The sequence below is a fragment of the Arthrobacter sp. NPDC080073 genome, from assembly GCF_040686575.1.
GTDB lineage: Bacteria > Actinomycetota > Actinomycetes > Actinomycetales > Micrococcaceae > Arthrobacter.
The window spans coordinates 1-50,180 of the sequence record NZ_JBFBKR010000027.1; the positions used below are offsets into that span (position 1 = coordinate 1).

The following is a 50,180-nucleotide window of genomic DNA, read 5'->3' on the forward strand; positions in this document are numbered from 1 at the left end:
CACCGGCCCCCGCACAATACGTCGGGATCAACCTGCCCGAGACCAAAACACCCCAAAAACTAGCCCAGTGACTCCACACAGCTTGACAATTTCCGAGGGTTTCGGGTTGGGGGCGTGTTTGTGAGCGAGGGTTTCGGGTTGGGGGCGTGTTTGTGAGCGGGGGTTTCGGGGTGGGGGCGTCATGGTGTCGGAATAACTGCGACTGCACCCACCGCCCTGCAATAATCGGAACCAGTTGCCTCGCTCGAGTTGCACGCGGGGCGGTATGCACCTTCGGACGAATCACATCGCAGACGAGGCGGACATGACCAACACTCCCATCCAGCACGCCACCGACGCCACGGGGATGCCCCCCACCCCGAACACAGCCATTGACGAGGGCCTGCTTCACCGGCTCGCGGACGCTCATGGGGTCGGGACATCTTTCCACGGCTGGGACGGGATGCAACACGACGTTTCTCCCACCACGTTGATCCAGGTGCTGGGCGCACTGGGAGTCGCCGCTCATTCCAACGAGCAGATCGAGGCGGCCCTCGCGGACGTGGAAGTGGCGCCGTGGCGGCGGATGCTGCCGCCCGCCGTCGTCGTCCAGGAGGGAACCACGGCAGCTGTCCACGTGCACGTGCGCGACGGCTCGCCAGCACGCCTGACGATCTCGCTCGAGGACGGAACGGAACTTGCTGCCGCCCAGAGGGAGGACTGGGCGCCGCCGCGCGATGTGGATGGAGTGCCCACGGGCCGTGCCACCTTTGAGGTGCCTGCCGGTTTGCCCCTCGGCTGGCACTCGCTCACCGCCGAGTCCGACGGCGTGACGGCCACCGCGGTGCTCGCGGTGGTTCCAGCCAAATTGCAGACGGCGGCACCGCTCGAAGAACGGCGCGGCTGGGGACTCGCAACGCAGCTGTACTCGGTGCGCTCAAAGCGCTCATGGGGCATCGGGGATTTCGCCGACCTGGCCGATCTGGCGTCGTTGGCCGGCGCCCGCGGCGCCGACTATGTCCTGGTGAATCCGCTGCATGCCGCGGATCCTGTGCCTCCGGTTCAAGCGTCGCCGTATTCTCCGTCCACCAGGCGGTTCTTCAACCCCATTTATATTCGCATTGAAGAAATTCCCGAATTGGCATATGTCAAGCCCAGGAAGCGGGCTACGGTGGACCGGCTGCTGGATCACGTCCACGCACTCAACAAGGACGGGGAACGGCTGGACCGGGACCAGATCTTCGCCGCCAAACTCGCTGCCCTGGAACTCCTTCACTCGGTCAAGCTTTCTCCGGCCAGGCAGCGCGCGTTCGAGGAGTTCTGCCGTGAGTCCGGCCCGGGCTTGGACGATTTCGCCCTTTGGTGCGCCATCCGCGAGGACCGGTCGCCGGACGACCCCTTCTGGCAAGACCCCGCGGCCACCCTCGGTTCGCCCAAGATTGAATCCATGCGCCAGGCATTGGCTGATCGGATTGGGTTCCACCGCTGGCTTCAGTGGATCTGCGATGAGCAGCTCGAGTCAGCCCAGGCCGCGGCAAAGCGTTCCGGGATGCGCCTGGGAGTGGTGCACGATCTCGCCGTCGGAGCGGACCTTAGCAGCGCCGACGCCTGGACCCTGCGCAGCAGCTTCGCGCCGGGCGTCAGTGTGGGCGCACCACCGGACATGTACAACCAGCTCGGCCAGAACTGGAACCAGCCGCCGTGGCACCCGGTCCGATTGGCCGAGGCGGGCTACGCGCCGCTGCGTGCGATGCTCTCCACCGTGCTCCGCCACGCCGGCGGAATCCGTGTGGACCATATCTTGGGGCTGTTCCGTTTGTGGTGGGTGCCCGCTGGCAACTCCGCTCGCGACGGCGCCTACGTCCGCTACGACCACGAGGCCCTCATCGGCATCCTCGCTCTGGAAGCCCACCGCGCGGGCGCGGTGGTCATCGGCGAAGACCTGGGCGTATTCGAACCGTGGGTGCGGGACTACCTCGCGGCCCGCGGCATCCTGGGCACCTCGATCCTCTGGTTCGAGTACGACGGCGACTCGCCCCTGCCGCCCGAACGTTACCGAACGCAGGCACTCGCCAGCGTCAACACCCACGACCTCCCGCCGACCGCCGGGTACCTCGCCGGCGATCACGTGGAGCTCCGGAGCCAGCTGGGCTTGCTCGAACGAAGCGTGGCCGAGGAACGGGCCGAGCACGAGGCCAGCCTGGACAAGATGATGGGGTTGCTGCGGGAGCGGGGCCTGTTGCCTGCTGCCCGATTCGACACTGCCGGATTCCACGGCCGCCAGGAGATTGGCGAGGAGCAGGTCATCGAGGCGCTCCACCGGCTGCTGGCCCTCGCGCCGTCGGTCCTGCTCGGCGTCGCGCTGGTGGACGCCGTAGGGGAGCGGAGGGTGCAGAACCAGCCCGGTACGACGTCGGCGGTCTACCCCAACTGGCAAGTGCCTCTAGCCGACGAACGCGGACGGGCCGTACTCATCGATGACCTCGACACGAACCCGCGGTTCAACTCCTTGCTGGCGGCTGTGGACGAGGCTGTACGGGGTTAGGTGCGGCATCGAGACGTGAGATCTCGCCTCTTTCGGGCTGCGAAAGGAGCGAGATCTCACGCCTGGATCACGCTATGACCAACGCCGTGGGGGAACCGACGTTGAGCTGGTCGAAGACTTCGCCCGGGATGCCGGTGGCAGGGTCCAGCGCGAACGTTGTGACTTGGTTGGAACGCTCGTGCGCCACGTGGAGCCACCCGTCACGGACCAGGTGGTGGCGGGGCCAGTCTCCTCCGCTGGGCACGTCAGCCACGGGACGGAGCCGGGTTCCGCTGCCTTCGACGGCCAGTACCGAGATCCGGTTGGAGCCGCGGACGCCCGTGTAGACGAAGCGATTGTCCGGGGACAGCGCGATTTCGGCGGCTGCATCGCCGTCGGCCGCGCCACTCACCGTGGCGGGACCGCGACGATGGAGCACAAAGCGGCCGTCCGCGGCTGGCAGGAGTACCACCACTTCGATGGAGTATTCGGTCACCACGAACACGGCGTCGGCAGAGGGGTGCTGGACCAAGTGCCGAGGGCCACTGCCCATGGGGAGTGCGACTTGGTGGTCGGGGAGTAGGCCGGAGTCGGGGAAGTAGTTCCATACCCGCACGAGGTCGAACCCGAGGTCGGTGGTCATGATACGGCCGTCCTCAAGCATGAGGCTGGCATGGGCGCGGCTCACCCGCGGGCCGCCCGTGGCGATGTCGATACCGCCGTCGACGCCGGCGTGCGGGTCCTTCGCCTGCGGAGCGGCAAAGCGCGAGCTGATGCCGCCGTCGTCGTCGAGCCCGTACAGCAGCACGTTGCCGTCGCCCCAACAGGTGACCACGATGAAGCGCGCGGACGGGTCGACGGCGACGTGGCAGGCGGCAGCTCCGGCCGGCCAGGCTCCGCCCAGGGGTTCAAGGCCGAACGGCCCGGTCCTCCGGTACGCCCGGACTGTTTGGGCGGCCTCGGCTACCGCATAGACCACCGGCAGTGTGGGATGCACGGCAAGGAACGACGGCGACGGTGCTTCGACGGCGGTGCCCAGCCATGCAAGGCTGCCATCTTCACGCGCCGCAACTGCGCCTATGCCCGTTCCGCGCCCGTCGCTGTCCGCGGTGTACGCGCCTGCCCAGATGAGCGTCCCGTCGATGTTCTCTGCCATGCCGTCCTCGGTGTTGGTGATGGGATACTGCGTCAGTGGCCTTGTACATCCGAGTCGACACCGGCGTCGGCACCCGCGTCCAAGGTGGCGATCGCGGACAGGTCGTCGTGGTCCAAGGCGAAGTCGAAAACGTCCAGGTTTTCCTTCATGCGCAGCGGATTGGCGGACTTCGGGATGGCCACGAGCCCCTCCTGGACGTGCCAGCGCAGCACGACCTGACCGGGAGTCTTGCCGTGTTTCTTCCCGATGGCCGCCAAGACCGGGGCGTTCAGGAGATCGCGACCGGCGCCCAATGGACTATACGATTCCGTGACGATGCCATGGCTGGCGTTGAAGGCCCGCTCATTGATCCGGGTGATGGACGGCGAGATCTGGATCTGGTTGACGGCCGGCACCACTGAGGTTTCCTCCAGAAGCCTTTCGAGATGCGAGGGCTTGAAGTTGGACACGCCGATCGAGCGCACCTTCCCCTCAGCCTGAAGCCGCTCGAAAGTCTCCCAGGTGGACACGAATTCATTCCGTTGGGGGAGCGGCCAGTGGATCAACAAGAGGTCCACGTAGTCCAGCCCAAGGCGCTTGAGGGAGCCTTCAAGACCGTCGACGGCGCGATCGCGGCCCTGGTGGGTCCCGTCCAGTTTGGTGGTGATGAACAGTTCCTCGCGCGGGATGCCGCAGTCCCGCACGCCTTGCCCGACGCCGGACTCGTTACCGTAGCGGAACGCCGTATCGACGTGCCGGTAGCCCAGCTCGACGGCGGACACCACCGCCGCGGCGACCTGGGCGTCGTCGAGCGGCCAGGTTCCGAGGCCGATCTGCGGAATGGCATTACCGTCATTGAGCCTGACGGTGGGAGCAAGTGCCATGGTCCTGTCCTTTCAGTTGCTAGATCGGCCTCCGTGACCATTGGACCAGTTGCTCGCTGAGTTTCATGAAGTCCGGGTCCACGTGCTTGATGCCTGGATGTTCATCATGCCACCGGACGATCTCACGCGCGCCTGCCGCGAACGGAATTTCTGCCCGATACCAGGGAACCAGCGTTTTGATCTTGGTGTTGTCGAAGACCACGGAGTGGGACTTGTCCCCGAGAAGCCCGGGACCAAGCTCCGGGTAGTGCGCGGCAATGGTCTCCGAGGCGACGTGCACCAGTTCGGCGTCCGGCACTCCTGCCGCCGTCGCGAAGAGCCGGTAGACCTGGTCCCACGGGAGTGCTTCGTCCGAGGTGATGGTGTAGCTTTCACCCACAGCCTGCGCCCGGCCGAGGAGTCCAACGAAGGCCACTGCAAAATCTTCCGCATGGGTGAGGGTCCACAGCGAGGTGCCGTCGCCATGGACTATCACAGGCAAGCCTTCCCGCATCCGATGGATGTCCGTCCAGCCGCCCAGAAGGGCGATCCGCGTGCGGTCATAGGTATGGGACGGCCGAACAATGGTGACGGGAAAACCCTCTTCCCGGTAGGCCCGGGTGAGAAGGTCTTCGCACGCGATCTTGTCCTGGGAGTACTTCCAGAACGGGTTCCTTAACGGGGTCGACTCAAGGATCGGCAGGTGTGCGGGTGGCTTCTGGTAGGCCGAAGCCGAACTAATGAACACGTACTGACCGGTCCGGCCGCGGAACAGGTCGACCGCGGCGGACACATGCTCGGGGGTGAAAGAGATGAAGTCCGCGACGACGTCGAACTCGCGGCCATTCAGCACCGCCGCGACCTCGGCGGCGTTGCGGATATCTGCCTGGAGCAGTTCCGTGCCCGGAGGGGCTGGCCGTTCCGTGCTCAGTCCGCGATTGAGCACGGTGAGCCGGTGACCCAGTGCGACGGCGCGCTCCGCCGCCGCCGCACTGATGGTCCCGGTCCCGCCAATGAACAGCAGGCGCAACGGTGCCGAAGTCACCACGCGTAGTCCTCCGGCGCGGTCCTGTGGCCCGGGAAGATGTCGTCGAGCCGCTTGAGGGCGTCGGCGTCAAGGCTGACATCCAATGCCCTGACGGCGGCGTCCAACTGCTCCTGCGTGCGCGGACCCACGATCGGCGCGGTCACGGCCGGCTGGTGCAACAACCAAGCCAAGGCCACATCGCCGGGCTCGTGGCCAAGGTCGTCGGCAAGGTCCTCGTACTGGCGGATCTGGTCTTCGTGCTTCTTCAGGGTCTCGGCCGCGCGGCCCTCAAGGCGACGGACGCCGTCGCGCTCCTTCTTCAGGACGCCGCCCAGGAGGCCGCCGTGAAGCGGCGACCAAGGGATCAGCCCGAGGCCGTACTGCCGGGCCGCCGGGATGACCTCCAGTTCGACGTTGCGGGTGAGCAGGTTGTAGATGGACTGCTCGCTCACCAGTCCGTTGTAGTTGCGCCGCGCGGCGGCCTCCTGGGCCTGGGCGATGTGCCAGCCAGCGAAGTTGCTGCTTCCGGAATACAGGATTTTGCCCTGCTGGACGGCAACCTCGATGGCCTGCCAGATCTCGTCCCATGGCGTGTTCCGGTCCACGTGGTGGAACTGGTAAACGTCGATGTAATCGGTCTGAAGGCGCTTGAGGCTGGCGTCCAACGCGCGCCGGATGTTGAGGGCGGAGAGCTTGGACTCGTTGGGGCGGTCGGTCATGGTTCCGTAGAGCTTGGTGGCCAGGACGACGCGTTCCCGGCGTTCGCCGCCCTTGGCGAACCAGCGGCCCAGGATTTCCTCGGTCCAACCCCGGTTGTCGTGGCCGCCGTAGACGTTGGCGGTATCGAAAAAGTTGATGCCGGCATCCAGCGCGGAATCCATGATGGAGTGCGCTGCGGATTCCTCCGTCTGAGGGCCGAAGTTCATTGTTCCGAGGCACAAGCGGGAGACGCTAAGGCCTGAGCGCCCCAAGTGGGTGTACTGCATGGTTTGGGCTCCTTACGCTGTGGTGGTTTCTACATCTGGCTGAAGGACGCGACGGCGGGGTCGGCGCCGAGGCGGGCACCGGCGTCGAGCGCGCTGATGGCTGCCAGTTCATCCGGGGTGAGCTGCAACGACGCGGCCGCGAGGTTCTGGCGGATCCGTTCCGGGTGGACGGACTTGGGGATGACGATGTTGCCGGTTCCCAAGTGCCAGGCCAGGACGATCTGTGCCGGGGTGGCATTGTGCGTTTCGGCGAGTTCGGTGACCGTTGCCGATCCCAGGTCCGCTCCCTGCCCGAGCGGGCTGTAGGCCTCGACGGCGATCCCGTGCGAGCGGCTCTTCGCTGCCAGTTCCCGCTGCTGGAAGGTGGGGTGCAATTCGATCTGGTTGACGGCGGGAACGACGTCGGCCGAGGCCAGAAGCGTGTCGAGGTGGGCCGGCAGGAAGTTGGAGACGCCGATTGCCCGGGCGCCGCCGTCGGCATGGATCTTTTCCAGGGCCTTCCACGCGTCGACGAACAGGCCCTGGGACGGCACGGGCCAGTGGATCAGGTAGAGGTCGATGACGTCGAGGCCGAGTTCGCGGCAGCTGTTGTTGAACGCTGACGCTGCCCGGTCCTGTTCGCCGTTGCGGAGCTTGGTGGTGATGAAGAGTTCTTCCCGGTTGATGCCGGAAGCCTTGATCGCTGCGCCGACGCCGGATTCGTTCTGGTACGCCGCGGCGGTGTCGATGTGCCGGTACCCGGCTTCAAGTGCGTCCTCGACGGCTTTCTGGGTCTCGGCAGGTGGGACCTGGAAGACGCCGAAGCCGAGCTGGGGGATGGTGACCGCGTTGTTCAGGACGAGCCCGGGAACGGTTGAATTCTGAGCGTTGGACATGTCCGGCCCTTTCGTCGCTGGTGGGTGTATTGCCTGAATGGCTTTTTCGAGCCTATGCACTTTCGGCAAAACAATCAGCAGTTTTGACGCCCCCTGTTTTTCCTAGGACTCGCAGTCCTACCTTGGCCATAGAAACAAGCCCCCGGGGAGGGAAGAATGGGGACATGGGACAAAGCGCGGAGTTCGGAAAATTCCTCAAAGCCATGCGTGCCCGGATGTCGCCGGAGGATGCGGGATTGCCGGAAGCCTCCGGCGCGCGCCGGGTTCCAGGGCTGCGCAGGGAAGAGATTGCCCGCTTGGCCGATGTCAGCACCGACTACTACACACGCCTCGAACAGGGTCGCCACATCCATCCGTCCCGGGCGGTCCTTGAATCGGTGTCGCGGGCACTTCGCCTGGACTCAAGCGAGCACACCCACATGATGGACCTCCTGGAGCACTGCGCGTCAAGCCCCAAAGCGCCGACTCCCACGCCGCGGGTGCGGCCGGCCTTGCGCCAACTTCTCGATGCTGTGGGCGACGTTCCGGCGCTCCTGCTTGGCCGGCGGAGTGACGTGCTGGGGGCCAACCGCATGGCGGTCCTGCTGTTTGCCGACTTCCCGTCCATGCCTCCCGCCGAGCGAAACCTCACGCGCTGGCTGATCCTGGACCCCCAGGCACGCGAACTGTTCCGGGACTGGAAGACGGTTGCCGCGGAAGCCGCGGGCTCCCTGCGTGCGGATATCGGGCGGCACCCCGACGATCCCCAAGCCAACCAGCTCGTGGGCGAACTCGCCGTAAACAGCGAACACTTCCGCCAATGGTGGGCCGGGCATCGAGTGGCCGCGCGTTCAGCCGGAACTGTGCGCCTGCACCACCCCGCCGTGGGGGACGTGGAACTGAACTTCGAGAATCTGGCCCTGCCGGATGACCCGGACCAAGTCTTGCGGGTCTACTCCGCGAAGGCGGGCTCGCCGTCGGACGACGCCCTGAAGCTGCTGGGCAGCTTTGGTGCGGGAACGGCGTTGGGCGCGGAAACGACGACGACGAGCCCGGAGTTGTCCGAGCGTCATGCAATGGGCGAGAGCTGAACGAGTTTCAGCCAAAAGTGCCCTACGTCACTGTGCTGGTGCATAGTGAATCGGCGTGATTTTGTCTATGTGCCCATTGGGCGGCTTTTGAATCGCGTTTACGCTGAATCCAGACCTTTTCGCATATCAAGGATGGAATTCAACGATGAAACGCATCGCGCTGCTGAGGGAGCGGGCAACCACCGCCGGGTCCGCGGGAACCACGGGTTCGCATTGCCCCGCGTCTGGTCAGTGGAGCCCTGAAGGCGAACCCGATGTGGTGCGCACGTTCTTCGAAGGCCACGTCTTCCCCTCCCACAACGGCGCGGCAACAGTCTGGCACCGCCAGTACCTGCTCGCTGAGTCCCGATGAGTCCTGAAACCTTGGGCGTGTGGGGCCCAAGCCACTTCACGACGTCGGCCCAACGGCCCGCTGGAGCGGCACTTCGCGTGCCGCCGTCGAAATGGTCGGAACTCAGCCGGGGCGAAATCGTCTGGATCCACGAGGACAAATGGGGCTTCGACGCCGGCCTTGTGGACGAAGTTTCCCCGGACCACGAATTCCTGTGGATCGAATTCGCCGGCCGTGGCCGGCGTCTCCTCTGTGGCGGTGACCCCGTCCAAGTCTGGACCCGCGGGTGAGTCCAGCCTCGCAACTGATGGCCGTCAGCCTTTCCACAGAAAGGTTGACGGCCATCGTCGGTTTCGGGGTGTTGAGCGCTTGTTAACGCTCCAGGCGGAATCCGAGCTTGATGGTTACCTGCCAGTCGGCAACGGCGCCCTCGCTGAGGTGGCCGCGGATTTCCTTGACCTCGAACCAGTCGAGATTCCGGAGGGTCTGGCTTGCGGCGGCAATCCCGTTCCTGATGGCGGCGTCGACGCCCTCGGACGAAGTTCCAACAATTTCAGAAACGCTGTATGTGTGGTCAGCCATTCTTGCTCCTCATGATCGTCCTTGATGCCTGAACTGCGGGCCTGGCAGGCCGTGAAAGCAGACTAGCCGACCCAGGGCCGGGGGACTAGGGGTCTGGACCCCGCCGACGCTCGCTCACTTATGGTGCTTTTCGGTCGATCGCTCGCTCACCTATGGTGCCAAACGGCGGAACGCTCGCTCACCTATGAGGCCTTTCGGCGGAACCCTAATGCAGATGATCTGAGCGGGCGTTGGGAAATTGGCACGTATATGTGAGCGAGGGTCTCTGGAATGGCCCGGATATGTGAGCGAGCGTCCCAGGCGTCCGGGGACCGGGGGCTAGGCCTCTAGGACGTACGTCCTGAGGTCGTCCAGGGTCTGCTGCATGTGCGCGTCCATGGCCTCGCGGGCGCGGGGGGCGTCGCCGGCTTCGAGGGCTTTCAGGATGGCCCTGTGATGTCCGATCGCGTGCTGCTGGATATCGGGGATTTGCGAGGTCTGGGTGCGCCGGGTTTCCAGGACGCGGTGCAGGGGTTCGAAGAGCACGGCCACGAAGACGTTGCCGGAGGCGTGCAGGATGACGTCGTGGAAGCCCAGATCCGCTTCGACGAACGCGCGCACGTCATTGGAATCGTGGGCTTTCTGCATGGCGGAGACGTAAACCTGCAGTTGGTCGATCTCCTCGGGGGAGACCCGTGACGCGGCGAGTTCGCAGGCGCCGGTCTCGAACATGCGGCGCAGCTCGATGAGTTGGACGGACGCTGCTGCGTCATTCTTTCCCTCCGAAACGGCACGCAATACCGCTTCGAGGGACGCCCAGCGGTTTAGCGGGTTGACGAATGTTCCCCGGCCGCGTTCCACGCTGAGGATTCGCTGGGCTTCGAGGGTCTTCATGGCCTCGCGGACGGTCATGCGGCTGACTTCGTGCTTGGCGCTCAGTTCGAGTTCGCCGGGAACCACTGTTCCCGGCGGAAATTCGCCCGCGACGATGCGGTCCAGCAGTTCGTCAGCGACGACACCGACCAACGACTTGCGTGCCATGGTGCTCCGTTCCTAGATGTCTGACATCTTACGCTGGTGGCTGCCGGCTTTCGTTCCAAAACGCGCCGAGCGCAATTGCGCAAGCATGCGGCTGCTCCCAATGCACGCTATGCCCGGCGTCGGGGATTGCCACGAGCCTCCGCAGCGGGCTGGCTGCGACGAAGGCTTCCGCTTGGTCCAGCGAGCGTAACCGGTCCCCGACGCCGGCAATCACCAGCGTCGGTGCAGTCACCTTTTCGGGGATGTCCATAGCCACTCCGGCCATCGCCGCGAGTCCGCTGGGTCCGAGGATCTCGAACGGCAGTCCAAACCCCCGGCTCAGCAAGTCGTGGTCCTCGGGGGACAAATCCCCGAACCAGGCCTTCATGCACTTCGCGCGCGTCGCATCGTCAATGAAACCTTGCCCTAGCTGGGATTCGAGCATCGATTTGAAGCTTTCGTTCGGCGGAGCCGGAACCATGCCGATCAGGGCCACGCTGGCCACGATTTCCGGATGCCTTGCCGCCAGAGTCAGCGCCACGCTGCCGCCCATTGAATGCCCCACAATGTGGACGGGCGACGCGTGCCGGGGAGCAGCGGCAGCAACGGAATCGGCCGCTGATTCCAGGGTCCACCGGAAATTCGGAGGCAAGACGTCCCCGCGGTGATACCCGGGCAAATCGACGATCCAGGCGATTCGCCCGGCGTCGAGCAGTTCGGTGGCGAGTGGCTCCCAATAGGCCGATGTCGAGGCCCAGCCGTGCAGCAACAGGACGGGAGGCTGGGACGGTTGTCCCGGCGTCGTGGGGGCCGCGGTTGCCGGAAGGCGCATGTCCACATGTAGCGCGGCCGGAGGCTCTTGAAGCATGCGCCAAGCATAGTGACCGCTGACACTTGCACAGGTGAAAGCGGGTGTGTCACACTAGCACTCAAATACTAGATGTCTGACATCTTACATTTACCTTCGAAACCACGATGGAGTGCAAGTGACCCTTGAAGCCGATGTTCTGGCCGCCTTCCCGGCGGAAATCCAGATCCCCGCTCAGCTGGTTGCCGACGCCGTAGCAGCGTCTTCCACAGCCTCGCCCCGCGTCCTGGTAGTCCTCGACGACGACCCCACGGGCACCCAATCAGTCGCCAACCTGCCGGTACTCACCCGCTGGGAGGTCACCGATTTCACGTGGGCGTTCGCCCACATTGCGCAGAGCCGGTCCCAGCCCGCGGTCTATGTGCTGACCAACACGCGCAGCCTGGACGCGGTTGAGGCCGCGGCCCGCAACGAGGAAATCGTGCGCAACGCCCTCGCCGCGGCGGGCGGGCACTCTGGCGGCTCCAAGCTTCGCTTGGGGTTCGTCAGCCGCTCCGACTCCACCCTCCGCGGCCACTACCCGTTGGAACCCGACGTCATTGCCGCCACGATCGCCGACGTCACCGGCGAGGCCACCGACGGCGTCGTGATCGTCCCGGCGTTTCCCGACGCCGGACGAGTCACCATCGGAGGCGTGCACTACATGCGCGGTACCGGGGCCGACGCCGGCAAGCTCACCCCGGTTTCCGAGACCGAGTTCGCCAAGGACGCGAGCTTCGGCTTCGCCAACTCCGAGATGGCCAAATATGTGGAGGAAAAGTCACAGGGCCGCTTCGCCGCCGACGATGTGATCGTCCTGGACCTGAACATCATCCGTTCCGGCGCGGCTGCCGCGAACGGATCCGCAGGAGATCCCGAACTCTCGGCCAAGGCCATCGCCGACGCGATCGAACCGGCCACGAACTCCACGCCCATCGTCGCGGACATCGTCACCGAGAACGACCTCCGCGCGCTGGCCCTCGGGCTGGAAGAAGCCGAACGCCGCGGCAAGAAGCTGCTCTACCGCGTGGGTCCGCCATTCGTCCGCGGCCGTATCGGCCAGGAAATCCGCGAAGCGCTCAGCGGCGAGGAAGCCTACGAAGGCAACACACCCTCCACGGCCGGTGGCTTGATCGTTGTCGGCTCGCATGTCGGCCTCACCACGCGCCAGCTCAACACCCTGACGGCCCAGCACAGCGCAGCCCGCATCATTGAGATCGACGTGGAGAGGCTTCTCGCTAGCGGCGTGGAAGCCTACCTGGACGAGACGGTCGCCGCCGTCGTCGACGCCCTCCGCGACGGCGACGTCATCGTCCACACGAGCCGCCTTCTCATCAAGACCGACGACGCCGCAGCGAGCCTGAAGATTGCCCGCACCGTCTCTGCCGCCGTCGTCGCGATCGTGAACCGGACGCTCAAGACCTTCCCGCCGCGCTTCGTCATCGCCAAGGGCGGCATCACGTCCTCGGACGTGGCCGCGCACGGCCTGGAAATCCGCCATGCGATTGTCCGCGGCCCGATGCTGCCCGGCATCGTCTCGCTGTGGGAACCGGTGGACGGACCCGCGAAAGGCATCCCGTACATCGTCTTCGCAGGCAACGTGGGCGACGACGAATCCCTCGCGCAGGTAACGCGCAAGCTCAGCGCCACCTTCTAACATTCAACGGAGAACACCATGACCAGCAATTACACCGTCGCCGTCCTCGGCCTGGGCGCCATGGGCCTGCCGATGGCCACCCGCCTGGCAACCCGGCTCACCGTCCACGGCTTCGACATCGCCGAACCGCGGCTGAAGCTCGCGGCCGACGCCGGAATCCGCACCTTTCCTTCGGCGCGCGAAGCCTCCGAAGGCGCCGACGCCCTGCTCCTTGCCGTGCGCAACGGCGAACAACTCGACGACGTCCTCTTCGGCGAGAACGGCGTCGCCCCTGTGCTCAAGCCGGGCGCCGTCGTGATCCTTGGCAGCACAGTAGGTACCGAAGCCATTCCAGCCACCGTCGCCGGCTTGGCCGAGTACGGCGTCGAGCTCGTGGACGCGCCCCTCTCCGGCGGCCCCAAGCGTGCCGGCGAAGGCGACCTCCTGATCGTGGTGGGCGCGACGCCGGCCGCCCAGGAAAAGGCCCGTCCCGCCCTGGAACTGCTGGCCTCCACCCTGAGCATCGTGGGCGACAAACCCGGCGACGGCCAGGCCCTCAAGACCGTCAACCAGCTGTTGTGCGGCGTGCACATCGCCGCTGCCGCCGAGGCCATGGCGCTCGCTGACGCCCTCGGCCTTGACCAGGCCAAGACCCTCGCGGCCATGGAAGCAGGTGCCGCCGGCTCGTTCATGCTGTCCAACCGCGGCCCCCGCATCCTCGAGGCTTACGACGCGGATGGTGCCGAGGTCCTCAGCCGTTTGGATATCTTCGTGAAGGACATGGGCATCGTCGGCAAGGCGACGCGCGCCGCCGGCCTGGCTGCGCCCGTCGCCGCCGCTGCCGAACAGCTCTACCTCCTCGGCCAGGCCCAGGGCCTCGCCGCCGCCGACGACTCCGCTGTGATCAAGGTCGTCGCGCCCACCCGGCGCACAAACTAGCCCCTCGCACAACGTGCGACGACGGCGGTCCCCCTTCGCCGTCGTCGCCCTCTTGCCGGCCTCGAGTCCAGGCCGGTTCTGTCAAAGGAAGACACACCCTTGAATCCTGATCATCTGCCCAGCCATGTCGCCTGGATCCTGGTGGGGGGCTTGGCCCACTGATGCGTGTACGCCTTGACGAACTTGTGGGCTCCACACTGGAGCGAGGGGCAGCCGTCCCGGCCTTCACCTGCTACGACTTCACCACCGCCCTGGCCGTGGTGGCCGCTGCCGAGAAGTCCGGACAAGGGGTCATCCTGCTGGTGGCACCGAAGACGGCCGCATCTCTTGCCGGTTTGCGGCTGACCACGGCGCTGCGGGCCCTGGCCGACGACGCCAGCGTGCCGGTCTCAGTTCAGTTGGACCACGCCTCGGACCTGGATGTCATCCGTGATTCCGTGGCCGCCGGTGCCGACGCCGTCCTCGCCGACGGTTCGTCGCTCCCATTCGAGGAAAACGTCGCCCTGGTCCGCGGAGTCCGTGCCGCACTCGACGCGCAAGGTAGCTCCGACGTCGTGATTGAAGCGGAACTCGGCGGGCTCGCCGGCGACGAGGACAAGGCTTTCGGGGTGGATGTTCAAGCCCATCCCGCAGGCCTGACCGTCCCGGGCCAGGTGCAGGACTTCCTTTCCCGCACCGGTGCCGATCTTTTGGCCGTGGCCGTGGGAAACGCGCACGGACGTTACACCGGCGAGCCCAAGCTGCACTGGGAAGTGCTGGAGGACATTGCCTCGCGCACGGAGCTTCCGCTCGTGCTCCACGGCGCGTCGGGCATCCCGGCAGCGGACCTGGTCAAGGCCACAACCATGCGCGTGGGCAAGGTGAACTTCAACACCGAGCTCCGCACCGGCATTCTTGCCACACTCGAGGCCGAGACCACCGTGCACCGGGCCGACGGCGAAAACCTCCAAGGCCTGCTGGGCCGCTGGAGTTCCGCCGCCTCGACGTTCGCCGGAGCAACCCTGGACATGCTCAGCAGCTAGTCGCGGGAAGCGAAGCCGGGAAACGCAGGGAGGCTAGGATCAGCACATGATCCTGGCCTCCCTCATTTTCGCCTTCGTTGCCGGCTTGTTGCACGTCTACATCTTCAGCATGGAGTCCATCACCTGGACCCGTCCGGCCACGTGGAAGCGCTTCAGCGTCGCTTCCCAGTCCGACGCCGAAACCACCAGGCCCCTCGCGTACAACCAGGGTTTCTACAACCTCTTCCTCGCCATGGGGGCGCTCGCCGGGATCGTCTTTGTCGCACTTGGTCATCCGCAGGTGGGCTGGACCCTCGTCTTCAGTTCGTGCGGCTCCATGCTGTTGGCGGCAATCGTGCTGGCCCTGAGCGGCAAAAAGTACCTCCGCGCCGCGGTCCTTCAGGGCACGACGCCGCTACTCGCCGTCGTGCTCGGCATCCTGGCGGTCGCGCTCGGCTGACTGGAACGCTCGCTCACGTATGTGGGCTTTCGGCGCGACGCTCGCTCACGTATGTGGGCTTTCGGCCCGACCCTCGCTCACCTTTGCCTGTCGAGGCTGGTCGCGAGGGCTTGCCCGTCAACACCCTGAACCCCAGTTCCGGGTTGAAGCCGTGGATCTCCCGCGTATCCAATGCCGACATGAAGGCCAGGATCTCCTCCGTGATCACCTGCCCGGGAACCAGGACGGGGAATCCGGGCGGGTAGGGGGTGACGAAGGAGGCAGACACCATTTCCTCGTCGGCGGCGATCCTTAGTGCGAGTTCGGCCGCGCTGAAGTATTCGCAGGATCCGGCCTTGTAGCTCTCGAAGTAGGCCGCGCGCATGTTGCCGTCCGGGGTTTCCGCGTCCTTGCGGAATCGTTCGGCGAAGCGGCTGAAGTCCGGCAACGGTGGCGGCGTGCTGGTCAGCGCGGCAACGCGGGCTTTGCGGGCCTGCTGCCCCAGGCCACTCAAGCCGGATTGCTCGTCTTCGAAGGTCTCGGCCAGCTTGACCAGGACCTCGACGAGGTACGCGACGGCACTCCGGGAGGTACCAATGTTGGTCATGAAGAGAACGCTGTTCCTTGACGTCTTGTTGACCTGGATCCCGTACTTGTCCATCAGATACTCGTGCTTGAAAGTATCGCCGTCCACGCCGGTGAGGCCGATGTGCAGGGTCAAACGGCTCGGATCAACAACGAATTCGTCGCGCTCCCAAGCTTCCGACATCGCTGCCAGACCATCGCGGAGCGGCATTTGCCGGCTCGTTTCGCGGTACTGCTCGGGAATAAGGTCCCGGGTGCCGAGGACGCGGAAGTACTTCCTCAGCAAGGGATGCCTCGCCACGGCGTGGGCGATGCTGACCGCGAGATCTGCCTGCCGTTGCACGAGTTCGTAGCCTTCGAACTCGACCTGCCGCCGGCCCATGTCCAGCGAGGCCAGGATCTGGTAGTTGGGCGACGTGGAGGTGTGGGTCATGTACGCCTCGCGGAAGCTCTCTTCGTTCAACTGACCGAAGTCCTGGTCATGGATGTGGATCATGGACCCCTGCCGGAGGGACGTCAGGGTCTTGTGGGTCGACTGGGTGGAGTACACCCGCACGCGAGCCTCGGCCGGATCGGGAAGCAGGCGCGTCTTCAGGAGCAGCTCATCGCTGACGTGCCCGACGCCGGGACCCGGGCCGCCGTCGTCGGGCTCGCCGCCCGCTTGGCCGCCTGCCGCCCCAAGCTCGCGCAATTGCTGGGCGTGGCTCCGGGCGTAGGCCGGATCCACGAACGATTTTTCAAGCGACCGGGCCGAAGCCATGGCCGTACGACGGCGATAGATGTGGTGGAAGCCGGCGAACGCGAACCACGCCTCGTCCCACAGGAAAACCAGGTCCGGTTTGATGGCGAGGCACTCCTCCATCACTCGTTCGACGTCGTAAACGATGCCGTCGAATGTGCAGTTGGTGAGGGCAAGCATCTTGACCTCGTGGAGCCTGCCCGCCCGGCGGTAATCCAGGAGCATCCGCTTGATGCTTTCCAAGGGAACCGCGCCATAGAAGGAGAATTCGTTCAACGGGTAGGCATCCAAATATGAGACCTGGGCGCCGGCCAGCATGAGGGCGTAGTGGTGCGATTTGTGGCAGTTCCGGTCCACTAAGACCACATCGCCGGGGGCCAGGATCGATTGATGCACGATCTTGTTGGCCGTTGACGTTCCGTTGGTGACGAAGAGCGATTTTTGGGCACCAAATGCCCGGGCCGCCAACTTCTGGGCCTGTTTGAGGGAGCCATGCGGATCCAACAGCGAATCGAGGCCGCCGGACGTGGCGGAGGTTTCGGCAAGGAGCAGGTTGAGGCCATAGAACTCGCCAAGATCGTTGATCCACTTGGAATGGATGACCGATCCGCCCCTGGACACCGGCAAGGCATGGAAGACCCCGGCGGGTTTGCGGCTATATTGCTGGACCGCGTGGAAGAACGGCGCTTCATATCGTTCTGCGATGCCGGCAAGCAATGACAAGTGGAGTTCCAAGCCGTCCTGGCGGCGGAATATCCGGCGGAATTGGCGGGTCAAGGAACCGGCGAGTTCTTCGATTCCCACGCCCGCCACCAGGTAGAGATCAAGTTCCGGGCGGAGTTCGCCCAGTTTCTCGGCCAAGCTCAGGATGCGGTCCAAGGGGCGCTCGGGGAGTGAATTTCCCAGGAACCGGTCCAGGAATCCGCGCACATCCCTGCTCAGGCGCTGCCTGCTCTTGGGGACGAATCCCGGCCGCAATACACACGCCTGAATGTCGGGGTTGAGCAGGATTGCCACCACCGCGTCCTCGAAGCTCGGCACGAACACCAGCTCGTAATTGAAGGCGTCGGCGGGGCGGCGCTGGTTGAGCAATTCTGTTTGGAGGGCTTCACGGTCGGCGCCGGCGACGTCGTCGACCACGAGGACCTCGAACCGCTTGCGCGATTCGGCGGTTTCTTCAACGCGGTCCGCTTCGCGTTCGGGGTCCGGCGAGGGCTCTTGGGCGTGTTGGTTGTGGCCGGCAACGCGCCGTGCGACCGGTTCGATGAGGCTTAGCGCCTCAGGGTATTCTCCAGCCTCGAGGATTCCCCGCAATTCCATGACATATTGCTGCCCCGGAGACGCCCAATACATTTCCAGGGATTCCAGCATGGGCAACAACCTTCGAACCTCCCGCGGCAGCTCCCGTGACGGGCGGGCGCCCCCGGAACGCGATGTGGCGGCGGCCAGCTGTTTGACGGCGTAGCCAAGAAACTCCCAGGCATCGGCGCGGACCCGCCAGGCGCTGCTGGGGACCTCGCCGCCGGGCCCGGAGTCGCCGTCGGCGTTTGGCCGGGCCGCCAAGCCGAGGCCAAGAGCTGCGCCGCTGGCAAGGGCGGCTGGAGCGAGGGGAAATTGGGCTGACTGCACTGTCGCGAAATCGGCGCGTGCCACGATGACTCCTTTGTCATGGATTGATAGCACTCTCTACTAAACGCCGCGAGCCGTCGCGGCACACGGCAAATGTTCGGGTTGCCGTCTGGGTTTCCAGATGGGAGCGGCACTTCCGGTCATAGGTGAGCGAGCGTTGGGGGATTGGGCGTCATAGGTGAGCGAGCGTTGGGGGATTGGGCGTCATAGGTGAGCGGGCGTTGGGGGATTTGGTGTCATAGGTGAGCGAGCGTTGGGGGATTGGGCGGGCAGCGAGGGCGGCTAGCCTTCACGCCACAGCGGCAACGGAACCACGCTGCGGCTGCGTCCGGACTCGTCCAACACGTGCCCGAGCCGTTTGTAGTTGCGGACCACGGCTTGCCGCGAGATCACGGCGCTTCCTGGCGCGCGCTCCGCCAGTTCGCACTCGTGGCCCTGGACCTCCAAGTAGTCGCGGACCCACAGTGTTACGAGGAGGTTCTGGGCGCCCAGAACCTGGGCGCTGAGCCGGCAGTTCGGCAGCGCAGCGAAGTAGCGCCCGACGCCGTCAACATGGTGGGCGGGCACGTTGAGGATCAGGCTCACTTCCCTTAGCCCTTGCTGGGCGGAAGCGGACGTGTCGCACCTCAGCGTCATGTAGCCGGACGCGAGGAACCGCTCCACCCGCCGTCGTGCGGTTTGGGGAGAGACGCCGCAGGCAGCCCCCAGCTCTGCCCAACTGGCCCGCCCGTCCCGGGCCAGTTCTTCCAACAACAACGCATCCAGCCCGTCGGGTGCGTAGGCGGCCGGGGCAGGCAGGGGTTCTGCCGACATGAGCCGGGCCCGCGCCGGCTCCAACGTGCCGCTGCGCCAGTCGGAGGCCTGCCGGTACAGCTTGGTGACGAAGACGACCTCCCGGTGGGTCACTCCAGGGAGCCCGGCGAAGGATCCAGTGACGATGTCCATGAGTTCTTCGTGGCTTGAGGCGAAGCAGTCAACGAAGAGATCGTGGGAGCCGGACACCAGCGAAACGGTGCCAAATGCCGGCTCCGCGCACAGCTTGCGAACGAGGGCTTCATTCTCGCTCGGAAGTGAAGAAAGGCTGATGAACGCCGACCAGCCTGCGCTTAGATAGCGCGGACCCGGTGCCGGGGTGATCCAAGCCAGTCCCTGCTCGGCAAGGGAGTTCCAGCGGCGCGCGACGGTAGGTCCGGACAAGCCCAGGACGTCCCCCACGCGGCTCCAGTCGGCACGGGGACTGATCTGTAGCGCATTGACGATCTCAAGATCAATTTCGGAGATTATGGCCGATTCCTTCAAAATTCACGATTTTCAGAGGATTTCAAACAAATTCCTAGTCAGTGTAGACGGCAAAACTAACGTTGTGACTCGCATCACCCGCTCGCATCCCAAAAGCCAGGCAACGACGCCCCCAACACTCAAGGAAGCACATGGCAAGCAAGACAGCACCTCCAGCGACGGCGGCCATCGCTCGCCGGACCATCACTGGAATGATCGTGGCGATGGCCCTGATCGAATCACTCAGTGGAGTCACCCAGGGTTACCTGAACCCGATCCTCCCCGCCCTCGGGCCGAGCTTTTCGATCGATGACCCCACCATCAACGGCATTTTCCTGATCTCCAACGTGAGCTTTGCCGTGCTCACGCCGATCATCTCGCGGCTCGGCGACAGCTATGGCTACAGGCTCGTGCTCCGCTGGTCGACGGCGGTAGTCGCGGCCGGCGTCCTCATGATGGCGTTGTGGCCGTCGCTATGGACGGTGACAATCGGCGTTGTCATGCTTACGTGCGTGGTCGGCTTCATCCCGCTGATGATGGGCATCCTGCGGGTGAGCAGCCCGGCGCAGACCCGCACCGGAGTCAGCGTGATGATCGGCATGCTCATGATCATGGTTGGCGCAGGCGGCCTGCTTGCCGGGATCATCGGCGTCGACGATCCCACTCTCGGTTTCTGGGTAGCGGTGCCGTTCGCGGTTGTGGGGCTGCTTTGTTCCTTCGTCCTGCCCGACGCCGGGACCCCCACCCGCGAAGGACTCGCCTTGGTGCCGCTCCTGGCATGTTCCCTCGGACTGATCGGCTTCGTGGTGGCACTTTCGATGGGCCCGGACTGGGGCTGGCTGGATGCCAAGACAATCGGATCCGGAATCATCGGCCTCGCGCTCTTGGCCTACTGGGTGGTCCTGGACGCTCGAGGCGTGAACGGGAAGCGCTTCATGGACCTGCGGATGCTCGCCATCCCGCGCATCCGGACGGTCTCACTGGCCACCTTCTTCTTCGGTTTCGCCTCCATCAGCTACTTCGGCACCAACGGGATCTTCCTGTATTCGAACCCTGACAAGACCGGCTACGGCTTCGCGCTGAGCCCGCTCATGATCGCCATTGTCCTGGCGGCCGCATCGGTGCTCTCGCTGCTCTCTTCCCTTCTGACCTCAAAGGCGCTCAGCCTGTTCGGCGAACGTGCCACCCTGGTATTCGCCGGTCTCCTGCTGGCGGGCGGCTTCCTGGTCATGGCAACTGCACACGGCTCTATGGCCGGCTACTGCGCCGGCTTCGCCATGTTCAACCTGAGCCTTGGCATGTACCAGGCAGGAACCCGGGCACGGAAGGCGGAAGTGCCGTCAACGTCATACCGGAGCGGGCCCGGGCGAGCGTGGAAATGCGTTCGCCGAGTTTCAAGAACCTGCGAGCCATCGAGGAACGCGTGCGGCGCTGCCTGGAGGCGGGCGCACTTGCCAGCGGGAGCGCCCTCAAGGTCACGCCCACCGGCAATGCCTACGCCGAACTCAGGCAGGACCGGTACCTTTCCGAGGCCTACCGGCAAGCGATGTCAGCCCGGGGGAGGGCTGTTGCGTTCAGCGACGATCCAGTAGCTTCCACGGATATGGGCAACGTCTCGCAACTGGTGCCAAGCATCCATCCCTTGCTCGGCTACGACGTGGGCGGGGCCGCCCACCACACCGCCGAGTTTGCTGCCCACGGCTCCTCCGCTTCCGCGGACCGCGCGGTCCTGGACGGCGCCTTCGGCCTGGCATTGGCGGCGTGCGCGGCGGCAACCGATCCACGGCAACGGGAACGGCTGCTGAACGCCCGCCGCTAAACGCCGTGATCGTGGGTGCGGTTCCACGGCTGCGTTCCGGAACGCAGCTCGCGGGCCGCACCCACGAATTCACGGCGTCGCCCGCTATGGTTCGCGCCGTCGAGCGGGCGCACAATGGTCTCAGCAGTTCGCGAGGGAGCGCAATGGGATTCTCGAGGCAACAAAAGACGTCGGTGGCCATGGCCGGGTTTGGCCGCTCCCGTGATCCCGTGATCGATCTTGCCCGGTTCTTCTGCCTCATCCTGGTGGTGCTCTCGCACTGCATGATGGTCAGCCCGGTCCTGCACCCAGACGGCACCGTCACCACCGAAAACACGCTCATGGAGCAGCACTGGTTCGAACCCGTCTTGTGGATGTTCCAAGTGGTGCCGCTGTTCTTCGTCCTTGGCGGCATCACAGGCCTGGAATCGTGGCGTCGCTTGCGTGCGCGCGGCGGCACCGGCGTCGACTATGCGCAACTGCGGCTCTTGCGCCTCATCCGTCCCGCAACTGCATTGCTGGCCTCGATGTTCGTGGGGCTCTGGGCCGCAACTCTACTTGGCGTCGATCCGGAAGTGGTCCAGCTCATCGCGACGGGCGCGGGCATGCCCTTGTGGTTCCTGGCCGCCTACCTCGCTACTCAATTGAGCGTTCCCCTGCTTGCCCGGCTGCATGGACATTCCCCGTGGCTGACCCTCGGCGGGCTCGTGGCCGCCGTGATCACCCTGGACTCCCTGCGCGGGGCGTTCCCGATGCTCGCCAACGTCAACCTGCTCTTTGTGTGGTGCGCGGTCCAGCAGTTCGGTTTCTTCATCGCCGACGGCATCTTCGCCGGACGAAGCCGAGGCTGGTTCGCGGGATTGATCGTCGGCAGCAACCTGCTGCTGGGATTCGTGACCGGGATTGGCGTCTACTCCGGCAACATGATCGTGGACCTGAATCCGCCCAACTTCTGCATGCTGTTACTGGGGCTGTCCCAGGCGGCAACGCTCCAATTGCTGCGCCCCGGCCTTGCCTGGGTGGCTGGCGTGCGCTGGATCCGTTGGGTGGTGGCCGTGGCCGGCCGGCGGTCCATGACGGTTTATCTTTGGCATTTGCCCCTGCTCGCAGCCATGTCGGGGCTGCTTCTGCTCACTGACTTCCCCAAGCCAGCGGCCGGTACGGCCGAATGGTGGTGGGCCCGCCCGCTGGTGCTCCTCGGCGTCCTCGTGCTTCTAGTCCCGGTCCTGCTCCTGTTCGGCTGGCTTGAGGAGCGCCCGACGGCGGCCAGCCACGCGCGCGGCAGGACGCACGTCGCGGTGGTGACTGCCGGCGTCGTGGTCTTCATTCCGGTGGTGGACGCCGCCTTCAACGGACTCACGCTGACCCTTCTCGGCGGGGGAGCGGCGTGCTTCGCGCTGGGAGTGTTACTGCTGGGACGGGTGCCGGACGGAGTCCTTTCCGCCGCCGTTCCCGATGCTCCTGGGGTGCCATTGCCAGCGCCAGGTTTACGTGCGAATCTCGACTCATGACTGAGTTCACGGATCCAACCGCAGAGTCGTTCAGCCCGGACGTGACAACGGTCAGGAACGACAAATTCCACCGCTACGAGCTTCTGGTTGACGGTGAAGTAGCCGTGATTTCGCAGTTTATGGACAAACCCGGCCACATAGACTTCCTGCACACGGAGACCCGCCCGCAGTTCAAAGGCCGCGGCCTGGCCAAGGTCCTGGCGCACTTTGCCTTGGATGACGTGCTGGCCTCGGGCAAGAGGATCATTCCGCATTGCCCGTTCATCGCGGCCTATCTGCGCCAGCACGAGGGTTACGATCTCGACGTCGATTGGCCCCCGGAACCGCCCGTGGGGGAACCCGACAACGAGTAGTCATTCCGCCGGGCTGGGCTCCTCCAGCCCACAGGGCCGTGCCCGTGTGCATGCGCCGACAAGCTCGCGTAACCAGGGCTTGCGTAAAATTCAAGTCACATGCAAATTCGGCTGTCACACTGGGTGGTTATGGGGAAGGTTTCAGAGGACAGTTCAAATGGCGGGGACTCGTCGATGGCCGTCGGGCACAGCGACCCTCAAATCTTGGCAATGGTGCGCGACGGCGACGCTTCCGCATTCGATGTGCTGTTCCGGCGACATGTGGCAGCGGCCAGGTTTGTTGCCCGCGCCCAGACGGACAATGCCAGCGACGCCGACGACGTGGTGTCCGAGGCGTTTGCTTCGATTTTCCAAGCCCTCACCGAGGGCAAAGGGCCGGACCAGTTCTTCCGCTCCTATCTTCTGACTGCCGTGCGGCGAATTGCCCACGACCGGAACCGGAAGGCCAGGCGTACCCAGGTCGTGGGCGACGTCGACGCCTTGGATAGCGTTGCCGTCGACGCGGACACCGTTCTGGACGCCTTTGAGTCCAGCACCATGGCGAAGGCGTTCAAATCGCTTCCGGAACGCTGGCAGGCGGCCCTCTGGCACGTGGACATCGAAGGCCTCAAACCTGCCGCAGCCGCGCCGTTCATTGGGTTGAGCCCCAACGGCGTCTCCTCGCTCGTGATCCGGGCGCGTGAGGGGCTCCGGCAGGCCTACTTGCAAAACCACGTGGCAGCGGCCAGCGACGACTCATGCGCCGAATTTTCGAGCCAGCTCGGAAAGTACGCCCGCAACGGCCTGAAGCGCGCGTCGCGCGAAAAGGTCAAGGCCCACCTGGAGGAGTGTCCGAAGTGCACGGCCGTGCTGGTGGAACTCAACGATGTCCAGGCAGGGATGAGGGCGCTTGTCTTCCCCTTGGTGGTCGGGGTGGTCTTCACGCCGGCAGTGACCGCCGGATTTCTCCCCGGAACCGCACTGCTGGAGTCGCTTCTTCCCGCAGGGGTTCTTTCGAGCCCGTTCCTTCCCGAGAAATTCGTTCCGGAAGGGGCCGAACCGGCCGCCGCCGGACTGCGGTCCGTGGGGGGATTCTGGAAGATGGCAGTCGCCGCGCTGGTCCTGGGAGGCCTCGCGATTGCAGGCATCCTCATGTGGCTTGGACAGACTGGCCCGGCGCCCGTCGCTGAAGCCCAAGTTCCGAGCAGCGCGCCGTCAGCCCCGCAGTCCGTGCCGGAACGTGCGCCGACGGCACCACCGCCAAGCCCGGCGCCGACGTCGGACCCGCCCGCCATGGCGGTGCCGCAACCTGCGGTGCCTGCGCCAATCGTGCCCGAAATGATTCCTGTGCCGCAGGAGACGGCCAGGGTGGTTGATTCCGGAACCGGCGTCACGAACCCCGTTCCGCGGACGGCATCGCTGACCATCCACAAGTATCAAAAGCCGGCTACCGCGACGAGCCTGCCGAATGACGGAACGGCCCTGACTGCCGCCCAGTTGCAGGGACTGACGCCCATCAGCGGGGTGACGTTCACAGTGCAGAAGATCAACAACATCGATCTGACGACGAACGCGGGGTGGGCTGCTGCTGCGGCGTTGACCCCGGCCCAGGCCGCTTCCCGGGCAGCCGTTCCAGGCACGACGGCGATGACCGGCGCGACCGGCACTGCTTCTTTGTCGGGTCTTCCCCTGGGTCTGTACCTGGTGACGGAGACCAGCTACCCGGCCGGGATCACACCTTCGGCTCCGTTCCTGGTGACCCTTCCCATGACGGACCCCGCGGGCGGGAACGGCTGGATCTATGACGTGAACGTCTATCCCAAGAACGCCGTAACTACAGCGACGAAGTCCGTGAATGATGCGTCCGTGGTCAAACTCGGCGACAACGTGCAGTGGACCATCACGTCCGACATCCCCAACGTCAACCCGATCGACGGGTACCGGATCGTCGACAAGCTCGAACCGAAGCTGAGCTACGCGAACTCGACGGTGGCGCTGTCGAACAACGTGGCGCTGGTGTTGAACACGGATTACACGGCGGTGTTCGACACGGCCACGAACACTCTCACAGTCGACTTCACCGCCAGCGGCCGGGCTGTGCTGGCGGCCAACCCCACAGGGAAGGTCCTCGTCACGGTGGACACCACCGTGAACACGGTCGGTGAGATCACGAACACGGCGCTTGTCTACCCGAACGCGGCCAGCTTCAACATCACCCCGGGCCAGCCCGGCGGTCCCGTCGTCACTCCTCCGGTGAGCACTACCAAGTGGGGCAACATCGTGCTGCACAAGAAGGATTCCCAGAGTTCGGCGCCCCTGGCCGGCGCCGTGTTCTCGGTGTATCCGAGCCGGACCGATGCGCTGGCCCGTACGAATGCGATCAACGTCGGAGGTGCCAGTTCCTGGACCACCGATGCCAGCGGCAACCTGGTGATCTCGGGTCTGCGTTACTCCAACAGGGCGAACGGAACGGCCGTAGGCCCCGGCCAGCCTGGTTACCAGTCATACTGGCTGGTGGAGACCCGGGCCCCGTCCGGGTACGTGCTGCTCGCCCAGCCGGTCGAGACCACGGTCACCAGCGATGACCCCTCCGCAGTGACGGTGACGATAGGCAATGTCCAGCAGAACGCCGGGTTCCAGCTGCCGCTCACCGGCGTAGGAACCTGGGCCCTACCTGCGGGCGGGATCCTCGTGCTGGCAGGCGCAGGCCTTTTCATGGTTACCGGCCGCCGGAAGCCCGTCGAAGCAAAATAGGCGGCAGCGGCGCCCGGAACCTGATCCGGCCGATGTCACGCTCCGAAAATACTTTCCAACTTTCGCGTCACGATCCGCGAATTGCTCCCACTATTCCAGTGGGTGGCCGTTTCTCCCCGCTTACGTCAAAAATTGAACTTGTTTTCTGCGACACGAACCGCCGGAAGCGCGCACTTGGTGACTAGAGACCACCTGCCTGCCCGCTCCCGAAAGTGAAGCAAGAAAGCCTATGAAGCAGTCCCTTCCGGCCAAGCTACTGGCAATTTTCCTCAGCGCAACGATTGTCGGACTTGGCTTGGGTGGCACCCTGCCCTCTCCCGCATATGCGACGACGCCGGGAACCCCGGGAGTGCCTCAGGCGGGTACGCCGGTTTACGCCGAGGACTTCAGCAATCTCCCGAATACAACCGCAAACGGGGCGAAGTCATACTCGGCAGCAGGATCAACAACATATGTAGGCCAAACCGGCCAGACGTACACCGGATCACCCAAATGGATCAATGGAAACCGCTGCAACGGCATCATTCTGAACTACTCCAACTCGGCCACGCCTGCTTGGGCACTGTCCGGTAGCAGTGCCTCGGACTCCGGCGCCAACGGTCGATGCTCGGACTCCTCCGGAGTTCGCGGGTACCAGTTCCTCCGAATGCTGGCCCTGGCAATGGGGCAACAGTTCACCCCGGCTTCGCCGTCGACTTACAACGTGGTGAGCTCCTACACCGAGTGCCAGACCACCTGGTCAACCACCACCACCTGTGACACCCTCCCGGTCGGCCCGAATGTTGCCACCGGTAGCGTCATGTTCAAGACCGCCCAGCCAATCACGACGACCCCCGGCCACTACTACGCCTTCAGCGTCAACACCGCATACATAAACTGCGGCACGCCGAGCGCTGACCCGGGTTACCAATTCGCCACCGTTGATCCCGTCACTGGTTCGGTCATCAGCAACCTAGGTACTCCGCTCAACGGCTGCTCCACGATGAGCAATCCCAACGTGAAGAACTACACGCAGACGGTGACTAGCAATGTCGGCGGGAGCTTCGGCACCATAACCAGGACCGTGAACCTCGCTTCGATGACCACGGACCAGGCATTCCAGGCTGCCGGCACCAGCATCGGGCTGGAGATGTACAACACGAACGGCACTACCATCGGCAACGACGGCGCGTTCAGCAACATCAAACTTGTCGACGTCACCCCCCAGCTGGACAAATCGTTCTCGCCCGCGCTGATCGCACCTGGTCAGAACTCCACTGTGACGCTTACCGTGACCAACTCCAGCGAGCTGAACGCGAAGAACGACTGGAGCATCACGGATACGCTGCCTGCCGGCGTCGTAATCGCCCCTAGCCCCGGTATCGGTGGCACGTGCGTCCAGCAGGGGGGTGCGGCTTTCGTCAGAACGGGAATCGCCGGTTCGAATGTTTTCACTGCGACGGGCGGTGATCTTGCCGCGGGACAGTCATCCTGCACCATCACGTTCAACGTGACCGCCGCGGCGGAGGGGACGTATGTAAACGGCCCGGCCAACATCGTCACCAACCTCAACCCGCCCGCAAACGCCACCCTGACCGTCCGGGCGCCGCGGATCACCCTGACCAAGGCGCTCGGAGCACCGCGCGGTGCGGCAACGGACCAGTTCACGGTGCAGATCCGCACCGGCGGGGCGACAGGCACGGTGGTCAACAACCCCGCGAACTCGACCACGACAGGAACGGGATCCTCGGTATCTCCGGGAACCGGTACCACCGGCGCCTACGTGGCCACGGCCGGAACGACGTACACCCTGACCGAAGCGGCCGCCGGAACGGCGAACCTAGCGAACTATGCCGGCACCATCACGTGTACGGATTCGTTCGGCCTGCAGTCCGGGTTGCCGAACGGCGCAACCTTCGCCGGATCGCTGGCGATCGCGCCGGTGGCCGGAGCGAATATCACGTGTGCCTTGTCAAATACCGCCCAGCCGATCATCAACGTAGCCAAGCAGGCAGGTGCGGTCACCGGTCCGGATACGAGCGGCAACTTTGTCGCAAACTACACTGTCACCGTCTCCAACACCGGCTCGGCGGTCGGCACCTACGGCGCCCTGGCCGACACGCCGGCGTTCGCCCCGAACCTGGCTATCACGGGTGCTGCCTGGACAACGTCCGGGCCCGGGGCTCCTGCCGGCGGCTCGACCCCGACCGCCGGTCCATACGCGCTGGCCCAGCCGGGCGTCGCCATCGCCCCGGGAGTCACGCACAGGTTCAACCTCGCGGTGACCTTCCACTACACGAACACCAACCAGCCAGAGGCCTGCGCGGGCCCCGGCACTGGCCTGTTCAACTCGGTCTCCTTGCCGTCTGGCCAGGAGCAAGGCCCTACGACGGACAACTTCGCCTGCGACACCCTCATACCCAATCTGGTGGCCTCAAAGACCGTGGATCCGGCGGCCGGAACCATGGTCCGGCCCGGACAGACTCTGAGCTACTCGCTGACTTTCGACAATACGGGCGGTACCGCCCCGGCCGCCGTCAGTTACACCGACTGGCACGGGAACGTCCTGGATGACGCGACCTTTGTAGCCAATTCCATCACCACAACCACCACGAGCGGGGCTCCCTTGGTCGTCACGAACAACTCGGGTGCAGCAACAAAGACCTTGGGCGTCACCGGGACGGTGGCCGCGGGCGCGAAGAGCGTGGTGACCTATCAGGTGACGGTCAACAACGTCGGCAGCCTGGGCAACGCCTCGCTCGAAAATTACCTGGCACCCTCAACCACCATTGTTCCGCCAACGAGCTGCGCGGACGGCAGCATCACCTGCTCTGTCAACCTCGTGGGCTCGTGGACACTGGGCAAGACCGCCTTCCCGGCCTCGGGAACCCGCATCAATCCGGGCGACCCCATCGCAAACAGGGTGATCACCTACACGGTGACCGCTAGCAACTCCTCCGTGAATCCCATCACCGGTGTCATCCTCAGTGATGACCTGAGCCAGGTACTGAACAACGCCACGTTCACGGCCGGTTCGGCGAAGCTGACCGTCAATGGCGGTACACCCGCCGCAGTCGCAGACCCGGGTGCCGGCAGCACGTTGGCGACTCCCTCGTTCACCCTCCCCGGGAACGGCGCGGCCGTGTTGACCTACTCAGTGACGGTCAATACGAATGCGTGGCTCGTCGCCCTCAAGAACGGGGCAACCGGCAACGGAGTCATCCCTCCGGCACGATGCGTCACCGGCGGCACAGCGCCGCTTGACCCTGCATGCTTCACGACGAACCCCACCACGGGCCACCTGTTCGTGCAAAAGTCTGGACCCGGTCAGACCCAAGGTTCCACCGTCCCGCTGACGGGCTCGACCTTTGAGATCCACAATGACGCTGCCGGGCAAATGGGCCCGACCGTGGTCGGAATGAACAGCGCGGTGCCCGGGTCCCCCGGACTGGTCGAGGTCAGGAACCTGCTTCCTGGGAGCTACTGGCTGCTCGAAACCAAAGCCCCGAGCGGCTACTCGCTCCTGGCGACCCCCGTGAAGTTCACCGTTGCGGCGAACGGCAGCATCGCCTTGGACCCGGTTACCGCAGGAACCTCCGTAACAGCAAACAATCAGACCATTACGGTCCTCGATGTGGCGGCAGTCAAGCTTCCAGCCGCCGGCGGGCCAGGCACTGCCGGCATCTTCGGCGGAACCGTTCTCGGGATCCTCGCCCTCATGACTTCCCTCGCCCTCATCATCTTCAGGCGAGCGAACAAGACCCCACAAAACCAGACTCCGTAGCGCAGCTCCGCGCAAATCAATGGGGGAACAAGAAAGGAACACGATGAAATCATCGAAGGTGAGGCGCGGCCTAATAGCCTCTTTGACCGCAATTGCCTCAGCTGGGATGCTCGCCCTCGGAGCCGGAGGTGCACACGCGGCGAACACCTCGAACATCGATCCGTCCAAGACGGGTTCGCTGACCATCCACAAGTATGAGAAGCCGGCCGCGCCGAGCAATCTGCCCAACGACGGAACGTTACTAACGCCGGCCCAGACGGCGGCACTGACCCCGATGGCAGGGGTGACGTTCACGGTGCAGAAGGTCAACAACATTGACCTGACGACCAACGCGGGCTGGACCGCCGCAGCGGCCCTGACACCCGCCCAGGCCGCGGTGCAAGCAGCCAAACCCGGCACGACGACCACGACTGACATGAGCGGAACAGCTGCCCTGGGGAACCTTCCCTTAGGCCTCTACTTGGTGACGGAGACCGGGTACCCCGCCGGTGTCACTCCCTCGGCGCCATTCCTGGTGACCCTTCCCATGACGAATCCGGGCAACCAGAACAGCTGGATGTATGACGTGAACGTCTACCCCAAGAACGCCGTGACGACAGCCACGAAGACCGTGAACGATGCGTCGGTCCTCAAGCTCGGCGACAACGTGCAGTGGACCATCACTTCCGACATCCCAAACGTCAACCCGATCGACGGGTACCGGATCGTCGACAAGCTCGATTCGAAGTTGAGCTACACCAACTCGACCGTGGCGCTCTCCAACAACTCCGCGCTGGCGCTGAACACGGACTACACCATCGCGTTCGACACGGCCACGAACAGCCTCACGGTGGACTTCACCGCAAGCGGCCGGGCGATTCTGGCTGCCAATCCCACCGCCAAGGTCCTGGTCACGGTGAACACCACCGTGAACACGGTCGGTGAGATCACGAACACGGCCCTGGTCTACCCGAACGCGGCCAGCTTCAGCATCACCCCGGGCCAGCCCAACGGCCCGGTCGTCACACCCCCGGTGGCTGTGACCAAGTGGGGCAACATCGTGCTGCACAAGAAGGATTCCCAGAGTTCGGCAGCCCTGGCCGGCGCCGTGTTCTCGGTCTACCCGAGCCGGGCCGACGCCTTGGCCGGCACCAACGCGATCAACGTCGGAGGGGTCAGTTCCTGGACCACCGATGCCAGCGGCAACCTGGTGATCTCAGGTCTGCGTTACTCCAATTGGGCCAGCGGGGCAACAGTGAACCCGGGCCAGCCCGGCTACCAATCGTACTGGCTGGTCGAGACCAAGGCCCCGCCCGGGTACGGGCTTCTCGCCCAGCCGGTCGAAACCACGGTCACCAGCAACAACCCCTCCGCTGTGACCGTGACGATCGACAACGTCCTGGCGAACGCCGGATTCCAGCTGCCGCTTACCGGTGGCGTAGGAACCTGGGCCCTGACTGCGGGCGGCGTGCTCGTGCTGGCAGGCGCAGGCCTGTTCGTGGTCACCGGCCGACGGAAGCGCAACGAGGCAAAGTAAACACCCTCGGTCACCCGCATCCCTTGATGCAGGGTATGGGGCATCCACCACTACGGTGGATGCCCCATACCGCGCCCGTCCATCGAAGCAAGAGGCCTCAATGACCCAAACCCTCGAAGAATTCATGGAGGGTTCCGAACCGGCACCGGAAGGCCCTCCTCGGCGCCATCGCGCCCGGAGACCGGCGGTGGGAAGCAAGCGCATCCGATCGGGTCTTGCTGACCGCAGACTTGTCACGATGATGGTCATCGCCGCAATCGGCCTGGGCCTGGTCCTGTACCCCCAGGCAGCTGACTGGTTCAGCTCGATATCCCACAGCAGACAACTTTCCGGCTATGCGCAGGAAGTCGAACAGCTTGAACCCTCGGCGCGGAGGAAAGTGCTGGACCGGGCACGCGAATACAACTCCCGGATCCCCGGCGGACAGCTTGGAGACCCGTACTCCGCCCAACTGCCGGCATTGGAAGGGCAGCTGCGGGATTATCAGAGCCAGTTGAACGTAGCCAACGACGACGTGATCGGAAGATTCCGCTACCCGTCCCTGAACATCGATCTGCCGATCTTCCATGGAACCAGCGACGACGTTCTAGCCAAAGGCGTGGGCCACCTCTACGGCTCCTCCCTTCCCGTAGGCGGCCCCGGCACGCACAGCGTCCTGACATCGCACTCGGGGATCCCGCATGCGGAACTCTTCAATCCCCTCCACAGCGCGAAAACGGGTGACATCTTCTCCACCGAAGTCATGGACCACACGTTCCTCTACAAAGTGAACAGGATCGAAGTGGTCAAACCTGATGACATTTCCTCACTGAAAATCACCGCGGGCGAGGACTCCATCACCTTGGTGACGTGCACCCCCATCGGGGTGAACTCACACCGGCTCCTGGTCCATGCCTCCCGGATCGCAGACATCCCCAAAGGCGCCCCGGAACAGAAAACCCTGGCAGGACGCCAGACCAACGTCGGATTCCCGTTCTGGGTTCTCTACTTCATCGGCGGCTTGCTGGCCTTCTACCTGGCTTCCGTTACTTGGAACCGTCGACGAAGCCGATGATCCAAACGCTTCGGGCACGCAAGGGCCTGAGGCACACCTACCTCTCATGCAAGGAAGCACCACTATGGCCTCACATTTCAATCTCTATGTTGACGCGGATGGATGCCTGCGGTTCCAACTCGTCACCGGAAACGGCGACGTGCTGCTCACCTCCAAGGCCTTTGAGGACGAGGACGCGGCAATCGCAGCCATCTGGTCAGTGCGCGAAGCCGCGGCCCATGGGCGCATCACTGATCTCACTGGTTCGGTGCCGGATAACCGCCCCGCCGACTAAATCGCGGCCCGGGTATCGGGCCAGCCGCAAGACGAATATCGGCGTCGACGAATTTCGGTAAATATCCCGCGAAGTCCGCGACACGATTCACCCACCAGCGACACATAGATAGTGCCTGGCATACGAAGGAACGAGGCTCCTCGCGGACCTGTTGGGGGCCCTACGAGGCGTCCGTTCCTGGTGGATCGCGCGTCAGGCCGTGCCCACATGCGGTCGTGTGCCCCCATGCGACCCACGGCCAAGGGCACGTGCAAGGATCCAAGGATCCCTGCACGGCGTGCGGCTGGATCTGAGACCCCCAGCCGCACGCCACTCAGCGCACCACGCGCAGGGTTCGGACCTCGAACGGCCGCAGTCGGAGCGCGCCACCGAGGCGCGCATCGCCCAAGGCGTCCTCGATGAGGCTCACCTCACGCACCTCGCGGTGCGGGAAATCAACCAACAGCTCGCCGTTCGTGCGACGGCCGAGCGACTCGTAGACGCGCACAATAAGGTCGCCCGAGCCGTCGTCGGCGAGCTTCACGCCGGAAACAATGATCCCTTCGCCCCGGACCGAAACCAGCGGCGCGACGTCGTGACTGCCGCGGACCACGGTCGCTGGGGCGTTCAGTTCGATGCCCGCGCGGGTGGCCTCGGCAGGACCGGCGCCGATCACCATACCGATGGTGATGACGTGCCGTCCGTGGTCGGCGTCGGGGTCGGGGAAACGCGGTGCGCGGAGCAGCGAGAGCCGAACGGTCGTTGTCACGGAATCGTCCGCCACCTCACGCGAAGTGTCATAGCCGTAGATTGAGTCGTTCACTAGGGCGACGCCGAAGTCGGCCTCGCGCACCAGGACGAAGCGGTGCATCGACGTCTCGAACTTTGCCGCTTCCCAGCTCGTGTTCGTGTGCGTAACGCGTGACTGATAGCCGAACTGGGTCTCGGCCTCGGAGTGTGTCGCCTGCACATCGAGCGGGAACGTGAGCTTCAGCAGCTTCTCGGTCTCGTTCCAGTCAATGTCGTTGACGATCTGCAGCATCCGCGAACCCGGCGCCAGGGTGATCGTCTGAGTGATGGTCGACTTGGAGAATGCGCGTTCGATGACGACTTCGGCGCCCGTCCTGGTGAGCCGCGAACAGATGCCGGTGACATCGCGCAGCTCGGTGGCGCTGTTGCGGTAGTAACGATCGATGTCCCAGGCATCCCACATGTTCGGGAAGTCCTGATGCAGCTGCAGCAGGTTCGCCGCGCGACCATCGGCAACGGCCTCCCGCCCGGTACGGAGTTCGACCGCGGAGACGACGAGGCCCTCGTTGGAGATGCGCACGCGCACAAGGCCGTTCTCGAGCACGATACCCTCGCCCGAGTCGTCGAGGGTGACCCGGTCATCGGAGGCCGCGGCCAAGGTGGCGCCGAGCGGCAGCGGGCCGGAAACCGACGCCGGCGAGAATACAAGCTCAAGGTCTCCGTCGCCTGCGAGCGAGCGGCGGGCGGCATTCGAGATTGCTTGCGCCCGGGCAATCACGTCGTCGAGGACGGCGACCGCCTCGCGGTGCACCCAGGCGATGGAGGTGCCGGGAAGGATGTCGTGGAACTCGTGCAGCAGCACCTGCTGCCACAGCCCGTCGAATTCGGCCTGCGGGTACGCGGTCCCCGTTCGGACGGCATCCGTCGCCGCCCACAGTTCGGCCTCGATGAGTGCGTGCTCGGCACGGCGGTGGCGCGACTTGGTACCGTGCTGGCTGGTGAGAGTGCCACGGTGCAGCTCGAGGTACAACTCGCCGACCCAGACAGCCGGGTATGGCAGCTCGGCCTTGGCGGCGTCGAAGAAGACGTCGGGGTGTTCCCAGGCGACCTGGGCGCTGCCCTCGAGGTTCTGCAAGCGTCGGGCGCGGCCCGTCATCTCGCGTGTGGTACCACCGCCGCCATCACCCCAGCCCACGGGCGCGATCGACCGGGAACTGACCCGGTTCTCTTTGAACTGACGCGCCGCCTTGGCGACCTCCATGCCGCTCAGCTGCGAGTTGTACGTGTCCATTGACGGGAAGTGCGTGAACACCTGCGAACCGTCGATGCCCTCCCACAGGAACGTGTGGTGCGGGAAAACATTCTGCTGGTTCCAGGAAATCTTCTGCGTGAAGAACCATTCGAAGCCGGCGCGGCGCATGAGCTGCGGCAGTGCCGACGAGTAGCCGAAGCTGTCGGGCAACCAGACACCCTTCGAGCGGATGCCGAACTCCCGCTCGAAGAACCGCTGACCGTGCGAGAACTGCCGCACCAAAGACTCACCTGTCGGCATCACCGTATCGGACTCGACCCACATGCCGCCGAGCGGCAGGAATCGACCGTCGGCCACAGCGGCCTTCACCCGTTCGAACACCTCGGGGCGGTGCTCCTTGAGCCAGGCGTACTGCTGCGCGCTGGACATGCCGAACTGGAACTCCGGCTGCTCTTCCAGCAGCGCCACCATCGAGGACGAGGTACGGGCGACCTTGCGGATCGTCTCGCGCACCGGCCACAGCCACGCGGAGTCGATGTGCGCATGGCCGATGGCCGAGATATGATGGGCGCTCGCCTCGGCGGGAGCCGCCAGGACGACGGCGAGCTTCGCGCGGGCGTCCGCAGCGGTCGCGGCGATGCGCTGGAGATCGAGCACATCGAGCGCATCATCCATGGCCTGCAGAATGCGCATGCGCCGCGGCGAGGTGGGTGGAAGCTCGGCCTGCAGTTCGAACAGTACGTCGAGGTCGAGCGAGAGCTCGAAGACCTCCTGCTCGAAGACAACGAGATCCATCCGGCGCGTGCGGTAGAGCGGCTCCGCAGACGAAGTGAGGATGTCACCCTCCTGCGTCGGGAGGAATGGATGGTAGTCGAGCAGCACGGGGTTGGATGCCGCTTCGAGGTAAAGTTCGACGGCCTCGTCGCCGTCGGCCGCCTTTGTGACCGGGATCCACTGGTTACGGGGGTTGATGCTCTTCACCGGAGTGCCGTCGGCACGATAGACGAGCGCCTCGCATTGGAAGCCTGCCATGTTGATATCGAACCCGAGATCGACCACGGCTTCGACCGTGCGCCCTGCCCATTCGGCCGGCACGCGCCCGGTGAGCCGGAACCAGGCGGTCCCCCAGGCGGGACCCCATGGCGCTCCGACGCACCACGGAGCGTAGTCGAGCGCGAGCCCGTCAGCGGGGCTGATCGGCTCGCCGTCGAGCTCGTGGATCCCGACAGCCAGAGGCACGGATGCCGAGTGGACCGCCGGTCGGATGCGCTCCTCGAGGACGCGCTTGACGCGACCGATGGTGAGCGAAGTGTCGTCATGCATGGGCTGTTCTCCGGGCTCGGGGGGGGCAGTACTAAAACGTTCTAGGGAGTGCGGGGAAGGACGCAATGAGGTAGCGTCAGCGGCTGAAGCCCGTCGCGTCATTCATCACGCCGATGCGCGCATCGATGTCGCAGAACTCGGTGTGCATGAGCCGGCTCCCGCCGTTCCAGGCGCGCTCCGCCGTCGCACGCAGAGGACGGCGGATGCCGTCGAAGACCTCACCGGGGGTCTGCGCCTCTGCGGCATCCGACCAGACCGAGAAGGAGACGCCCCTCAGCTGCGCGGGATAGGGGGCCGCGATCTCCTGCCTGGCGCCGCCGGGCAGCGGCGGGAACAGGCCGGGGTGCCAGCCCGCTTCCCAGACCCGTTCGCTCGTCGGATAGCTGTATCCGGCCTTCTCGCCGAGCACATAGTAGAAGAGCGAGTCGTTGAAGTTCACCAGGCCGTAGCCCGCGGTGACGGCCTGAGCCAGGGGCCGTATCTGCACGTCCCAGTTTGTCCACCAGGTGAGCACGATGTCGCGGTCGAGATCGATGACGCGACTGCGCAGCATCCCGTCGTTCCAGACCCGTGCCGCGAAACCTCGCGAACGCAGGTGCGTCGCCGTCCGGTTGATGAAGTCCGTGAGGAGATCGAAGCCCGTCCCCTCCTCGCCGTACCGTTCCAGGGCGGCGCCGCTGAGCGTGCGGTAGTCCTCGATCCTCGAGAAGTCGACGAACTCGTCGCCGCCGAGGTTCCAGCATGTGCTCCGGGAGAAGACCGGTGCCATGTCATCGATCAGCGCCTGCGCGAACCTCTCGGCCTCGTCGCGGGTGATGTCCAGCGCGTGATCCGTACCCGGCGCGCCGGAGGGGAGCCGGAACTCCGGGTGCACCGTCAGGACGTGCCTGAGGTGCCCCGGCATGTCGAGCGACGGCACAAGATCCAGGTGCAGATCTGCCGCGACCTCCACGATGCGGCGGGCCTGATCCCTGGTGACGCGGTCGGCGGAGACGATCTCCGGGAAGGACGCCGACTCGAGCCGGAACCCCTCGTTCTGACGGCAGGCGCGGAACACCCCGACCGGAGCGCCCGCGACCACCTCAACGTCGTCATTGACAGCAACGCTGAACGCCTCGCCGTCGGCGCCGCCCCTGCGCAGGCGGACGGTCGCCTCCTCGCCGCTCGCGATCCCGAGGGCCCTCAGCTCGCGCTCGAGCCGGACGGCCTCGCCGGCAAACTCCGGCGCTTCGGCGACGACCCGGACTGCGGCGGGGCGCCATTCGCCCCCCGTCAACATGGCCGTCGTCGGCTGCGGAAGGGCGAGCCAGCGGGGCTCGCCTACTCCAGCATCGGTTGCATCGATCATCCTTTGACGCCGCCTTCCTCGACGCCGCGGAAGAACTGCTTCTGCAGCACGGCGAACAGAACGATGATCGGGACCAGCGCGATCATCGTTCCCGCCGCGATCACACGCGGGTTCGAGGCGAAGTTGGAGCTGAGGTACTGCATGCCGACCGTCAGGGTATAGTTCGCCGGGTCCGAGAGAACGACGAGCGGCCAGAGGAAGTCGTCCCAGGCGCCGATGAAGGCGAAGAGCGCGACGACCGAGACCATGCCGCGGACGTTGGGCCACACGATGTGGCGCAGGCGTTGCATCGTGTTGGCACCGTCGATCGTCGCGGCATCCAGCGTGTCCGGCGGGATCATCCGGCAGACCGCGGTCATCAGCAGCACGTTGATCGCCGCGATGGCACCGGGCAGGAACACACCCCAGAGCGTGTTCGCCAGTCCCAATGACTTGACCGTGAGGTACTGGCTGGTCAGGGTGACCTCAGCGGGAAGCAGAAGCGTCGAGAAGATGATCGCGAGCACGATCCACTTGCCGCGGAACTTTATGGTGCCCAGCGCGTAGCCCCCCATCGTGGCGAAGACCACGTTGGTGATGACCGTGCCGACGCCGACGAGCAGCGAGTGCCAGGCGTAGTCGAGCACGGGGATGGCGCGAAACACGTTGGCGTAGTTGTCGATGGTGGGTGCTGCCGGGATCAGCGACGGCGGAAAATCGTAGATGTTCTCGGTGGCGCCCCTGAAGGATGTCGACATTTGCCAGAGGAAGGGGAACACCATGATCCCGAGGATCACGATCAGCAGGGCGTACTTGCCGATCAGCCCGGGTAGGGACGGTTTCATGATGTCTGCCGAGCCTCGCGTCCGATACGCCTTCTCCCGGCGAGGCGCCGTTGTGGCCTGTCCCTGCGCGGCGCTCATCTCGCTGGTTCCTCTGCGGCGCGTGCGACCTTGGCCGCCTTCGTGACGCGCCTGCTCGCCAGCGCCTCTTTGATGGTGTCGCTGTTGTTGAGGACGCCGACGACGGCGAGCGGCACGAGGGTGAGGAGGAAGAGAACGAGGGAGATCGCGGAGGCGTAGCCGATCTGCCCGTTCAGCCCCTTGCCCATCGACTGGATCAGCATCACCATGCTCATCGCGCGCCCGCCGGGTCCGCCCGAACCGTTCGAGAGCACGTAAAGCTCGGTGAAGACGCGCATCGCGCCCACGCACACCAGCACCGATACGAGCATCATGGGTCCGCGTACTCCAGGGACGGTCACCGACCAGAACCGCCGCCACCACCCGGCCCCGTCCGTCGCCGCGGCTTCGTGCAACTCGCGTCCGACGTTCCCGAGGGCGGCAAGGTATACAACCATGTAGTAGCCCAGTCCCTTCCAGACCGTGAGCCCGACCGCGCAGCCGATGAGCAGCAAGCGGTCGGAGAGGAACTCGATTGGCCGGTCCACGAGGCCGAAGAACTGGAGAGCGGAATTGACCGTACCGCTCCCGGAGAAGAGGAACTCCCACACGATCGCGACGACGACGGCCGAGGCGATCACCGGGAAGTAGAACGTCGTGCGGAAGAAACCGATCGCAGGGATCTTGTTGTGCACCAGCAAGGCGAGCAGCAGTGGCAGGAAGGTCAGCAGCGGTACGCAGACGACCACGTAGAGGAGAGACGTGGACAGCGCATAGCCGAACCTCTCGTCCTCGAAGAGCTTCCCGAAGTTCTCCAGCCCCACGAAGCGTGCCGGGCGGAGGGGACGAGCATCCGTGAAGGCCAGGACCACAGTGTTCAGGAATGGCCAAAGCGCGAACACGAACACCCAGATCACCGCCGGCAGCACCAGCAGGTACGGCGTGAACCACCTCTGTCTCTGCACTGCCTATCCTCCCTCCGCCCGGTGCGAGGTCATTTGGCGACGTTTTGCTGCGCGTACTGCACGGCTTTGTCCAGCGCTTCCTTGCCCGAGATCTCACCGGTGACCGCCAAGGCGATTTGTTGCTTCGCGTAGGTCTCCATGGCCTCGGTGTACTGCGGTGCGCCGGTCATCTTCGCGTTGCCCATCTGCTTGGCCGCAAGTGAGGTGGCCACCTTCTGCAGTTCGTTGACCGGCGTTCCGGCGAACGCGGCGGGGTCCGCGTTGGCCGCCTTGGTGCCGGGGAAGAAGCCTGCAGCGAGCTTGACGAATGCGATCTGGTTCGAGGTGTTCGTGACGAACTCCGCGAAAGCCAGCGCGGTGGCGGAGTTCTTCGATTTCTTCGAGACGCTGATGCCTTGCACGAACAGCGGCGGGTTGCCGAACCCGTTGGTGACGTCCACGTTGGGCAGGAGGTTCGGGGCGTTGACCGCGACGTCCTTGTCGATGTAGTTCGGTCCGGCGGTCGTCCACACCACGCCGCCGGTGTTGAAGATGTTGACGTTCGAGCCCGCGGTGCCGGCGACCTGCAGCGCCTGCGCCGTGATGGCGCCCGCCTTGTAGAGCTTGGCGTAGCGGTCGATGACCGCCGCGGCCTTCGGCGTGTTGAAGACGAATTTGCCGTCCTTGTAGATGGCGTCGGTGGCGCCGACGATCTGCAGCATCTTGGGGCTGGGGACGGAGGACATGGTCGCCACACCGGATGCGGCGAGTTTCGCGGCCGCGTCGAGGGTGTCCTCGAAGGTCGCCGGCGCTTTGGCCACGCCACCCTTGGCGAGAAGGTCCTTGTTCCAGTAGTTCAACTCGGTGCCCAGGTACCAGGGGAAGCCGAACGAACCGTCGAGGCCGTCGAACTTGTAGGCGCCGACGCCGCCGTCGACGTAGTCGCCGAGGACCTTCGAGTCCTTCTTCAGGTCGACGAGCTGTCCGGCGGAAGCGAGCGAGTATGCGTACTCCGGCGGAAGGTTGATGACGTCCGGGAGTTCACCGGACCCGGCTTGCTGCAGGACCTTGTCCTCATAGCCGTCGCCGGGCTGGTCGATCCAGTTGACCGTGACTCCCGGGTGCTCCTTCTCGAACGCTTTGACGACGGCCTCGAAGTAGGGGGTGAATTTGTCGTTCTTCAGCGACCAGGTCTGGAAAGAAATGCTTCCGGTGATCTTTCCCTCGCTGGCGGAAGCGCCAGGCGAGGAGGTGCCGCCCGTACAAGCGGTGAGGGCGAGTGCTGTGGCCACCGCGATGCCTGCGGCGCCAGTCGTTCGGATCTTCATGGACAGTCTCCTTCGAAGGGTCCAGGCTGCTACGTCTCGGGATGGGTCGCAGTCGCAACCTACTACTAAAACGGTATAGTGGCGATAGCTTGCCACACCGAGCGCCGAACCGTCCAGTGCCGGACGACACCGGCCAGACACTGATTTCCCGGAAAGGACCGCGATGACCCGCCCCGTCGCCCCGCTGCGCTTCGGCGCCAACTACACCCCGTCGTCCGAGTGGATGCACGCGTGGATGTCGCTGGATCTCGACGAGGTGCGCAGGGATTTCGCCTCGCTAGCAGCGATCGGCCTCGACCATGTGCGGATCTTCCCGCTGTGGACGTTGCTCCAGCCAAACCGAACGCTGATCCGCGAGAAGGCCGTCGACGACGTCCGCGCCGTAGTTGACACGGCGGCGGAATTCGGACTGGATGTCAGCGTGGACGTCATTCAGGGGCACCTGTCGAGCTTCGACTTCATCCCTTCCTGGCTGTCCACCTGGCACGACAAGAACATGTTCACGCACCCCGATGCACTGAGCGGACAGGTCGATCTGGTCACCCGCCTCGGCGAACGGCTCGGCGACGCAGCCAACTTCCTGGGCTTCACCCTCGGCAACGAAACCAACCAGTTCTCGACCTCGACCCACCCATCCCCCTGGCCGGTCACCGAGGCTGAGGCCGCGAACTGGATCACGACGCTCCTGGATGCCGCACGCACCTCTGCTCCTGCGCAGCAGCATGTGCACAGCGAGTACGACGCCGCTTGGTACATGGACGGACACGGCTTCACGCCCGCGCTCGCCTCCCGCCTCGGCGATATGACCACCGTGCACTCATGGATCTTCAACGGCACGGCGCAGCGCTACGGCGGCCGCTCCGTGGCATCCGACCGCCACGCCGAGTACATGATCGAACTCGCCCGTGGGTTCACTACCGACCCCACCCGAGCGATCTGGCTGCAAGAGATCGGCGCCCCGTCGAACTGCCTGACTCCTGCGCAGACCCCGGGCTTCTTGGAGGCGACGCTGCGCTCCGTCGCACGTACCGAGAACCTCTGGGGCGTCACCTGGTGGTGCTCGCACGACGTAAGCCGCAGCCTCGCGGACTTCCCCGAGTTGGAGTACACGCTCGGTCTCGTCGACCAGAACGGCGCGGCGAAGCCGATCGGACGCCGCTTCGCCGAACTCATTCCGGAGCTTCGCGAGCGGCAGCCCACCCCTGCGCGCACCCTCGGCATCGTCGTCGAAGTCAACGGGAACTCGACGCCGATCAGCCGCGGCGCGATGAGTCCGGGCGGCGCGATCTTCCAAGCCTGGGTGGACGCCTGCACAACAGGTGCTGACCCGGCCATCGTCACGTCGATCGATGCCGCGAAGCCCGAGGTTCTCGCCGCGCGCGGCATCACCGAGCTCATCCGCCCCACGGCCAGCCGGATCGCCTACGCCTCCCGGAACACCGTGGTCTGAGACCTTAGCGCGGGACGGCGGTACTCTCGCGCACGGTGAGCTGCGGCATGGCGCCGACGCGGTCCGCCAGTACCTCTGGGGCATCGATCTGCTCAAGCAGGAATTTTGCCGCTTCCGCCCCGAGCCCGAACGTGTCGCGGGTGATGCAGGTGATCGAAGGGTGCACGAGCCCTGCGACGACCGAGTCGTCGAACGAGGCGACGGAGAGATCCTTCGGGACGGGCACCCCCATCTCCTGCGCGACGCGAAGGCCGGCGATCGCCATCACGTCGTTGTCGAAGACCACGGCCGTTGGCCGCTCCAGCCGGCTCAGGAGGCTGCGCATGGCCGCGGATGCCGCGGCTGGCGAGAAGTCGGTGGCGATCACCTCTCCGCGCACCCCGCGTTCACCGAGGCCGGCGAGCACCTCGGTGCGCAGGCGCGTGTGTTGGAACTCCGCAGGACCTGCGACGTAGGCGATCGAGCGATGACCGAGGGCGCCGAGATAGTCGAAAAGAGAGTGCGCCACCTGCCTGTCGTCTAGCCAAATCGTCGCCGGGTGGCCCTCGGGGGACGCGTGGCTGCCGAGAACCACCGCGGGGAGGGCGAGATCGCGCAGGACGGGGAGGCGCGGGTCGTCGTCACGAGGATCGATGACAATGACCCCATCGACCTGCTTGGCGCTGTGCCAGCGGCGGTAGGTCGCCACTTCCTCCTCGACCGAGGAGACGAGCACCATCTGCATCGCGATGCGTTTCCCCGAAAGGGCCGACTGGACGCCGGCGATGAGGTCCGTGAAGAACGCCTCGGCACCGAGGGTCCCTGCCGAGCGGTTGACGGCGAATCCGATGACCCCGGCGTGCGAGCCGACGAGCGCCCGGGCCGCCGAGTTCGGAAGCCATTGGCTCTCCTCGGCGATGTCGAGGATCCGCTGTCGCGTCTGCGCACTGACGCCCGGCCGTCCGTTCAGCGCGAAGGACACCGCCCCCGGCGACACCCCGGCCAGCCGGGCGATGTCCGTGATGGTCACACGCTTCGCTTTGTTCATCCTTCAACTGTAGCGATACAGGGTCATCTCAAACTTTTTCTGTGCGTGGCAGCTGCCACCTGCTACCGTTTTACTAAATCGCTATAGTTGCACACTGTCGGGCGCCTTCACGCCGATTTTCGAAGATGCCCCCTCAAGAAGAGAGAGCAATGAGACGAACAACAGCATTCGGCGCAGGGTTACTACTCGCCGGACTCGCCGCCTTCGGCCCGCAGCCTGCGGTAGCCGCTGAGACACCCAAGTCATCGGTGGGGAACACCGCGCATTGCAAGGCCGAACCGCTCACGATGGCGTACTACCGGACCTGGCGCGACGTCACGGTGCCACACAACGCCAACTCGAACTTGCCCCACCCGAACGTCACTCGCATGAGTGACCTCCCTCCGGAGATCGATGTGGCCATGGTCTTCGACGCCGGCGCCACGGCCAACACCGACTACTGGGCTGCACTGCGCGACACCTACGTCCCGGCACTGCATGCGCAGGGCACGAAGGTGGTCTACACCCTGTGGCTAGAGCGCCTCGCCAAAGCCGACATCCCCCTGACCGAGGACGCGTACCGCGCCTACGCGAAGGAGCTCGTCGACACCTTCGTCACGAAGTATGGCCTTGACGGGATCGACATTGACGTCGAGTCCTATCCACAGGGCGACGAGCTCACTCGCGCGATCGGCGTATTCAATGCCCTCGGCAAACTGATCGGCCCGAAGTCCGGCACCGACAAGATCTTCATCTACGACACCAACCAGGACGGCAACACCCCGCTGTTCAAGGCCGTGCACCAGAACGTCTCCTTTGTGCTCCTGCAGGCCTACGGCCGGGGCACGTGGGGGATGCAGGGGACCTGGAACACCTTCGCCGATAAGATCGCTGCCTGTCAGTTCCTGCCCGGCTTCTCCTTCCCCGAGGAGCAGGATCGGACGCGTTGGGGTGACGCCGAAGGCCTCTACGATCCCGCTACCGCGCCGCGGAGTACTGCGTACCAGTACGCGACCTGGCAGCCGGAGGGTGGCTCCCCGAAGGGCGGGTTCTTCGCATACGCTGTGGACCGCGACGGAAAGGCCTGGGGCGATGACACCATCACGCCTACCGCATTCTCTTGGATGAAGAACCTGTCCGCAGTGCAGGACAAAGCCGCGGGCGTCGTGCCTAAGAGCACCTGGTCGCTGGCGGTAGCATCCACTCCGGCGCACGGGAGCGAGGTGGGTCCGGGCGACGCGGTCGTCTGGACGGTATCGGCGACCGCCGGGCCCGTCGACGTGCAGGGCGCGATCGTGGCTGTGGACCTCAGGGACCTCGTTGACGACGCGACAATCGAAGGTCTCACGGCGTCGAGCGGTACGATCCAGCAATTTAGTGGCGCCGCGGGGTGGACTGTGGATCTGCCCGCCGGTAAGAGCGCGACCCTGACGGTTTCGGCGCGCATCAGCGCTGCCGATCCTGAATCCGACGCGATGTCGGCGGCTGCCGAGGGGCCTGTTCCGGGCCGGGTCTCGGCGGCTGCCGAGGGGCCTGTTCCGGGCCGGGTCTCGGTGGCGGTCGCCGGCTTTGCGCCACGCGCCGACCTGGTAGCCTGCGAGGGCTGCACGGCCATTTCCCTCACGGTGGCGCGTTCCGGGCCGATACCGACGGTCACCCCGACACCGACGGTCACCCCGACACCGACGGTCACCCCGACACCGACGGTCACCCCGACACCGACCGGGACCGCCACGCCGACGCCGACGGTCACGCCCACCGGGACCGCCATGCCGACGCCGACGGCCACGCCGATCGCGACGGCGACCGGGGCCGGGATCACTACGGGCGCGGGGCCAAAGTCTCCCCTCGCATTCACGGGCGCGTTCGATCCGTTCTCCTGGCTGGGCGTCGGGGCACTCCTCGCCGCTATCGGCGGGGGGATGGTTGTCTGGCACCGCAGGGTTCGCCGCGGCTGACACGCAGGGAATTCCTATTGCTGAACGCCCTTTTCCGACGGAGGCTTTGGTGTCGCAGATCCCGAATAGTCCGCCGGAACAGTGGCATCCATCGGATGCGACTGTTCCGGGAACCTGCTCGACGTGCCTGCTTCACGGCACCGGAGTGCGCCTGGTTCACTACGCCGACAAGGCCAGTGCAGCTCCTCGCGACACCTTGGTCTATTCGGCCTGGATCATCAACGATTCCGGCGAAGACCTCACCGATGTCACTCTTGTACTGCGATCCTTCACCAACGCGGGCATGGAGGATCTGAAGTACGCGACAGGTCCGTCCGTCTTGACCTTGGGTCCGATGTCGGCCGGAGGGGAAACCGAGTTGGTCTTCACGTATGTCGTCACCGAAAGCGACCAGCGCCATGCAGGGGAGCTCATCAGTGCCATGGCTGTCCAGGCAGTGACTGCTTCCGGGGCGAAACTTTGGGACGAATACGACGCGATCACGCCCATTTGCTTTCCTACATAGCCCGCTCAATGGGTAGTCACTCGCCTCCATCGCGGGGCGGGTGCCTACTTTTGCCCTTCCTTTTCTGCCACTGCCAGGCGTGCCAGAACAGAAGTGTCGCCAGGATGATGGCGGCGGTCTGGAGAAGCTGTGGGGTCATGGTGCTCAGGATGTAAGCGATTGGCATGGTATTTTCCGGGCTGGGGGTGAACGGGGTCATAGCCTCATTGATGATCACCATGATGGCTATGGCGAGTGCCAGCTCCAGCACCCACAACCCGATAATGAAAGGGTTCACCGCAGCTCTGCGCTGAGGTTCCTCAACGGCGCCTAGGTGATGCTCCAGCGCATTCCCGTGCTCGTCGATTTCGTGGAATTCAATCCTGGCTTGAGCCTCGTCCATGGTCCGTTCCCCCGGTTTGGCGGCCGTTGCCTCGCCCTTGGCGGCTTTTCCGGCGCACGTTTGAGGCACTCTACCGCGTCCAGCGGGAACGCACGAGTACCGCCGTCGACATGGCACCCGCCACGCGGGGCCCGACGGGGCTAGTCTGGGCGCATGACAACTCGTGCCAACGAACTCACCGCCTTGGTCACCGGCGCTACTGCCGGGCTCGGTGCCCAATTCGCCCGCCAGCTGGCCGAATCGGGCCACCACCTCGTCCTTGTGGCCCGCGACGAAAGTCGACTGCGGGCGAGCGCTGAAGTGCTCGAGCGGGACTTCAGTATTTCGGTGGAGGTCCTGCCCGCAGACTTGACCTCCGACGTCGGGGTTTCGGCTGTCGCGGCCAGGCTGCGGGACGCTTCGCGGCCGGTGGACGTGCTGGTCAACAATGCCGGAATCGGTTTGCTGAATTCTTTCGAGAAGAACGATGTGGAAGACGAAAAGCGGCATTTGCGGCTGCATGTCCAGACGCCGATGGAGCTGTGCCACGCGGCCTTGGAGGTCATGTTGGCACGCAAATCAGGCCGGATCATCAACGTCGCCAGCGTTGCGGCCTTCGCGAACCGGGGCAGCTATTCGGCAGCCAAGGCGTGGCAAGTCAGCTTCAGCCGTTGGGCGAACACTGCGTATGCGGGCAGCGGAGTGAAGGTCACCGCGGTGTGCCCGGGGTTCACCCACACGGAATTCCACGATCGCATGGGCATGGACAAGTCGGTGGCTCCGCGCTTCTTGTGGCTGAAGGCCGAGCGCGTCGTCCGGGAAGGATTGGAAGACAACGCCAAGGGTAAAGGGGTATCCATCCCGACGAAGCGTTACAAAGCGATCACCGCCGTCATGCGTTTCCTGCCGGCGAAGCTTACGTCAGGTCCGCCCCGCCTCGCCGCGAAGCAAGTAAAGTAAGCCGGGGCGCCTGGAGCAGCACCGCCACCGCAATCCCGATCAAGGCCCCTACGAACGTCTCCACCCCGCGTTCAAGGACCAGCACGCCTGGATCGGAGGGCGCAGCCAGTTGGGTCATCAGCAGGATGACCGGGGTGAAGAACACCATCGCCCAGCCGTAGTGCCTGCTCATGAACAGCTCAGTGGGGAACTGGAAGCCGATCACCAGCAGGGCAAGGATGATGGTGGTTTGCCCGGGGAAATAGAGCAGTGGGGAAAGCGGTCCTGGAAAGAGTACGACGGCGACAATCCCCAATCCGAGGAACGTCCCCACGATGCGGTGGATGCCGCGGTGTAACCGGCTGGGCATATCGGCTCCGGCCAGCGGAACAGCGGCGGCCGCCATGGCCCAGTGCGGGTGCCCGCTGCCCGTGAGTACTCCGCAAGCACCTGCCGCGCCGACGGCGAGCACATACCGGGCCGCGTGAAGGGCGGCTGCTTGGCGCAGCCGCGCCGAGGACGCCGGAATGTCCCGGATGGCGCCGCGTTTCCACACCCGGTACCGAAGCCACCCGGCAAAACCCACCACCATCGAGAACGCTGCCGACGCCGCGCAGATCAGGACCGCGGCATTGAAGGGGATGGTCGCGGGAACGGAAGCGCATGCCCCCAGGGCCAGGATTCCGAAGAACGGTCCGTTGGGCTTGAGCCGCACCTTGTCCGAGAACAGCGAGCCCACGCCCGCCAGCAGCGCCTCGACTACGACCAGTCCCCAAGAATGGATGTGCGAGACGGACAAGAACGTGCCCACCGAGACACCAGCCAGGAGCACCGCGGCAGCTTGCGCTTGGTGCTTGAGCCGCAGTTGGTGTGACTCGGCACGGCCGTACATGCCGGTCAGGGCGCCGAAGACTGCGTAGATGATGAGGTCCGCCCGGCCAACTGCGAGAAGCACTAGCGCCGGCGCTGCGACGCTCAGCGCGACGCGGACGGCAGCCAGATGATCGTTGCTTGCCGGTGGAACGGTACTAAGCGCACGGAAATGGGCCAAGATTGATCGCAACGGGACACCACCAACCAATTCAGCCGATCATTGGGAAGCTATCAGCACCCCAGGATCCGCGCCATTAGCTGGGTCACAACGTTGCTTTGTGCGTCCCCACCCAACTAGCTCGCATTTGTTGTCGTTATGAGGCCCCATAACGACAACAAATGCGAGTCAGTTGGGTTGGCGGGAGGGGGGTCACGCCGGGAAGCATCGCAGCGCCGTCGAACGGGCGGATTCCAGCGCTTCGCGAACGGGACGTTTGCGGTGTTGTTCGGAGAGGATCTCAACGCCCCACGGCCCTTTGAAACCGATGGCCTGGAGGGTGTTGATGAACCCGGTGACGTCCTGGTCTCCTTCTCCACAAAGACGGCGATTGTCCCGGGTGTCCTCGAAGAGCGTCCCCTTGATTTCCGCGTCCGCGTCATTGAGTTCCACCCCGAAAATCTGCTCGGCGGTGACGCTGCGGGACAGATCCTCCAAGCTCGTTCCAGCGCGGAAAACATGCCAGTAGTCAACCACTAAACCGCAGTCTGGCATGTCAACTGATCGCATGAGCTCGGCGGCCGCCGGCATCGAACCGACCATCGAGAACGGCATGGGCTCAAGGGCGATGCGCGTCCCTCTTTTGGAGGCCTCGGTTGCCAGGCGTCGTAGTGGCTCCACTAGGAAATCAAGGTCATCCAAGGGCTCGCCGAACGCCGTTCCAATCTTGATGAAGCGCGCCCCCAGTATTTCGGCGGCGTCAAGGAGGAGCTCGAACTGCGGCCCCCATTCATGGGACAGGGAATCGTCCCACCAGTTTGTGAGTAACTCGACTTCGACGTGGCGGAAGCCTGCTTGGTCAATGAGATTCTTGAGCCCGGAGAAACCGATGGTGTCCCTTGCAGCGACGAGATCGTCGTACGCCAATCCGAACCCTGCCCATCCGGTTGAGGCGATGGCTTCCAAACGCTCGCCGATAGGGACAGGACTGATCTCGGGCGTATTCAACGGCGCGATATTTCCTGCGCTCGTCCAGCAGGTCGCGATTAGTTCGGGGGTGCTTGAGTACGTCATCGTTCTCCTCGCGACGGTGCGCGGCTAGTTAAGGCAGGTGGGTGGGAACACCCGTCGACTATTCAATTGGAACGCTCCATTGACAATTGGTCAAGCCTTGATTTAGCGTTGGAGCGTTCCATAAAGCGATGTGGATCACACCCGTTCACAGCTAGATGGTTCCGTCCTCCCACCATGTCTTCGAAGGCACAGCAACGGGGTCGACGGTCGAAATACGCGACATCAAAGGAGATCTCACGTGGCAAAGTTCAATTGGCGGCGGGGCGCAGTAGCCCTTGCCGTAGTACCGCTTCTGGCCCTGGCAGGATGCTCAACCGGCGGCGGGAAGCCGGCCGACACCGCCAACGCCGCGGGTGGGGGGCAGGCGGCAAGCACTCCGCGGATCAAGGTTGCGCTCATCACTCACGCCGAGGCTGGCGATACGTTCTGGGACATCGTGCGCAAGGGTGCGGAGGCCGCGGCAGCGAAAGACAATGTCGAGGTTCTTTACACGAGTGATGCTGATGCGGGGCGCCAGTCCCAGCTGGTGCAGCAGGCCATCGACCAGAAGGTCGATGGCATCGCGGTCACGATCGCCAACCCGGGCGCCATGAAGGATGTGCTGAAGAAGGCCACTGACGCCGGCATCCCGGTGGTGAGCTTCAACGCCGGCGGGGACGTCTCCGCGCAGATGGGGGCGTTCACCCACTTCGGCTCCAACGAGACCCTGGCTGGCGAAGCGGTCGGCGCCAAGCTGGCGTCGCAGGGCTACAAGCACCCGATCTGCGTGATCCAGTCACAGGGACAGGTGCAACTCGAGCAGCGGTGCGCGGGTGTGAAGACGAAGGTGCCCGGCACCGAGATCCTTTATGTCAACGGGGCCGACATGACGGCGGTGCAGTCCACTGCGACGGCGAAGCTGCAGGCCAGCAAGGATGCTGACGTGATCATCGGGCTCGGCGCCCCTATCACCTTGACCGTTATCAAGGCCGTGACAGATGCCAACAGCCCGATCAAGGTGGCCAGCTTCGACCTGAACCCTGCGCTGGCACAGGCGATCAACGATGGCAAGGTTCTGTTCACTGTGGACCAGCAGCCGTGGCTCCAGGGCTACCTGTCCATTGACTCGATCTGGCAGAACAAACTTGGTGGTTTCAAGGTCGGTGGCGGGCAGCCTGTCCTGACGGGCCCGACGATCGTGGACAAGTCCAATATTTCCGATGTGCTGAAGTTCGTTCAGCAGGGCATCCGCTAATCCGATGATGGTTCAGCTCGCGCGGCATGACTTCCTTGCCGCGCGAGCTGACAGAGAAGGAAGTGTGTTCCATGGCTTTAGTTACTGCCCCGGCGCCCAAAACTGCCGCGGATGAGCGGGTCGCGAAGCGGAGCCCGTTGAGCAAGTTGATGGCCCGTCCCGAGGTCGGTGCCCTGGTGGGGGCCGTTGTCCTCTTCATTTTCTTCGCTTCGGTGTCCGGGACGTTCACCCAGCCGAATGCTTTGGCGACGATCCTGTATGGTTCCTCGACGATCGGGATCATGGCGGTGGGGGTGTCGTTGTTGATGATCGGTGGCGAGTTCGACCTCTCCACGGGTGTGGCCGTGATTTC

General features: G+C 64.8%; 40 protein-coding genes and 2 pseudogenes. 23 read left to right on the forward strand and 19 right to left on the reverse strand.

Translation table 11 applies throughout. The features are described 5' to 3' along the window. Nucleotides 1–304 precede the first annotated feature (304 nt). Nucleotides 305–2,524, forward strand: a complete 2,220-nt coding sequence (gene malQ, locus AB0O52_RS20990) for a 4-alpha-glucanotransferase (protein WP_364541870.1) — start codon at nucleotides 305–307, stop codon at nucleotides 2,522–2,524. A gap of 67 nt (nucleotides 2,525–2,591) precedes the next feature. Here the strand turns inward: malQ and AB0O52_RS20995 are convergent, their stop codons facing one another. From AB0O52_RS20995 to AB0O52_RS21015, 5 genes are read right to left on the reverse strand one after another with little or no spacing between them, the layout of a single operon-like run. Continuing rightward, nucleotides 2,592–3,659: a beta-propeller fold lactonase family protein gene (locus AB0O52_RS20995; protein WP_364541873.1), complete on the reverse strand. Its 1,068-nt coding sequence runs from the start codon at nucleotides 3,657–3,659 to the stop codon at nucleotides 2,592–2,594. Between the two features lie 32 nt (nucleotides 3,660–3,691). Further along, on the reverse strand, nucleotides 3,692–4,522 hold the full coding sequence (locus AB0O52_RS21000) for an aldo/keto reductase (RefSeq protein WP_364541876.1): 831 nt from the start codon (nucleotides 4,520–4,522) through the stop codon (nucleotides 3,692–3,694). A 19-nt stretch (nucleotides 4,523–4,541) separates the two neighbouring features. Continuing rightward, the gene (locus tag AB0O52_RS21005) at nucleotides 4,542–5,549 is read right to left on the reverse strand and encodes an NAD-dependent epimerase/dehydratase family protein (RefSeq protein ID WP_364541879.1); all 1,008 of its coding nucleotides are present in this window, start codon (nucleotides 5,547–5,549) and stop codon (nucleotides 4,542–4,544) included. Continuing rightward, nucleotides 5,543–6,514 (reverse strand): aldo/keto reductase, encoded by a 972-nt coding sequence (locus AB0O52_RS21010; protein WP_364541881.1) that lies wholly within the window; start codon nucleotides 6,512–6,514, stop codon nucleotides 5,543–5,545. The genes AB0O52_RS21005 and AB0O52_RS21010 overlap by 7 nt, the downstream gene beginning before the upstream one ends. Before the next feature lie 29 nt (nucleotides 6,515–6,543). After that, complete coding sequence (locus AB0O52_RS21015; protein WP_364541884.1) at nucleotides 6,544–7,389, reverse strand: aldo/keto reductase; 846 nt, start codon at nucleotides 7,387–7,389, stop codon at nucleotides 6,544–6,546. A gap of 164 nt (nucleotides 7,390–7,553) precedes the next feature. Here AB0O52_RS21015 and AB0O52_RS21020 point away from each other — a divergent pair, with 164 nt between their 5' ends. From AB0O52_RS21020 to AB0O52_RS21030, 3 genes are all read left to right on the forward strand, one after another. After that, nucleotides 7,554–8,459, forward strand: coding sequence for a helix-turn-helix transcriptional regulator (locus AB0O52_RS21020; RefSeq protein ID WP_364541886.1), 906 nt, complete (start codon nucleotides 7,554–7,556; stop codon nucleotides 8,457–8,459). 145 nt (nucleotides 8,460–8,604) lie between these two features. Further along, entirely contained in the window at nucleotides 8,605–8,811 is a 207-nt protein-coding gene (locus tag AB0O52_RS21025) for a hypothetical protein (protein WP_364541889.1), read from the forward strand. Next, complete coding sequence (locus AB0O52_RS21030) at nucleotides 8,808–9,080, forward strand: hypothetical protein (RefSeq protein ID WP_364541892.1); 273 nt, start codon at nucleotides 8,808–8,810, stop codon at nucleotides 9,078–9,080. Before AB0O52_RS21025 ends, AB0O52_RS21030 begins: the two co-directional genes overlap by 4 nt. A gap of 82 nt (nucleotides 9,081–9,162) precedes the next feature. On the opposite strand, the gene AB0O52_RS21035 is transcribed toward AB0O52_RS21030, so the two are convergent. From AB0O52_RS21035 to AB0O52_RS21045, 3 genes are all read right to left on the reverse strand, one after another. Next, nucleotides 9,163–9,372 (reverse strand): dodecin, encoded by a 210-nt coding sequence (locus AB0O52_RS21035; RefSeq protein WP_059388369.1) that lies wholly within the window; start codon nucleotides 9,370–9,372, stop codon nucleotides 9,163–9,165. A 318-nt stretch (nucleotides 9,373–9,690) separates the two neighbouring features. Continuing rightward, nucleotides 9,691–10,392, reverse strand: coding sequence for a FadR/GntR family transcriptional regulator (locus AB0O52_RS21040; protein ID WP_364541894.1), 702 nt, complete (start codon nucleotides 10,390–10,392; stop codon nucleotides 9,691–9,693). Between the two features lie 28 nt (nucleotides 10,393–10,420). Next, nucleotides 10,421–11,239, reverse strand: a complete 819-nt coding sequence (locus AB0O52_RS21045; RefSeq protein ID WP_364541896.1) for an alpha/beta hydrolase — start codon at nucleotides 11,237–11,239, stop codon at nucleotides 10,421–10,423. Between the two features lie 118 nt (nucleotides 11,240–11,357). Here AB0O52_RS21045 and AB0O52_RS21050 point away from each other — a divergent pair, with 118 nt between their 5' ends. The 4 genes from AB0O52_RS21050 to AB0O52_RS21065 all read left to right on the forward strand — a co-directional run bounded on the left by AB0O52_RS21050 (nucleotide 11,358) and on the right by AB0O52_RS21065 (nucleotide 15,254). Then, nucleotides 11,358–12,875, forward strand: coding sequence for a four-carbon acid sugar kinase family protein (locus AB0O52_RS21050; RefSeq protein WP_364541898.1), 1,518 nt, complete (start codon nucleotides 11,358–11,360; stop codon nucleotides 12,873–12,875). An 18-nt stretch (nucleotides 12,876–12,893) separates the two neighbouring features. Then, nucleotides 12,894–13,793 (forward strand): NAD(P)-dependent oxidoreductase, encoded by a 900-nt coding sequence (locus AB0O52_RS21055; RefSeq protein ID WP_364541901.1) that lies wholly within the window; start codon nucleotides 12,894–12,896, stop codon nucleotides 13,791–13,793. A gap of 161 nt (nucleotides 13,794–13,954) precedes the next feature. Beyond that, nucleotides 13,955–14,815: a class II fructose-bisphosphate aldolase gene (locus tag AB0O52_RS21060; protein ID WP_364541903.1), complete on the forward strand. Its 861-nt coding sequence runs from the start codon at nucleotides 13,955–13,957 to the stop codon at nucleotides 14,813–14,815. A 46-nt stretch (nucleotides 14,816–14,861) separates the two neighbouring features. Beyond that, nucleotides 14,862–15,254 (forward strand): DUF1304 domain-containing protein, encoded by a 393-nt coding sequence (locus AB0O52_RS21065; RefSeq protein ID WP_364541906.1) that lies wholly within the window; start codon nucleotides 14,862–14,864, stop codon nucleotides 15,252–15,254. 13 nt (nucleotides 15,255–15,267) lie between these two features. Here the strand turns inward: AB0O52_RS21065 and AB0O52_RS21070 are convergent, their stop codons facing one another. Together AB0O52_RS21070 and AB0O52_RS21075 are read right to left on the reverse strand one after the other, a co-directional pair. Next, nucleotides 15,268–18,120 carry an aminotransferase class I/II-fold pyridoxal phosphate-dependent enzyme gene (locus AB0O52_RS21070; protein ID WP_364541969.1) on the reverse strand — a complete coding sequence of 951 codons (2,853 nt, stop codon included), beginning with the start codon at nucleotides 18,118–18,120 and terminating at the stop codon, nucleotides 15,268–15,270. Nucleotides 18,121–18,468: 348 nt separating this feature from the next. Next, nucleotides 18,469–19,485 carry an AsnC family transcriptional regulator gene (locus AB0O52_RS21075; protein WP_364541909.1) on the reverse strand — a complete coding sequence of 339 codons (1,017 nt, stop codon included), beginning with the start codon at nucleotides 19,483–19,485 and terminating at the stop codon, nucleotides 18,469–18,471. 203 nt (nucleotides 19,486–19,688) lie between these two features. Here AB0O52_RS21075 and AB0O52_RS21080 point away from each other — a divergent pair. From AB0O52_RS21080 to AB0O52_RS21120, 9 genes and pseudogenes are all read left to right on the forward strand, one after another. After that, nucleotides 19,689–20,759, forward strand: a pseudogene (locus AB0O52_RS21080) (MFS transporter); the annotation flags it as partial. Between the two features lie 308 nt (nucleotides 20,760–21,067). Beyond that, nucleotides 21,068–21,283 (forward strand): hypothetical protein, encoded by a 216-nt coding sequence (locus tag AB0O52_RS21085; protein WP_364541972.1) that lies wholly within the window; start codon nucleotides 21,068–21,070, stop codon nucleotides 21,281–21,283. Between the two features lie 143 nt (nucleotides 21,284–21,426). Beyond that, on the forward strand, nucleotides 21,427–22,773 hold the full coding sequence (locus tag AB0O52_RS21090) for an acyltransferase (protein ID WP_364541911.1): 1,347 nt from the start codon (nucleotides 21,427–21,429) through the stop codon (nucleotides 22,771–22,773). Further along, nucleotides 22,770–23,126, forward strand: a complete 357-nt coding sequence (locus AB0O52_RS21095) for a GNAT family N-acetyltransferase (RefSeq protein ID WP_364541914.1) — start codon at nucleotides 22,770–22,772, stop codon at nucleotides 23,124–23,126. The genes AB0O52_RS21090 and AB0O52_RS21095 overlap by 4 nt, the downstream gene beginning before the upstream one ends. A gap of 129 nt (nucleotides 23,127–23,255) precedes the next feature. Next, nucleotides 23,256–25,859: a SpaH/EbpB family LPXTG-anchored major pilin gene (locus AB0O52_RS21100; RefSeq protein WP_364541916.1), complete on the forward strand. Its 2,604-nt coding sequence runs from the start codon at nucleotides 23,256–23,258 to the stop codon at nucleotides 25,857–25,859. A 229-nt stretch (nucleotides 25,860–26,088) separates the two neighbouring features. Beyond that, nucleotides 26,089–29,622, forward strand: a complete 3,534-nt coding sequence (locus tag AB0O52_RS21105; RefSeq protein WP_364541919.1) for a SpaA isopeptide-forming pilin-related protein — start codon at nucleotides 26,089–26,091, stop codon at nucleotides 29,620–29,622. A gap of 43 nt (nucleotides 29,623–29,665) precedes the next feature. After that, on the forward strand, nucleotides 29,666–31,138 hold the full coding sequence (locus AB0O52_RS21110) for a SpaH/EbpB family LPXTG-anchored major pilin (protein WP_364541922.1): 1,473 nt from the start codon (nucleotides 29,666–29,668) through the stop codon (nucleotides 31,136–31,138). A 238-nt stretch (nucleotides 31,139–31,376) separates the two neighbouring features. Then, complete coding sequence (locus AB0O52_RS21115) at nucleotides 31,377–32,192, forward strand: class C sortase (protein WP_364541925.1); 816 nt, start codon at nucleotides 31,377–31,379, stop codon at nucleotides 32,190–32,192. Nucleotides 32,193–32,256: 64 nt separating this feature from the next. Continuing rightward, nucleotides 32,257–32,466, forward strand: a complete 210-nt coding sequence (locus AB0O52_RS21120; protein ID WP_364541928.1) for a DUF1508 domain-containing protein — start codon at nucleotides 32,257–32,259, stop codon at nucleotides 32,464–32,466. A 313-nt stretch (nucleotides 32,467–32,779) separates the two neighbouring features. Here the strand turns inward: AB0O52_RS21120 and AB0O52_RS21125 are convergent, their stop codons facing one another. The 5 genes from AB0O52_RS21125 to AB0O52_RS21145 all read right to left on the reverse strand — a co-directional run bounded on the left by AB0O52_RS21125 (nucleotide 32,780) and on the right by AB0O52_RS21145 (nucleotide 40,271). Then, nucleotides 32,780–35,770, reverse strand: a complete 2,991-nt coding sequence (locus AB0O52_RS21125) for a glycoside hydrolase family 38 C-terminal domain-containing protein (protein WP_364541931.1) — start codon at nucleotides 35,768–35,770, stop codon at nucleotides 32,780–32,782. A gap of 76 nt (nucleotides 35,771–35,846) precedes the next feature. After that, the gene (locus tag AB0O52_RS21130) at nucleotides 35,847–37,118 is read right to left on the reverse strand and encodes a family 20 glycosylhydrolase (RefSeq protein WP_364541934.1); all 1,272 of its coding nucleotides are present in this window, start codon (nucleotides 37,116–37,118) and stop codon (nucleotides 35,847–35,849) included. Beyond that, on the reverse strand, nucleotides 37,115–38,020 hold the full coding sequence (locus tag AB0O52_RS21135) for a carbohydrate ABC transporter permease (RefSeq protein WP_364541937.1): 906 nt from the start codon (nucleotides 38,018–38,020) through the stop codon (nucleotides 37,115–37,117). Before AB0O52_RS21135 ends, AB0O52_RS21130 begins: the two co-directional genes overlap by 4 nt. Continuing rightward, nucleotides 38,017–38,964 carry a sugar ABC transporter permease gene (locus AB0O52_RS21140; RefSeq protein WP_364541939.1) on the reverse strand — a complete coding sequence of 316 codons (948 nt, stop codon included), beginning with the start codon at nucleotides 38,962–38,964 and terminating at the stop codon, nucleotides 38,017–38,019. The genes AB0O52_RS21135 and AB0O52_RS21140 overlap by 4 nt, the downstream gene beginning before the upstream one ends. 29 nt (nucleotides 38,965–38,993) lie before the next feature. Further along, nucleotides 38,994–40,271, reverse strand: a complete 1,278-nt coding sequence (locus AB0O52_RS21145) for an extracellular solute-binding protein (RefSeq protein ID WP_364541941.1) — start codon at nucleotides 40,269–40,271, stop codon at nucleotides 38,994–38,996. Nucleotides 40,272–40,434: 163 nt separating this feature from the next. On the opposite strand from AB0O52_RS21145, the gene AB0O52_RS21150 reads away from it, so the two are divergent. Continuing rightward, complete coding sequence (locus AB0O52_RS21150) at nucleotides 40,435–41,721, forward strand: glycosyl hydrolase (protein ID WP_364541943.1); 1,287 nt, start codon at nucleotides 40,435–40,437, stop codon at nucleotides 41,719–41,721. A gap of 4 nt (nucleotides 41,722–41,725) precedes the next feature. Here the strand turns inward: AB0O52_RS21150 and AB0O52_RS21155 are convergent, their stop codons facing one another. After that, the gene (locus AB0O52_RS21155) at nucleotides 41,726–42,748 is read right to left on the reverse strand and encodes a LacI family DNA-binding transcriptional regulator (RefSeq protein WP_364541946.1); all 1,023 of its coding nucleotides are present in this window, start codon (nucleotides 42,746–42,748) and stop codon (nucleotides 41,726–41,728) included. A gap of 149 nt (nucleotides 42,749–42,897) precedes the next feature. Here AB0O52_RS21155 and AB0O52_RS21160 point away from each other — a divergent pair, with 149 nt between their 5' ends. After that, complete coding sequence (locus AB0O52_RS21160) at nucleotides 42,898–44,685, forward strand: hypothetical protein (protein ID WP_364541949.1); 1,788 nt, start codon at nucleotides 42,898–42,900, stop codon at nucleotides 44,683–44,685. Nucleotides 44,686–44,734: 49 nt separating this feature from the next. Further along, the gene (locus AB0O52_RS21165) at nucleotides 44,735–45,190 is read left to right on the forward strand and encodes a hypothetical protein (protein WP_364541952.1); all 456 of its coding nucleotides are present in this window, start codon (nucleotides 44,735–44,737) and stop codon (nucleotides 45,188–45,190) included. A 16-nt stretch (nucleotides 45,191–45,206) separates the two neighbouring features. Here AB0O52_RS21165 and AB0O52_RS21170 read toward each other — a convergent pair whose 3' ends face one another. Beyond that, nucleotides 45,207–45,572 carry a hypothetical protein gene (locus AB0O52_RS21170; RefSeq protein ID WP_364541955.1) on the reverse strand — a complete coding sequence of 122 codons (366 nt, stop codon included), beginning with the start codon at nucleotides 45,570–45,572 and terminating at the stop codon, nucleotides 45,207–45,209. 153 nt (nucleotides 45,573–45,725) lie between these two features. Here AB0O52_RS21170 and AB0O52_RS21175 point away from each other — a divergent pair, with 153 nt between their 5' ends. Further along, on the forward strand, nucleotides 45,726–46,511 hold the full coding sequence (locus AB0O52_RS21175; protein ID WP_364541957.1) for an SDR family NAD(P)-dependent oxidoreductase: 786 nt from the start codon (nucleotides 45,726–45,728) through the stop codon (nucleotides 46,509–46,511). On the opposite strand, the gene AB0O52_RS21180 is transcribed toward AB0O52_RS21175, so the two are convergent. Together AB0O52_RS21180 and AB0O52_RS21185 are read right to left on the reverse strand one after the other, a co-directional pair. Next, nucleotides 46,468–47,553, reverse strand: coding sequence for an FUSC family protein (locus tag AB0O52_RS21180; protein WP_364541960.1), 1,086 nt, complete (start codon nucleotides 47,551–47,553; stop codon nucleotides 46,468–46,470). The genes AB0O52_RS21175 and AB0O52_RS21180 overlap by 44 nt on opposite strands. Nucleotides 47,554–47,733: 180 nt before the next feature. Then, nucleotides 47,734–48,594 carry a sugar phosphate isomerase/epimerase family protein gene (locus AB0O52_RS21185; protein ID WP_364541963.1) on the reverse strand — a complete coding sequence of 287 codons (861 nt, stop codon included), beginning with the start codon at nucleotides 48,592–48,594 and terminating at the stop codon, nucleotides 47,734–47,736. 238 nt (nucleotides 48,595–48,832) lie between these two features. Here AB0O52_RS21185 and AB0O52_RS21190 point away from each other — a divergent pair, with 238 nt between their 5' ends. After that, the gene (locus AB0O52_RS21190; protein ID WP_364541966.1) at nucleotides 48,833–49,828 is read left to right on the forward strand and encodes a substrate-binding domain-containing protein; all 996 of its coding nucleotides are present in this window, start codon (nucleotides 48,833–48,835) and stop codon (nucleotides 49,826–49,828) included. 71 nt (nucleotides 49,829–49,899) lie between these two features. Next, nucleotides 49,900–50,180: pseudogene (locus AB0O52_RS21195) on the forward strand (ABC transporter permease); the annotation flags it as partial.

Coding starts and splice junctions, on each gene's coding strand:
- malQ (WP_364541870.1), top strand. CDS start 305: ATGACCAACACTCCCATCCAGCACGCCACCGACGCCACGGGGATGCCC.
- AB0O52_RS20995 (WP_364541873.1), bottom strand. CDS start 3,659: ATGGCAGAGAACATCGACGGGACGCTCATCTGGGCAGGCGCGTACACC.
- AB0O52_RS21000 (WP_364541876.1), bottom strand. CDS start 4,522: ATGGCACTTGCTCCCACCGTCAGGCTCAATGACGGTAATGCCATTCCG.
- AB0O52_RS21010 (WP_364541881.1), bottom strand. CDS start 6,514: ATGCAGTACACCCACTTGGGGCGCTCAGGCCTTAGCGTCTCCCGCTTG.
- AB0O52_RS21015 (WP_364541884.1), bottom strand. CDS start 7,389: ATGTCCAACGCTCAGAATTCAACCGTTCCCGGGCTCGTCCTGAACAAC.
- AB0O52_RS21020 (WP_364541886.1), top strand. CDS start 7,554: ATGGGACAAAGCGCGGAGTTCGGAAAATTCCTCAAAGCCATGCGTGCC.
- AB0O52_RS21025 (WP_364541889.1), top strand. CDS start 8,605: ATGAAACGCATCGCGCTGCTGAGGGAGCGGGCAACCACCGCCGGGTCC.
- AB0O52_RS21030 (WP_364541892.1), top strand. CDS start 8,808: ATGAGTCCTGAAACCTTGGGCGTGTGGGGCCCAAGCCACTTCACGACG.
- AB0O52_RS21035 (WP_059388369.1), bottom strand. CDS start 9,372: ATGGCTGACCACACATACAGCGTTTCTGAAATTGTTGGAACTTCGTCC.
- AB0O52_RS21040 (WP_364541894.1), bottom strand. CDS start 10,392: ATGGCACGCAAGTCGTTGGTCGGTGTCGTCGCTGACGAACTGCTGGAC.
- AB0O52_RS21045 (WP_364541896.1), bottom strand. CDS start 11,239: ATGCTTCAAGAGCCTCCGGCCGCGCTACATGTGGACATGCGCCTTCCG.
- AB0O52_RS21055 (WP_364541901.1), top strand. CDS start 12,894: ATGACCAGCAATTACACCGTCGCCGTCCTCGGCCTGGGCGCCATGGGC.
- AB0O52_RS21060 (WP_364541903.1), top strand. CDS start 13,955: ATGCGTGTACGCCTTGACGAACTTGTGGGCTCCACACTGGAGCGAGGG.
- AB0O52_RS21065 (WP_364541906.1), top strand. CDS start 14,862: ATGATCCTGGCCTCCCTCATTTTCGCCTTCGTTGCCGGCTTGTTGCAC.
- AB0O52_RS21085 (WP_364541972.1), top strand. CDS start 21,068: ATGGGCAACGTCTCGCAACTGGTGCCAAGCATCCATCCCTTGCTCGGC.
- AB0O52_RS21090 (WP_364541911.1), top strand. CDS start 21,427: ATGGGATTCTCGAGGCAACAAAAGACGTCGGTGGCCATGGCCGGGTTT.
- AB0O52_RS21095 (WP_364541914.1), top strand. CDS start 22,770: ATGACTGAGTTCACGGATCCAACCGCAGAGTCGTTCAGCCCGGACGTG.
- AB0O52_RS21100 (WP_364541916.1), top strand. CDS start 23,256: ATGGGGAAGGTTTCAGAGGACAGTTCAAATGGCGGGGACTCGTCGATG.
- AB0O52_RS21105 (WP_364541919.1), top strand. CDS start 26,089: ATGAAGCAGTCCCTTCCGGCCAAGCTACTGGCAATTTTCCTCAGCGCA.
- AB0O52_RS21110 (WP_364541922.1), top strand. CDS start 29,666: ATGAAATCATCGAAGGTGAGGCGCGGCCTAATAGCCTCTTTGACCGCA.
- AB0O52_RS21115 (WP_364541925.1), top strand. CDS start 31,377: ATGATGGTCATCGCCGCAATCGGCCTGGGCCTGGTCCTGTACCCCCAG.
- AB0O52_RS21120 (WP_364541928.1), top strand. CDS start 32,257: ATGGCCTCACATTTCAATCTCTATGTTGACGCGGATGGATGCCTGCGG.
- AB0O52_RS21125 (WP_364541931.1), bottom strand. CDS start 35,770: ATGCATGACGACACTTCGCTCACCATCGGTCGCGTCAAGCGCGTCCTC.
- AB0O52_RS21130 (WP_364541934.1), bottom strand. CDS start 37,118: ATGATCGATGCAACCGATGCTGGAGTAGGCGAGCCCCGCTGGCTCGCC.
- AB0O52_RS21135 (WP_364541937.1), bottom strand. CDS start 38,020: ATGAGCGCCGCGCAGGGACAGGCCACAACGGCGCCTCGCCGGGAGAAG.
- AB0O52_RS21145 (WP_364541941.1), bottom strand. CDS start 40,271: ATGAAGATCCGAACGACTGGCGCCGCAGGCATCGCGGTGGCCACAGCA.
- AB0O52_RS21150 (WP_364541943.1), top strand. CDS start 40,435: ATGACCCGCCCCGTCGCCCCGCTGCGCTTCGGCGCCAACTACACCCCG.
- AB0O52_RS21155 (WP_364541946.1), bottom strand. CDS start 42,748: ATGAACAAAGCGAAGCGTGTGACCATCACGGACATCGCCCGGCTGGCC.
- AB0O52_RS21160 (WP_364541949.1), top strand. CDS start 42,898: ATGAGACGAACAACAGCATTCGGCGCAGGGTTACTACTCGCCGGACTC.
- AB0O52_RS21170 (WP_364541955.1), bottom strand. CDS start 45,572: ATGGACGAGGCTCAAGCCAGGATTGAATTCCACGAAATCGACGAGCAC.
- AB0O52_RS21175 (WP_364541957.1), top strand. CDS start 45,726: ATGACAACTCGTGCCAACGAACTCACCGCCTTGGTCACCGGCGCTACT.
- AB0O52_RS21185 (WP_364541963.1), bottom strand. CDS start 48,594: ATGACGTACTCAAGCACCCCCGAACTAATCGCGACCTGCTGGACGAGC.